Annotated in this window: 54 protein-coding genes (2 of these 54 only partly in view); 30 read left to right on the plus strand and 24 right to left on the minus strand. The window is 64.9% G+C overall.

Annotated elements, in window-relative coordinates:
- Both AC1DSD_RS12005 and AC1DSD_RS12010 read right to left on the minus strand, forming a co-directional pair.
- Nucleotides 1–726, minus strand: the 5' portion of a protein-coding gene (locus tag AC1DSD_RS12005) for an MFS transporter (protein WP_478030277.1). The gene continues 588 nt to the left of window position 1, outside the view; 726 of the gene's 1,314 nt are visible here — the first part of the coding sequence; the start codon lies at nt 724–726; the stop codon falls past the left edge of the window.
- Nucleotides 727–883: 157 nt separating this feature from the next.
- Entirely contained in the window at nt 884–1,675 is a 792-nt protein-coding gene (locus AC1DSD_RS12010; protein WP_478030279.1) for a CmcJ/NvfI family oxidoreductase, read from the minus strand.
- 270 nt (nt 1,676–1,945) lie between these two features.
- Here AC1DSD_RS12010 and AC1DSD_RS12015 point away from each other — a divergent pair, with 270 nt between their 5' ends.
- The 8 genes from AC1DSD_RS12015 (at nt 1,946) to AC1DSD_RS12050 (ending at nt 10,812) form a co-directional block, all read left to right on the plus strand.
- The gene (locus AC1DSD_RS12015; protein WP_478030280.1) at nt 1,946–4,465 is read left to right on the plus strand and encodes a TonB-dependent receptor; all 2,520 of its coding nucleotides are present in this window, start codon (nt 1,946–1,948) and stop codon (nt 4,463–4,465) included.
- Nucleotides 4,466–4,497: 32 nt separating this feature from the next.
- On the plus strand, nt 4,498–5,313 hold the full coding sequence (locus AC1DSD_RS12020; RefSeq protein ID WP_478030282.1) for a glutathione S-transferase family protein: 816 nt from the start codon (nt 4,498–4,500) through the stop codon (nt 5,311–5,313).
- The gene (locus tag AC1DSD_RS12025; RefSeq protein WP_478030283.1) at nt 5,310–6,059 is read left to right on the plus strand and encodes a glutathione S-transferase family protein; all 750 of its coding nucleotides are present in this window, start codon (nt 5,310–5,312) and stop codon (nt 6,057–6,059) included. Before AC1DSD_RS12020 ends, AC1DSD_RS12025 begins: the two co-directional genes overlap by 4 nt.
- A gap of 37 nt (nt 6,060–6,096) precedes the next feature.
- The gene (locus tag AC1DSD_RS12030) at nt 6,097–8,238 is read left to right on the plus strand and encodes a PQQ-dependent dehydrogenase, methanol/ethanol family (protein ID WP_478030285.1); all 2,142 of its coding nucleotides are present in this window, start codon (nt 6,097–6,099) and stop codon (nt 8,236–8,238) included.
- Nucleotides 8,239–8,342: 104 nt separating this feature from the next.
- Nucleotides 8,343–8,795 carry a hypothetical protein gene (locus AC1DSD_RS12035; RefSeq protein WP_478030287.1) on the plus strand — a complete coding sequence of 151 codons (453 nt, stop codon included), beginning with the start codon at nt 8,343–8,345 and terminating at the stop codon, nt 8,793–8,795.
- Complete coding sequence (locus AC1DSD_RS12040; protein WP_478030288.1) at nt 8,719–9,090, plus strand: amidohydrolase family protein; 372 nt, start codon at nt 8,719–8,721, stop codon at nt 9,088–9,090. The genes AC1DSD_RS12035 and AC1DSD_RS12040 overlap by 77 nt, the downstream gene beginning before the upstream one ends.
- 61 nt (nt 9,091–9,151) lie before the next feature.
- A complete protein-coding gene (locus tag AC1DSD_RS12045) occupies nt 9,152–9,916 on the plus strand; it encodes a glutathione S-transferase family protein (protein WP_478030290.1) in 765 nt (254 codons plus the stop codon).
- Nucleotides 9,916–10,812: a bifunctional 5,10-methylenetetrahydrofolate dehydrogenase/5,10-methenyltetrahydrofolate cyclohydrolase gene (locus AC1DSD_RS12050; protein ID WP_478030292.1), complete on the plus strand. Its 897-nt coding sequence runs from the start codon at nt 9,916–9,918 to the stop codon at nt 10,810–10,812. The genes AC1DSD_RS12045 and AC1DSD_RS12050 overlap by 1 nt, the downstream gene beginning before the upstream one ends.
- Here AC1DSD_RS12050 and AC1DSD_RS12055 read toward each other — a convergent pair.
- A complete protein-coding gene (locus AC1DSD_RS12055) occupies nt 10,792–11,190 on the minus strand; it encodes a VOC family protein (protein ID WP_478030293.1) in 399 nt (132 codons plus the stop codon). The genes AC1DSD_RS12050 and AC1DSD_RS12055 overlap by 21 nt on opposite strands.
- Nucleotides 11,191–11,421: 231 nt before the next feature.
- Here AC1DSD_RS12055 and ligM point away from each other — a divergent pair, with 231 nt between their 5' ends.
- Together ligM and AC1DSD_RS12065 are read left to right on the plus strand one after the other, a co-directional pair.
- Complete coding sequence (gene ligM, locus AC1DSD_RS12060) at nt 11,422–12,825, plus strand: vanillate/3-O-methylgallate O-demethylase (protein WP_478030295.1); 1,404 nt, start codon at nt 11,422–11,424, stop codon at nt 12,823–12,825.
- Nucleotides 12,826–12,862: 37 nt separating this feature from the next.
- Nucleotides 12,863–13,546: an alpha/beta hydrolase gene (locus AC1DSD_RS12065; RefSeq protein ID WP_478030296.1), complete on the plus strand. Its 684-nt coding sequence runs from the start codon at nt 12,863–12,865 to the stop codon at nt 13,544–13,546.
- A gap of 73 nt (nt 13,547–13,619) precedes the next feature.
- Here AC1DSD_RS12065 and AC1DSD_RS12070 read toward each other — a convergent pair whose 3' ends face one another.
- The 3 genes from AC1DSD_RS12070 to AC1DSD_RS12080 are packed head-to-tail and all read right to left on the minus strand — an operon-like array spanning nt 13,620 to nt 15,928.
- Entirely contained in the window at nt 13,620–14,030 is a 411-nt protein-coding gene (locus tag AC1DSD_RS12070; RefSeq protein WP_478030297.1) for a nuclear transport factor 2 family protein, read from the minus strand.
- Nucleotides 14,031–14,075: 45 nt separating this feature from the next.
- Nucleotides 14,076–14,966 (minus strand): SDR family NAD(P)-dependent oxidoreductase, encoded by an 891-nt coding sequence (locus AC1DSD_RS12075; RefSeq protein ID WP_478030299.1) that lies wholly within the window; start codon nt 14,964–14,966, stop codon nt 14,076–14,078.
- A complete protein-coding gene (locus AC1DSD_RS12080; protein WP_478030301.1) occupies nt 14,963–15,928 on the minus strand; it encodes an SDR family oxidoreductase in 966 nt (321 codons plus the stop codon). The genes AC1DSD_RS12075 and AC1DSD_RS12080 overlap by 4 nt, the downstream gene beginning before the upstream one ends.
- A 176-nt stretch (nt 15,929–16,104) precedes the next feature.
- Here AC1DSD_RS12080 and AC1DSD_RS12085 point away from each other — a divergent pair, with 176 nt between their 5' ends.
- Complete coding sequence (locus tag AC1DSD_RS12085) at nt 16,105–16,923, plus strand: helix-turn-helix transcriptional regulator (RefSeq protein ID WP_478030302.1); 819 nt, start codon at nt 16,105–16,107, stop codon at nt 16,921–16,923.
- Here AC1DSD_RS12085 and AC1DSD_RS12090 read toward each other — a convergent pair whose 3' ends face one another.
- Together AC1DSD_RS12090 and AC1DSD_RS12095 are read right to left on the minus strand one after the other, a co-directional pair.
- Complete coding sequence (locus AC1DSD_RS12090; protein ID WP_478030304.1) at nt 16,924–17,781, minus strand: CmcJ/NvfI family oxidoreductase; 858 nt, start codon at nt 17,779–17,781, stop codon at nt 16,924–16,926.
- 24 nt (nt 17,782–17,805) lie between these two features.
- The gene (locus tag AC1DSD_RS12095; RefSeq protein ID WP_478030306.1) at nt 17,806–18,474 is read right to left on the minus strand and encodes a glutathione S-transferase family protein; all 669 of its coding nucleotides are present in this window, start codon (nt 18,472–18,474) and stop codon (nt 17,806–17,808) included.
- A 229-nt stretch (nt 18,475–18,703) separates the two neighbouring features.
- Here AC1DSD_RS12095 and AC1DSD_RS12100 point away from each other — a divergent pair, with 229 nt between their 5' ends.
- The 4 genes from AC1DSD_RS12100 (at nt 18,704) to AC1DSD_RS12115 (ending at nt 22,815) form a co-directional block, all read left to right on the plus strand.
- Complete coding sequence (locus tag AC1DSD_RS12100) at nt 18,704–19,462, plus strand: glutathione S-transferase family protein (RefSeq protein ID WP_478030308.1); 759 nt, start codon at nt 18,704–18,706, stop codon at nt 19,460–19,462.
- 16 nt (nt 19,463–19,478) lie between these two features.
- The gene (locus AC1DSD_RS12105; protein ID WP_478030309.1) at nt 19,479–20,300 is read left to right on the plus strand and encodes a glutathione S-transferase family protein; all 822 of its coding nucleotides are present in this window, start codon (nt 19,479–19,481) and stop codon (nt 20,298–20,300) included.
- 23 nt (nt 20,301–20,323) lie between these two features.
- A complete protein-coding gene (locus AC1DSD_RS12110) occupies nt 20,324–21,766 on the plus strand; it encodes an aldehyde dehydrogenase family protein (RefSeq protein WP_478030311.1) in 1,443 nt (480 codons plus the stop codon).
- Between the two features lie 200 nt (nt 21,767–21,966).
- The gene (locus tag AC1DSD_RS12115; RefSeq protein ID WP_478030313.1) at nt 21,967–22,815 is read left to right on the plus strand and encodes a p-hydroxycinnamoyl CoA hydratase/lyase; all 849 of its coding nucleotides are present in this window, start codon (nt 21,967–21,969) and stop codon (nt 22,813–22,815) included.
- Nucleotides 22,816–22,851: 36 nt separating this feature from the next.
- Here the strand turns inward: AC1DSD_RS12115 and AC1DSD_RS12120 are convergent, their stop codons facing one another.
- The 3 genes from AC1DSD_RS12120 to AC1DSD_RS12130 form a co-directional block, all read right to left on the minus strand.
- Nucleotides 22,852–24,999: an acetate--CoA ligase family protein gene (locus tag AC1DSD_RS12120; protein WP_478030315.1), complete on the minus strand. Its 2,148-nt coding sequence runs from the start codon at nt 24,997–24,999 to the stop codon at nt 22,852–22,854.
- Nucleotides 24,999–25,391, minus strand: coding sequence for a hypothetical protein (locus AC1DSD_RS12125; protein WP_478030317.1), 393 nt, complete (start codon nt 25,389–25,391; stop codon nt 24,999–25,001). The genes AC1DSD_RS12120 and AC1DSD_RS12125 overlap by 1 nt, the downstream gene beginning before the upstream one ends.
- Nucleotides 25,392–25,544: 153 nt before the next feature.
- Nucleotides 25,545–25,991 (minus strand): MarR family winged helix-turn-helix transcriptional regulator, encoded by a 447-nt coding sequence (locus AC1DSD_RS12130; RefSeq protein ID WP_478030319.1) that lies wholly within the window; start codon nt 25,989–25,991, stop codon nt 25,545–25,547.
- Between the two features lie 124 nt (nt 25,992–26,115).
- Between AC1DSD_RS12130 and AC1DSD_RS12135 the strand changes: the two genes are divergently transcribed.
- From AC1DSD_RS12135 to AC1DSD_RS12145, 3 genes are all read left to right on the plus strand, one after another.
- A complete protein-coding gene (locus AC1DSD_RS12135; RefSeq protein WP_478030321.1) occupies nt 26,116–27,534 on the plus strand; it encodes an aldehyde dehydrogenase family protein in 1,419 nt (472 codons plus the stop codon).
- Nucleotides 27,535–27,611: 77 nt separating this feature from the next.
- Complete coding sequence (locus AC1DSD_RS12140; RefSeq protein WP_478030322.1) at nt 27,612–28,739, plus strand: cobalamin-independent methionine synthase II family protein; 1,128 nt, start codon at nt 27,612–27,614, stop codon at nt 28,737–28,739.
- A 97-nt stretch (nt 28,740–28,836) separates the two neighbouring features.
- Nucleotides 28,837–29,532: an IclR family transcriptional regulator gene (locus AC1DSD_RS12145; protein ID WP_478030476.1), complete on the plus strand. Its 696-nt coding sequence runs from the start codon at nt 28,837–28,839 to the stop codon at nt 29,530–29,532.
- A 52-nt stretch (nt 29,533–29,584) separates the two neighbouring features.
- Here the strand turns inward: AC1DSD_RS12145 and desA are convergent, their stop codons facing one another.
- Nucleotides 29,585–30,982 (minus strand): syringate O-demethylase, encoded by a 1,398-nt coding sequence (desA, locus tag AC1DSD_RS12150; protein WP_478030324.1) that lies wholly within the window; start codon nt 30,980–30,982, stop codon nt 29,585–29,587.
- 1 nt (nt 30,983) lies between these two features.
- The gene (locus AC1DSD_RS12155; protein ID WP_478030326.1) at nt 30,984–31,739 is read right to left on the minus strand and encodes an alpha/beta fold hydrolase; all 756 of its coding nucleotides are present in this window, start codon (nt 31,737–31,739) and stop codon (nt 30,984–30,986) included.
- An 86-nt stretch (nt 31,740–31,825) separates the two neighbouring features.
- Between AC1DSD_RS12155 and AC1DSD_RS12160 the strand changes: the two genes are divergently transcribed.
- The 5 genes from AC1DSD_RS12160 (at nt 31,826) to AC1DSD_RS12180 (ending at nt 36,094) form a co-directional block, all read left to right on the plus strand.
- Nucleotides 31,826–32,698 carry a methylenetetrahydrofolate reductase gene (locus AC1DSD_RS12160; RefSeq protein ID WP_478030328.1) on the plus strand — a complete coding sequence of 291 codons (873 nt, stop codon included), beginning with the start codon at nt 31,826–31,828 and terminating at the stop codon, nt 32,696–32,698.
- A gap of 26 nt (nt 32,699–32,724) precedes the next feature.
- Nucleotides 32,725–33,579 (plus strand): formyltetrahydrofolate deformylase, encoded by an 855-nt coding sequence (gene purU, locus AC1DSD_RS12165; protein ID WP_478030329.1) that lies wholly within the window; start codon nt 32,725–32,727, stop codon nt 33,577–33,579.
- Nucleotides 33,551–33,991: a dihydroneopterin aldolase gene (locus AC1DSD_RS12170; protein ID WP_478030331.1), complete on the plus strand. Its 441-nt coding sequence runs from the start codon at nt 33,551–33,553 to the stop codon at nt 33,989–33,991. Before purU ends, AC1DSD_RS12170 begins: the two co-directional genes overlap by 29 nt.
- Nucleotides 33,981–34,385 (plus strand): hypothetical protein, encoded by a 405-nt coding sequence (locus tag AC1DSD_RS12175; protein ID WP_478030333.1) that lies wholly within the window; start codon nt 33,981–33,983, stop codon nt 34,383–34,385. Before AC1DSD_RS12170 ends, AC1DSD_RS12175 begins: the two co-directional genes overlap by 11 nt.
- Nucleotides 34,386–34,531: 146 nt before the next feature.
- Nucleotides 34,532–36,094, plus strand: coding sequence for a class I adenylate-forming enzyme family protein (locus AC1DSD_RS12180; protein WP_478030335.1), 1,563 nt, complete (start codon nt 34,532–34,534; stop codon nt 36,092–36,094).
- 54 nt (nt 36,095–36,148) lie between these two features.
- Here the strand turns inward: AC1DSD_RS12180 and AC1DSD_RS12185 are convergent, their stop codons facing one another.
- Complete coding sequence (locus AC1DSD_RS12185) at nt 36,149–37,054, minus strand: helix-turn-helix domain-containing protein (RefSeq protein WP_478030337.1); 906 nt, start codon at nt 37,052–37,054, stop codon at nt 36,149–36,151.
- Between the two features lie 230 nt (nt 37,055–37,284).
- Nucleotides 37,285–38,187 carry an SDR family NAD(P)-dependent oxidoreductase gene (locus AC1DSD_RS12190; RefSeq protein WP_478030339.1) on the minus strand — a complete coding sequence of 301 codons (903 nt, stop codon included), beginning with the start codon at nt 38,185–38,187 and terminating at the stop codon, nt 37,285–37,287.
- 139 nt (nt 38,188–38,326) lie between these two features.
- Here AC1DSD_RS12190 and AC1DSD_RS12195 point away from each other — a divergent pair, with 139 nt between their 5' ends.
- From AC1DSD_RS12195 to AC1DSD_RS12220, 6 genes are read left to right on the plus strand one after another with little or no spacing between them, the layout of a single operon-like run.
- Nucleotides 38,327–39,742 carry an MFS transporter gene (locus AC1DSD_RS12195; protein ID WP_478030340.1) on the plus strand — a complete coding sequence of 472 codons (1,416 nt, stop codon included), beginning with the start codon at nt 38,327–38,329 and terminating at the stop codon, nt 39,740–39,742.
- A gap of 55 nt (nt 39,743–39,797) precedes the next feature.
- Complete coding sequence (locus AC1DSD_RS12200) at nt 39,798–40,556, plus strand: nuclear transport factor 2 family protein (protein WP_478030342.1); 759 nt, start codon at nt 39,798–39,800, stop codon at nt 40,554–40,556.
- A gap of 35 nt (nt 40,557–40,591) precedes the next feature.
- The gene (locus AC1DSD_RS12205; RefSeq protein WP_478030344.1) at nt 40,592–42,019 is read left to right on the plus strand and encodes an NAD-dependent succinate-semialdehyde dehydrogenase; all 1,428 of its coding nucleotides are present in this window, start codon (nt 40,592–40,594) and stop codon (nt 42,017–42,019) included.
- A 13-nt stretch (nt 42,020–42,032) separates the two neighbouring features.
- Nucleotides 42,033–43,607 (plus strand): FAD-binding oxidoreductase, encoded by a 1,575-nt coding sequence (locus AC1DSD_RS12210; protein WP_478030346.1) that lies wholly within the window; start codon nt 42,033–42,035, stop codon nt 43,605–43,607.
- Nucleotides 43,604–44,659 (plus strand): amidohydrolase family protein, encoded by a 1,056-nt coding sequence (locus AC1DSD_RS12215; protein WP_478030348.1) that lies wholly within the window; start codon nt 43,604–43,606, stop codon nt 44,657–44,659. The genes AC1DSD_RS12210 and AC1DSD_RS12215 overlap by 4 nt, the downstream gene beginning before the upstream one ends.
- Nucleotides 44,656–46,263, plus strand: a complete 1,608-nt coding sequence (locus tag AC1DSD_RS12220; protein WP_478030349.1) for an MFS transporter — start codon at nt 44,656–44,658, stop codon at nt 46,261–46,263. Before AC1DSD_RS12215 ends, AC1DSD_RS12220 begins: the two co-directional genes overlap by 4 nt.
- A gap of 211 nt (nt 46,264–46,474) precedes the next feature.
- Here AC1DSD_RS12220 and AC1DSD_RS12225 read toward each other — a convergent pair whose 3' ends face one another.
- Nucleotides 46,475–47,950 (minus strand): carotenoid oxygenase family protein, encoded by a 1,476-nt coding sequence (locus AC1DSD_RS12225; RefSeq protein ID WP_478030350.1) that lies wholly within the window; start codon nt 47,948–47,950, stop codon nt 46,475–46,477.
- A 104-nt stretch (nt 47,951–48,054) separates the two neighbouring features.
- Here AC1DSD_RS12225 and AC1DSD_RS12230 point away from each other — a divergent pair, with 104 nt between their 5' ends.
- A complete protein-coding gene (locus AC1DSD_RS12230) occupies nt 48,055–48,519 on the plus strand; it encodes a MarR family winged helix-turn-helix transcriptional regulator (protein WP_478030352.1) in 465 nt (154 codons plus the stop codon).
- Between the two features lie 38 nt (nt 48,520–48,557).
- Here the strand turns inward: AC1DSD_RS12230 and AC1DSD_RS12235 are convergent, their stop codons facing one another.
- The 8 genes from AC1DSD_RS12235 to AC1DSD_RS12270 form a co-directional block, all read right to left on the minus strand.
- Nucleotides 48,558–49,790 (minus strand): molybdopterin molybdotransferase MoeA, encoded by a 1,233-nt coding sequence (locus tag AC1DSD_RS12235; RefSeq protein WP_478030354.1) that lies wholly within the window; start codon nt 49,788–49,790, stop codon nt 48,558–48,560.
- The gene (mobA, locus tag AC1DSD_RS12240) at nt 49,787–50,329 is read right to left on the minus strand and encodes a molybdenum cofactor guanylyltransferase (protein WP_478030356.1); all 543 of its coding nucleotides are present in this window, start codon (nt 50,327–50,329) and stop codon (nt 49,787–49,789) included. Before mobA ends, AC1DSD_RS12235 begins: the two co-directional genes overlap by 4 nt.
- Entirely contained in the window at nt 50,326–51,090 is a 765-nt protein-coding gene (gene fdhD / locus AC1DSD_RS12245) for a formate dehydrogenase accessory sulfurtransferase FdhD (RefSeq protein WP_478030358.1), read from the minus strand. Before fdhD ends, mobA begins: the two co-directional genes overlap by 4 nt.
- Nucleotides 51,091–51,134: 44 nt before the next feature.
- A complete protein-coding gene (locus tag AC1DSD_RS12250) occupies nt 51,135–51,365 on the minus strand; it encodes a formate dehydrogenase subunit delta (protein WP_478030359.1) in 231 nt (76 codons plus the stop codon).
- A 10-nt stretch (nt 51,366–51,375) separates the two neighbouring features.
- Nucleotides 51,376–54,222 carry a formate dehydrogenase subunit alpha gene (fdhF, locus tag AC1DSD_RS12255; RefSeq protein WP_478030361.1) on the minus strand — a complete coding sequence of 949 codons (2,847 nt, stop codon included), beginning with the start codon at nt 54,220–54,222 and terminating at the stop codon, nt 51,376–51,378.
- Nucleotides 54,223–54,227: 5 nt separating this feature from the next.
- Nucleotides 54,228–55,784 (minus strand): NADH-ubiquinone oxidoreductase-F iron-sulfur binding region domain-containing protein, encoded by a 1,557-nt coding sequence (locus AC1DSD_RS12260; protein WP_478030362.1) that lies wholly within the window; start codon nt 55,782–55,784, stop codon nt 54,228–54,230.
- Nucleotides 55,781–56,290, minus strand: a complete 510-nt coding sequence (locus AC1DSD_RS12265) for a formate dehydrogenase subunit gamma (protein WP_478030364.1) — start codon at nt 56,288–56,290, stop codon at nt 55,781–55,783. Before AC1DSD_RS12265 ends, AC1DSD_RS12260 begins: the two co-directional genes overlap by 4 nt.
- 69 nt (nt 56,291–56,359) lie before the next feature.
- Nucleotides 56,360–56,777, minus strand: the 3' portion of a protein-coding gene (locus AC1DSD_RS12270) for a LysR family transcriptional regulator (RefSeq protein WP_478030366.1). Its footprint extends 470 nt past the window's final position; 418 of the gene's 888 nt are visible here — the last part of the coding sequence; its start codon lies beyond the right edge, outside the window; it ends in the stop codon at nt 56,360–56,362.

Genomic DNA, 56,777 nt, shown 5'->3' on the forward strand with positions numbered 1-56,777 from the left:
CAGCGACGCGCGGTCTTCGTCCGGCGAAACCGTGGGAAGCGCATCGACCGGCGCGTGCCCCATTCGGGCCAGCGTCGCGTTGACGCGATCGAGCGCGCGCGGCGGGCGGCGCGAAATCAGGAACTGGACCGGTTCCGGAACGAGGAACCAGACCAACGGCACGAAGCATGCGGTGACGATCGCGCCGAATTCGAACACCGCGCGCCAATCGCTTCCCTTGAGCAATTGGGCGGCGATGGAGCCGCCCAGCACCGCGCCGATCGGATAGCCGATCACCATGATCGCGAGCGAGAGATTGCGGCGGCGCCGGTTGGCGAACTCGGCCGCGACCGCGTTGATCGCGGCAAGCATTCCACCGATGCCGAGCCCGGTTATCACGCGCCAGACCGACAAGGTGACGATGTCGTGCGCGGTGGTGACCATGAACATGCCCGCCGCCATCGCCACCAGGCAGCCGAGGATCGTCCGCCGTCGTCCGATCCGGTCGGCGACGCCGCCGAGCAGCATCGATCCCACCGCCATGCCGATCAGTTCCATCGACAGCACTACGCCCAGCGCGGCGCGGTCGATTCCCCATTCGGTGGCGATTCCGGGTGCGGCAAAGCTGATCGACAGCACGTCGAATCCGTCGAGCGCATTCAACCCTACGGTGATCGCCACCGCCGCGATCTGAAGCGCGCCCATCGGCGCCTCATCGATCGTGATGCGCGGATCCTGATGTTTCACGCCGTCCTCCTCCCTTTTTTCGGTCGACCACGCGGAACAAGAAATTTCGTCCGTCCCGACAGCGTCCGCCCGCATATTATTTGTATGTTAGACTAACGAATTATAAGGCCGATGCGAACGTAAAACCTCGCTGGGCGGAGCGTAGCGGCCAGGCACCCTAGAACCAATAGGCGATCGCGCGCATCTCGATCGAGGCGCGCGGCACCGCATCGGCCGGACATTGGGGATCGTCGAACGCGACATGCGGCACCGAATGTGCGCGGTCGGGATCGCTGTCATTGGTCTTGAACACGATGACCTCATCGCGTGTGAGATCCGGAAACCAATGCCAAAGATGCGCCGGCGAATGGGTGACGACCAGCCCCTCGAATGACCAGGCTATTTCTCCGTCCTGGTCGAACATCGCGTCCGCCGGCAGCAGGTCGGCGGCCGCGACGCTACGCGCGTCGCACAAGGCAAGCGGCACGTCCTGAGGCGCCGGCGAGAGCGCGCGCCAGACGTTGTAATGCGCGATCCTCCGCGGTTCGTCGGCACCGGCGGGTAGTGACCGTACGCCGAACTGCACCGCGGTGGCATCGGATACATCGACATGGGCGAATCGTGCCGGCTTCGAATTGTCGAGCGCACCGGAAAGCGTCGAGCGCTCGGCGAACCGCAACACGCCCGTCCCGGTCACCACAACCTCGTCCGCGCCCGACACGCGCCGCACCAATTCGGCTATCTCTTCGGGATGCACCCGTTTCACCTCGGCCGCGTCCGCAAAGTCGGTCACGACACTGCGATGCGGCACCAGCGCGAACCCTTCGCCGTCCAGAGTGGCCCCGATCTCCCGCGCATTGCGGATCGCCATCGGGCGGGGATCGAGGATGACGGTGTCACGGCTCGAATCATTGGCGAAATACCGCATCCGCTCCGTGCTGCGGGCGACATAGTTGATACCGACCTGCATTGAGCACCTCTCCAAAAACGGCCCGTGCCATCGAGTCCGCCGATGCTGCAATTTTTTTGCGCAGCATGAGGCGCTTAGCGGGGCGCCCCACAAAGGCTACATCATCGGCCCAACGGCAAAAGAGTGGCAATTATAGGGGTAGTCCTACTACTCCTTGTCAAGCGATCAATCGTATGTCCTACTAACAATACGCACCCATGAAGGTGCGCACGGGTGGCACGCTTTCCGGGAGGGGGAGCGAGGCGACACCGTATCAGGAGAGGATTTACGATGCAGAACCCCATTCGTTCGCACGCCTCATTGGCATTGTTGACCGGCGTTTCAGCAGCGGCATTATTGTGCGCAGCACCAGCCCTTGCCCAGGACGCGAACGCCTCGTCGCCGAGCACGGCCCCCGCGCCGCAAACGGCAACACCCCCCGCACCTCAGCCGCCCGCCCAGAACGATGCGTCGGGCTCGCCGGACATCATCGTCACCGCGCAGTTCCGCAAGGAACGGCTGCAGGACACGCCGCTCGCGATCACTGCGGTGAACGCCGCCCAGCTCGAAGCGAAGAGCCAGACCAACCTCGCCCAGATGGCCGACGCGGCACCCAACGTGTCGCTCAAGCCGCAAGGCGCCTCGTTCGGTCCGTCGATTTCCGCCTCGATCCGCGGCGTCGGCCAGAACGACTTCAACCCGGCCTATGAACCGGGCGTCGGCATCTATATCGACGATGTCTATTACCCGCAGCTGACCGGCGCGGTGTTCGACCTGCTCGACGTCGACCGGGTCGAGATCCTGCGCGGTCCGCAAGGCACGCTGTCCGGGCGCAATTCCGAAGGCGGCGCGATCAAACTCTATTCGAAGATGCCGAACGGCGAAACCAGCGGCTATGTCGAGGCAACCTATGGCTCGCGCAATCGGATCGGCCTGCGCGCCGGCGCCGACTTCAAGCTGACCGACACCTTGTTCGGCCGCGTTTCCGGCGTGTTCAAACAGCAGGACGGCTTTGTCGACCGGATCGATTATGGCTGCGCCAACCCAGGCAGCGGGGTTCCCGCGACGCAAGCGGCTGGCCATTGCAAGATCGATAAGCTCGGCGGCATCGGCTATCAGGCGGTCCGCGGCATTCTGCGCTGGGAACCGAGCAGCCAGCTCGATGTGACCGTGATCGGCGACTATACGCATGACGAACACACGATCGCCGGCGAAGTGTTGCTGGGGGTGCAGACGGTCAATAACCCCAACGTCAATCCGGCACCGGGCGTGCCGTACGACAGCCGCTTCATCTGCGGACGCTTCTGCAATTATATCACCGTCGGGCAGCCGGCGGCGACCTGGGCCGGGCCAGTGGCGCCCGGCGTCCCCATGGCGGCGACGCAGGGTAACGACCGCAGCCTATACGATGGCTGGGGCGTTTCGGGTCAGATCAACTACCGACTGAGCGAGGCTATCTCGCTCACCTCGATCACCGGCTATCGCAAGTTCGACACGCGTTTCGATTCGGACGATGATTTGTCGCCGGCGAATATCGGCTTTGGCCGTAACCGGCTGAAGAACTGGAGCCTGAGCGAGGAATTGCGGCTGAGCGCCAAGCTGGCCAAGGGCATCGACCTGACCGTCGGCGGTTATTACTTCAAGCAGAAGTCGGTCTACGATTCACAGCAGGATTTGCGCTACGTCGTGATCCCGCTGCAATTCCTCCAACCCGATCCAACCGAGGCCGAGGCCAAGGCGTTCTTCGCGCATCTGTCCTGGGAAGCGTTCCACGGCTTCACGCTCAGCGGCGGCGTCCGGTACACCGACGAGTCCAAGGACCAGACCTATTACCGCCTGAACTACAACGGCACGGTCAATGCCTTCCTCGATCCGGTCGGCGCGATCTACGGGATCGGCTATTCGGGACCGGATACGATCGATTACAACGGCAACGGCAATACCGCCGAGACCGTCACCGCGCTGTCGGGACTGACCGCCAAATATAAGGCGAAGCGCTGGGACTATCGGATCGCGGCCGACTACCGTTTCTCTCCGGAGTTGATGGTCTATGCGTCCTTCTCCACCGGCTTCAAGGGTGGCGGCAGCAATCCGCGACCGTTCAACGCGCAGCAGGTGATCTCCTTCCAGCCCGAAGAGCTGCGCGCCTATGAAGTCGGCTTCAAGAGCGACCTGTTCGACCGCAAGGTCCGCTTCAACGTTGCCGGTTTCATCAACGATTATACGAACATCCAAATCCCCGTGCTCACCTGCCCAACCGCACCATGCGCCGCACGGCTCAATGCCGGGGCCGGCAAGATCAAGGGGTTCGAGGCCGAATTGTCGCTATTCCCGGTCCAGGGTTTGGCGATCGACGCGTCGCTTAGCTATTTGTCGTTCAAATATGATGCGAGCAGCTTGAATCCGGCGGCAGCCTATCCGACCAATCCGGGCGGCGTCGTGGCCAACGATCCGCCGACCGTGCCGCCATGGAAGTTCAGCGCGGGTGCCCAATACAAGATCGAGATGGGCAGCGCCGGCAGCATCACGCCGCGCATCGACATGACCTATCAGGACAAGCAATATACCGGACCCACCGTGATCGGTGCGACGCGGATCCTGAACTTCATCCCCTCTTATACCCTGGTCAACGCACGGCTGACCTGGGCCAATGAGAAGGGAGACCTCAGCGTCTCGCTCGAGGCGCAGAATCTCTTCGACAAATATTATCTGCTGACGATCTTCGATCTGCGCGGCGCCGGCGCCGGCTTCCGCAAGGGTCGGCCGGGATCACCGCAGGAATTCGCGGTGACGATCAAGAAGAAGTTCTGAGGCAATTACAAGGCGAACGCGGCAGGGCCGGCATGACTGTCCCTGCCGCGTATCGCGAGGAACGAAGCGACATGGCGGAAACAGCGAGCGTCACTCTCTATCATTGGGAACCCAACGCCAATTCGGGCAAGCCCATGCTGACCCTGTTCGAGAAAGGCGTGACGTTCGAGAGGCATTATCTCGACCTGCTGAACTTCGACCAGCACAAGCCCGATTATCTCGCGATCAATCCGCTCGGCACGATCCCGGCCATGACTCACGGCGACCTCGTGCTGACCGAATCGACCGCGATCATGGAATATGTCGATGAGGCATTTCCCGGTCCACGGCTGATGCCCGACTCCGCTGTCGACAGCTGGCGCGTACGCTGGTGGATGAAGTTCATGGACCAATGGCTCGGGCCGAGCTTCTCGATGATCGGCTGGAGCGTATTCGTCGGCCCGTCGGTGCGCAGCCGCGACCCGGCGGAGCTGGACGCGGCGATCGAGCGCATCCCGCTGCCCGAGCGCCGCATCGCCTGGCGAAAAGCGATCAGCGGCGCGTTTTCGGCGGAAGAGATGGCCGAATCGCAACGGCGCGTCGCGGTCGGTATCGGCCTGCTGGAACAAGCGCTCGGCCAGCGCGAATGGCTCGCGTCGGACAGCTACAGCCTTGCCGATATCAACGGGTTCAACCTGGCTTACGCGCTGCCTTTGTCGCAGCCGCATTTGTCCAATGACGAGCTCACGCCCAATATCATGCGCTGGTTGCGGGCGATCTATGCGCGGCCGGCGACCAGATCGTGCTGGGCACTCGGCCGCACCGACATGGCCAGGCGCGTCACGATTCTGGAAGGGGAACCGGCATGACGACCACCCTTTATCACGGCGAACCCAACGGCCCCTCTTTGACCGTTCTGGCGGCCCTGTTCGAGAAAGGCGCGGACGCCGCGCTCGAGCGGATCGATCTTGCCTCGGGAGAGCGCCACAGCGCGCGCGTGCCGCACGCGATGGAAGTGGATCATTCGATCGAGGGCGAAGGTCCAATATTGGTGGTCGACGGTATCCCGATGGCGGACAGCGTATTCCTCGCCTGCTATCTCGACGACGTTGGCCCCGGACCGGCGTTGCGCCCGCGCGACCCCTATGACCGCTGGCGGATGATGACCTGGTGCCGCTACATCGTCGAGCGAGTCGCACCGGCTGCATCCTATCTGGGAGTCGAGGCGAGTCCGCCCCCGCATGTTCCCGAACGCATCGCCAGTGTCGATCTCGCCGAGCGCTGGAGCGATGCCGTTATGGGGCGGATCGACGATGCCAGGCGCGCCGATAGCCGCGGCAAGATCGTCGAGGCGGTCGAACGGATCGAGCGCGAATTGAGCGACGGCCGCGACTGGCTGATCGACGCATTCTCGATCGCCGACCTGGAAAGCTATGCCTGGCTCGCCGGGATGACCGAGCTCGTTCCCGAGGCCTTTGCCGACCGCCCGCGTACCGCCGCGTGGCTGGCGCGGGTCAAGGCGCGGCCCGCCGTGGCACGCGCGCTCGCACTGGCGACCAGCGTCGCGCCCGAACGTATCTGGGCGCCCGGCCCCGAGATCAATCGCTGGGGCTGATCGCGTGTCGATCGTCATCTCTGGAGGAAGGCACCGAATGGCTTCGGCACTGCAGCGTACCAATTTCATAGTCCTGTTCGCCGCCGGCATGGCATTGGCGGCCGCCGGTTGCAGCCGCAACGCCGGCAGCGAGAGTGGAGAAACGAGTGGCGGCGTCGATGCGGCGCGCATTACCGCGGCGGCTCCCGACCAATGGCTCTCGACCGGCCGAACCTATGACGAACAACGCTTCAGTCCGCTCGACGCGATCAACACCGGCGACGTCGCCAAGCTGGGACTTGCCTGGTCCACCGATCTCGACACCGCGCGCGGCCAAGAGGCGACGCCGCTGTTCGTCGATGGCACGCTCTACGTCTCGACCGCCTGGAGCATGGTCAAGGCCTATGACGGCCAAAGCGGCAAGTTGCTCTGGTCGTACGATCCCCAGGTGCCGCGCGAGACTTTGGTCAAGACCTGCTGCGACGCGGTCAATCGAGGCGTGGCGGCATGGGGCGACAAGGTGTTCGTCGGCACGCTCGACGGGCGGCTGGTCGCGCTCGATCGCGCCACCGGCAAGCCGGTTTGGTCGGTAGTCACGGTCGACCAAAGCAAGTCCTACACCATCACCGGCGCGCCGCGCGTGGTCGACGGGCTGGTGATCATCGGCAATGGCGGTGCCGAGTTCGGCGCGCGCGGCTATGTCACTGCCTATGACGCGCAGACCGGCGCGCAGCGCTGGCGGTTCTACACCGTCCCTGCGCAGCCCGGCACGGAACAACAACCCGATTACCTCAACAAGGCCGCCTCGACCTGGTTCGGAGAATGGTGGAAGCAAGGCGGCGGCGGCACGGTCTGGGACTCGATGGCGTACGATCCGGCGCTCGACCTGCTCTATATCGGCGTCGGCAATGGCTCGCCCTGGAACCAGGCCTATCGGTCGGACGGCAAAGGCGACAATCTCTATCTGTCGTCGATCGTCGCCATCCGGCCCAAGACCGGCGACTATGTCTGGCATTACCAGACCACGCCGGGCGACAGCTGGGACTTCACCGCGACGCAGCACATTATCCTGGCCGACCTCACCATCAACGGCCAGAAGCGCAAGGTGCTGATGCAGGCACCGAAGAACGGCTTCTTCTACGTGCTCGACCGCACCAGTGGTCAGCTCATCTCCGCCAAGAATTTCGTGCCGGTCAATTGGGCGACCGGTATCGACATGAAGACCGGCCGCCCGATCGAAACGCCCGAAGCGCGCTATTACAAGACCGGCAAGCCGTTTATCGGTTCGCCGGGCGCCGGCGGCGCGCATAGCTGGCAGCCGATGGCCTTCGATCCCAAGACCGGCCTGGTCTTCATTCCGGCCAATATAGCCGCTTTCCCCTACTTCCCGGCAAAGGACTGGAAGGCCGCCAAGCTCGGCTTCAACGTCGGCGTCGACATGGGCGCCGCGGCGATGCCAGCCAATCCCCAGATCCGCGCGGCGGCGGCACAGGCGACGACCGGTGCGCTGATCGCCTGGGATCCGGTCGCGCAGAAGGAACGCTGGCGCGTCTCCTATAAAGGACCCTGGAATGGCGGCCTGCTCGCCTCGGGCGGCGGCCTGGTCTTCCAGGGCAATGCGACCGGCGAGTTCGCCGCTTATGGCGCCGCTGACGGTCGCAAATTATGGTCGTTTCCGACCCAGACGGGCGTGATTGCCGCGCCGATCACCTATTCGATCGGCGGCGAGCAATATGTCGCCGTGCTCGCCGGCTGGGGCGGCATCTGGGCGCTCGCCCCCGGCGTTCTGTCGGACAAGAGCGGGCCGAGCCGCAACATCAGCCGCCTGCTGGTGTTCAAGCTCAACGGATCGGCGACGTTGCCGGCCGCGCCGCCCCTCAATAAAACACCGCTCGATCCGCCCGCTTCTACCGCGCCTCCCGCGGCCATCGCTGCCGGCGGCGAACGGTTCGGGCGCTTTTGCGGGACGTGCCACGGCGATGCCGCGGTCGCCGGCAGCCTGGTCCCCGACCTGCGTCACAGCGGCGCGCTCAACGACGCCGCGACCTGGCGCCAGATCATTTATGAGGGCGCGCTGAAGGACAATGGCATGGTCAGCTTCAAAGCGGTGATGACGCCCGAGGAGATCGAGACGATCCGCGCCTATGTCATCAAACGAGCCAATGAGGACAAGGCGCTGGAGAAAGCATCGGGAAAATGAAGAAAAGCTAGTCGATATTGTATCAATGGCATACAATATCGACTATGCGCTGCGAGGCGGAGTCGATCGTTAGCGATTGGTCGCCACGCGTCTGAGGAGAGTTCATGCCCATCGATCCCAGCAAGGTCGTCGCCATCGACGTCCACGTCCATGCCGAGGTGTCGTGCCACGACCCCGAGGACCCGGTGATGGCCAAATTCTTCGACGCGGCGTCGGCCTATTTCAAGGCAGATCGCAAGCGGCCGACCATCCCAGAAACGATCGACTATTACCGCGCGCAGAATATCGCCTTCTGCCTGTTCACGGTCGATTGCGAGAGCGGCATCGGCGCCAAGCGCATCAGCAATTACGAGGTTGCTAAACTCGCCGCCGAGCATGCCGACATCGTCATCCCCTTCGCCTCGATCGATCCGCGCAAGGGCAAGTTCGGCGCGCCCGCAGCGCGCGCCCCATACCGGCCATTCCGGCATGGGCACCGGGATGCGCGGCGGCGGCGGCGTTCGACTGAAATACGGCCAGCCGATGCTGGTCGACGATGTCGCGGTCGATTTCCCTGACATGAAAGTCATCCTGGCGCATCCGAGCTGGCCGTGGACCGACGAGAGCCTGTCGATGGCGCTGCACAAGGACAATGTCTTCATCGACCTGAGCGGCTGGTCGCCCAAATATTTCCCCAAACAGGTGATCCAATACGCCAACACCCAGCTCAAGCATAAGATGATGTTCGGTTCGGACTGGCCGCTGATCCGCCCCGAGAAATGGATCGACGCTGCCAGGGAGGCGGGTTTCCGCGACGACGTGCTGCCGCTGATCATGAAGGACAATGCAGTGCGCGTGCTGGGTCTGGGATGACCGGAGCGACCTCCGCGCGTCGGACGACGGCACCCTATGCTCACCCTTTGAAGGCAGATCGATGGCGCTGAAACTCTATCATGCCGAACCGCTGGCCAATTCGCTCAAATCCATGGCCCCGTTGTTCGAGAAGCAGCTCGCGTTCGAGAGCATCTACGTCAATCTTCACAAGTTCGAGCAGCACGAATCCTGGTTCCTGGCGATCAATCCCGAAGGCCAGGTGCCGGTGCTCGATCATGACGGCACGATCGTGACGCATTCCACAGTGATCAACGAATATCTCGAGGATGCCTTTCCGGACGCGCCGCCGCTGCGACCGAACACGCCGGCGGGCAATGCGCGGATGCGCTATTGGAACAAGTTCGTCGACGAGCACGTCATGAACCACGTCTCGATGCATGGCTGGCATCGTCTCGTCGGTCTGATCGCGCGCAAGATCGCTGCCGGCGAGTTCGAGCAACTGATGGAGCGTATCCCCCTACCCGATCAGCGCCGCAAATGGATGGCGGCCCGCTCGGGCTTCTCCGACCAGCAACTTGCCGACGCCACCGCGAAGATCGAATATGCCGTCGACAAGATCGAACGGCAGCTCGCTGATACTCCGTGGCTGGTCGGCGAAAGTTTCACGCTTGCCGACATCAACTTCTATTCGCATTGCGGCATGATGATCGAACGGATGTTTCCCGAGATGGAGATCGCCAAACGCGCGCCGCGGCTGGTCGAGTGGCGCGATCGCGTGACCGCGCGTCCGGCGATGCAGCAGGCGCTGACCATGCCCGACCATACCGAACCCGGCTTGCGCACCTGGTCGGGACACGCCCGCTGATGCTGGCGGAGATCGTCGACGGACGCGCGCTCGCCCGCAAGGTGGTGGAGGATGTCCGCGCGGGCATGGCCTCGCTCGATCGCGCACCGGGGCTGGCTGTCATCCTGGCCGGCGACGATCCGGCGAGCCACGTTTATGTCAATGGCAAGGTCAAGCTCGCACGCGAGATCGGCTTCAACGCCGAGGTCGTGCTGCTGGCGGCTAACACGACCGAGGAGCGCGTCCTGACCGAAGTCGCGGCGCTCAACGCGCGCGACGAGATCGACGGCATCCTGGTCCAATTGCCGCTGCCCGATGGCATCAACACCTTGCGAGTCATGGCGGCGGTCGATCCGGCAAAGGACGTCGATGGCCTCCACGCACTCAATGCCGGGCGGCTGAGCCAGGGATCGGGCGGGCTGATCCCGTGCACGCCGCTCGGCTGCATGAAGATCATCCGGTCGCTCGTGCCCGACCTCACCGGCAGCCACGCGGTCGTGATCGGCAGCTCGAACATCGTCGGCAAGCCGATGGCGGCACTGCTGCTCGACGCGCATGCAACCGTGACCCAGACCCATATCCACACGCGCGACACCCAGTTCATCTGTCGCGGCGCGGACATATTGGTCAGTGCGGTCGGCAAGCCCGGGCTGGTGCGCGGCGACTGGATCAAGCCACGCGCGATCGTAATCGACGTCGGCACCACTCGCGTCGCCAAACCCGAGGGCGGACATCGCATTGTCGGCGACGTCGTGTTCGAGGAAGCCAAGCACGTGGCTGGCGCGATAACCCCGGTTCCCGGCGGTGTGGGACCAATGACGATCGCCTGCCTGATGGAGAACACGCTGACCGCCGCCCGCGCACGCGCCGAGGCGCGGCGACCGGGTGCAAGTCGATCAGTCGCCGAAAAAGTTTAGCTCGAGCAACACCCCGTCCGGATCGTGGACGAACAGCTGCCGCAGACCGGCGGCCGGCACCCTATTGATGCGATGATCGAGCGCCATCGCCGCGAGCCGGGCAAGCGTGGCATCGTAGCCGCTGCAGCGGAGCGCGATATGGTGCAGCGCGCCTGTCGGCGCCGGCGCCATGTCGCGGTCGAATACGCGCGGTGCGCCCAGCCCGTTGATATGGAGCACCGCCCGCTCGCCTTTATCGTACATCCAGCGCGCCGTCGCGCGCGTCAGCGGCGGCGGCGCGGGCCGCGACTCGAGTTCCAGCAGATCATGATAAAAGGCTTCCGCACGATCGAGATCGCGGGTCACGATGTTGAAATGATCGAGCGCTTCGACGGCCATGCCCTTCTCCTCGACACAGCGATCAGCTTCGTCCCAAACCGCGTAGTTCACAAGTACGCAAGACGCACGGCCTTCCGCGGCGCTCTCGATTTGGCGACGCGCGAAAATTGTTTGCCTTACATACAAAATTTCCTATGATCGGCGTCAAGCTTTTGCCGCCCGCGAGAGGCGAGCGAGGGACAGCAACAACGCGGCTGCGATGGCGGCCGCCGGGAAAATGGGAGTGGATCGATGGCCGACAATCTGGAAACCGTGCTGCAGCGGAATGGCAACATCGTCGACATGCTGCGCAATTCGCAGCTGGGCGCCTATGTCTATCCGGTCGTCGCGCCCGAATTCCACAATTGGCGTTCCGAACAATGGGCCTGGCAGCATTCGGCGGTATTGTTCGACCAGTCGCACCACATGGTGAACCTGTATTTGCGCGGCAAGGACGCGCTGAAGCTGCTCACCGACACGATGATCAATTCGCCCAAGGGCTGGGAAGTCGGCAAGGCCAAGCAATATGTGCCGACCACGCCTTATGGCCATGTCATCGGTGACGGCATCATCTTCTGGCTGGCACCGGAGGAATTCTGCTATGTCGGCCGCGCGCCGGCATCGAACTGGCTGCGCTATCACGCCGCGACCGGCGGCTATGACCTGGATGTCGAGCTCGACGACCGCTCGCCGATGCGCCCGATGGGAAAGCCGGTCACCCGCTCGGTCTGGCGTTTCCAGATCCAGGGACCGAGCGCCTGGGCGATCATCGAAAAACTCAACGGCGGCCCGCTCGAAAAGCTCAAATTCTTCAACATGAGCACGATGACCATCGCCGGCCGCGAGGTGCGCACCCTCCGCCACGGCATGTCGGGCGCGCCGGGCCTGGAAATCTGGGGTCCTTACGCCGAACAGGAAGAGATCCGGGCCGCAATCCTGGAAGCGGGCAAGGAATTCGGCATCGTGCCTTGCGGCAGCCGCGCCTATCCGTCGAACACGCTGGAATCGGGCTGGATCCCCTCCCCGCTGCCCGCCATCTATACCGGCGACAAACTCAAGGACTATCGGCAGTGGCTAGGCGCCGACAGCTATGAAGCGACCGGCTCGATCGGCGGCAGCTTCGTTTCCGAGCGGATCGAGGATTACTATCTCAATCCGTGGGAGCTGGGCTACGGCCCGTTCGTCAAGTTCGACCATGACTTCCACGGCCGCGAGGTGCTGGAAGGGCTCGATCCCGCAGCGCAGCGCCAGAAAGTGACGCTGGCCTGGCATCCCGAGGACATGGCCAAGATCATGGCATCGCTGTTCGACCCCGATGGCGAGCAGTATAAGTTCTTCGACGTGCCGCTCGCCAATTATGCCTCGTCCAATTACGATCGCGTGGTCGATGCCGACGGCAGGACGATCGGCCTGTCGATGTTCACCGGCTATAGTTACAATGAGAAGCAGGCATTGAGCCTCGCCACGATCGATCCATCGGTGCCGGTCGGCAGCGAAGTCCGCGTTGTGTGGGGCGAGGAGCATGGCGGCACCCGCAAGACCACGGTCGAACCGCACAAGCAGATCGAGGTCCGCGCGATCGTCAGCCCGATCCCCTATTCGCGGGTCGCGCGCGAAACCTATCACGAAGGCTGGCGCACCACCCAGACCGCGTAATCGCCGCGACCAATCGACCACGTCCGGGGAGGGTGCGATGACGGATTATGTACTGGTGCATGGTGCCTGGGGTGGCGGCTGGACGCTCGCCGGCCTGGCTGCCGATCTCGAGGCGCACGGACATCGTGTCCTTGTCGCCGCGCTGACCGGGCTGGGCGATCGCGCCGCCGAGCTTTCTCCGGTGGTCGACTTGTCGCGCCACGTCGCGGACGTGATCAAGCAAATCGGGGCCGCCGGTTTCGACCGCTTCGTGCTGGCCGGGCACAGTTATGGCGGCATGGTGATCACCGGAGTCGCCACTCATCTCGGCAGCCGGATCGACGCGCTTGCCTATATCGACGCGTTTCTGCCAGGCGATGGCCAGTCGCTGTGGGACCTGACAGGCGAGCAGGACCACCAATTCTATATCGACGGCCAACGCGATACGCCCGGACTTGTCGCACCTTTGCCGTTCCTGCCGCCGGAACCGCGCCTGGGGCGGCACCCGCTGCTGACGTTGCTCGAGCCGGTGCGCTTCACCGGAGAGGAAGCGAAGGTCGCGCGACGGGCCTATATATTCGCCACCGGATGGGCGCCGACACCTTTCACGCGCTTCCATGATGCGGTGAAGGACGATCCCGCCTGGGAAGTGCATCGTGCCGAGGCGAGCCACGACGTGATGACCGACCAGCCGCAGCAATTACGCGAATTGCTGCTCGATCTGGGCCAGCGCTCGTCCTGATCGACAGCAAGCCAGACTCTAGCTCGCGCATACGCGGACGCCCTTGGTGAGGCGGCCAGCGCGCCGGCGAGCGTCAGAAGGCGAGCCAGCCGCGACGCTCGGCAAACCGCCAGCCTTGCTCCGTCAGGACGAATATATCCTGGAACCCGCCCACCAGCGGCGGTGCGTCCGCTGCGGTGAACAGCAGCATCGCGCTGGTGCCGCGCGCGCGGTTCGCGCTTTCGACGGTGACGACGATATTGCTGCATATATGGCAGGTGACGCGCGGCGGCCGCGCCTGGAACGCGGCGAGGATCGCCTCGCGCCCGACGATCGGCACGTCGGGCGCTGTCGGCCGGGTCATGAGCCCGTCCGGCGCGTAGAGCGCGGCGACCTCTTCCCAGCGCGCGGCGTCGTTGAGCTGGGCGTAGAGGTTGATCAGCCGCGCGCAGTCCCATTCGATCGCGCGCTGGTCGCCAGCGGAAAGTTCAGCGCCCTGATTCATCGCGAAGCATCCTTCTCCCTCCCGATCGCGCCCGGTCGGCGGCGGTCAAGCGTCGGCCGGACGCCGCTCGCCGCCTGGCACGCCATGCGCGACACGTTTCTCATATTCGGGATCGTCCTCGGGTTGAGCAAGCGCCGTCATTACCCGCGTGTGGATTTCCTCCAGCGTGCCGCGAAATTCAGGATAAGGCAGGATGTAGAGCTGGTCCCGCTCGACCCCATCGAGGACATAGCGCGCCAGCGTCTCGGGTTCCATGCCGACCTCGATCACGCGTTTCAGATGCGCGAACATCGCCGGGTCCGCACCGTAATAGCCGGTGTTCCGCAGATGCTCGGGCCGCGTCAGCACCGCTTCGTGGATATTGGTGTTGACCGCGCCGGGGCACAGCATCGAGACGCCAATCCGGTGTTCGGCAAGGTCGAGCGCGAGGCATTCGGAGAGACCCCGGATCGCCATCTTGGTCGTACAATAGATGCCCGTGCCCTTGAGCGCGACGAACGCCGACATCGACGCCGTATTGACGATATGGCCGCCATTGCCGCGCGCGATCATGCGCGGCACGAAGGTCTGGATGCCGTTGATGACGCCGTTGAGATTGACCGACAATTGCCAGTCCCAATCCTCATAGGTCGCCTTTTGCAATGGTCCGAAGATCGACACGCCGGCGGTATTGAAAAGCAATTCGACCGGGCCGAGCCTGGCCTCCACCGCGTCCGCCGCGTCCGCATAAGCGGCGCGGTCGGTGATATCGAGCTTGATCGGCATCACCTCGAAATCGGTCTGGTCGAACCATGCCATCGCTTCGTCGAGATGGTCCTGGCGGATATCGGCGATGGCGACCTTACATCCCGCCTGCGCGAATATCTTGGCCTGGCCGAGCGCGACTCCCGAACCGCCGCCGGTGATGAAGGCGGTGCGCCCCGCGACCCTGGTCATCGTGCCGATTCCTGTTCCTTGACGCCCTTTTCCCTGCCGTGACGAGCGAGTTCCTCATCGAACACGGGATTGCCGAGCAGGAAGCCGATCGCCTCCGCGCGCTCGCGGTTGATCGGCTCGTCAGGGAAGGAAGCGAGGATCGCGTCGAACCGCGTGCGCATGCCGGCAGCGAATTCGGGATGGGTGAGGATATAGAGGTCGTTGTTGCGGATGCCCGCGAGGACACGCTCGCCGACCTCGTCCGCCTCCATCCACAGCGGCGACACCGGCCGCTTTTCCAGTTCGGCCTCGCGGGTCTGATACCCGCTGTCGCTCTTGAACTGGTCGGGGCGCAATTCGCCCGACAAAGCGATATTGCTCTGGACCGGCCCGGGCAGGAATGCCGAAACGCCGATATTCTCCGCCGCCAGCTCGCCGCGGATCGCTTCCGAGAGTCCCAGTACCGCTGCCTTGGCGGCGGTATAGGTCGCCGAAAAGGGTATCGGGATCAGCGCCGATTGCGACGAGGTGGTGACGATCTGCCCGCCTTCGCCATGCGCGCGGATCCGCGGCAGGATGGTGACGAGGCCGTTGATAACGCCGCCAAAATTGACTCCCATCGCCCAATCCCAATCGTCGTAGCGGGCATCGACGATCGGCCCCATGATGCCGATCCCGGCATTGCCGATCAGCATGTGGATCTTGCCGAAGCGCGCTTCGGCGGCGTCGGCGGCTCGCGCGAAACCGGGACGGTCGGTGACGTCCAGTACGACGGTTTCGACCGGGGTGTGGTCGCCGAGCGAGGCGCGCGCCTCCGCCAGCGACTCCGCGCGGATATCGGCGATCACGACATTGGCGCCCGCGCGAACCAAGGCGCGCGCGATGCCGAGCCCGATGCCGTTGGCACCCCCGGTGATGAACGCCGTCCGGCCGGCCACATCGGCCATGGGGGCAGGCCGCGGCGCGGCCGTTACTTCCGACATCTCACTCTCCTTTTATCGTGCCCGCCGTCGGTTTGGGATGATCGGCATGCCGGTATTTCCGGCTATCTCCCGATCCTCCCAGCGGCGGCGGCACGTGCTTGCGGTTTAGCTTGCAGAAGCTGGATAGAACTAGAAGACCGCTGGCTATGCCATTATTGGAGCTAACTGGATAAACCATGGCCCATCGCGAAGAACTCACCCGATTCCTCAAGGCGGCTCGCGCCAAGCTGTCGCCGGCGGATGTCGGCCTGCCATGCGGCACGCGGCGGCGCACGACGGGCTTGCGGCGAGAGGAAGTGGCTGCGCTCGCGGGGATGAGCGTCACCTGGTACACCTGGTTCGAGCAAGGGCGCGAAGTGCGGCTCTCGGCGCCGATGATCGAGCGGCTCAGCGCCACGTTGCGGCTCGATAAGAACGAGCGCGAATTCCTGTTCGCGCTCGCCCAGCACCGCCCACCCCCGCTCACCGCGGTCGCCGACGAGCAGGTCCATCCCGGGACGCAGCATTTGCTCGACAGCCTGTCGATCCCGGCTTTGGTCATCGTCGAGGATTGGACGGTGATCGGCTGGAACGACCTCGTCGCGCGCGCTTTCCGCGATTATGGCAGCTTGCCGCTCGCCAAGCGCAACCTGTTCAAGATCCTGATGCTCGACGACCGCTATCGCAGCGACCCCGACCATTTTCGCGAAATGGGGCAGCGGCTGACCGCGCGGTTCAAATGGGACTACAGCCGCACCGCGCGACCCGAAGTGTTCGACGCGATCATCGCTGAGATGTACGAGCGGTCCGAGCTGTTCCGGCAATATTGGCAGGAATCGGAAATCCTCGCCCATTTCGAGCACACCAATGTCGCCGACATGCCCGACGTGGGCGAGATCATTTTTCGGCATACCTCCTACGCGATCGAGGAAGCGCCGGGCCAGCGGCTGATCCTGTTCGCGCCCAACGATCCCGAAAGCGCCGCCAAGCTGGCAAAGCTCGCCGCCAAACGCTGATCAGTTGAAATAGTCGATCGCGCGGAATTCATAACTTTCGCGCGTCACTGCATCGGGACGGCTGGTGTCGTGAAATGCCGTGTGCGGTGCCCTCCAGGCACGGCTGTGATCGCTGTCGTGAAACTTGATGAAGATCACCTCGTCGGCGGTCATGTCGGGGAAATACCACCAACGATGCGCCGAATTGTGATGGAAAATGGTGGCGGCCGCCATTTCTTCCTCGCCTTCGATCGGCGCATAAAGCGCATCGCCCTCGGGGATTTCGTCGACGTCGACTTTGACGTTGGCGACCGCGTCCTCGTCGCCGACGCTGCCGGCCTCGCATAGAGCAAGCGGCCAATCCTGGGGCGGCGGCGAAAAGGTGCGCCACAGGCTGAACGCGATGAACCGGCTGAAGCTGGCGCCGGGGGCCGTCTTGTCGTGCAGTGCCCTGGCGATCCGGTGCGCGGTGCCGGTGTTGAAATCGACATGCGCCTCGGCCGCCGGCGGTTGGATGCCGGCACCGGAAATGACCGGCGAGCGCAATTGCCCGCTCATCGGCACGACCAGATCGCAGCCGGTGAGCATGCGCGCGACCTCCGCCACCTCGGCGGGATAATCCGCCACCGCGTCGGGGTCGCGAAAGTCCCCCACCCCGCTGACGTGGCGCGCCAGGCAGAAACCGTGCTTGTCGAGCGTGAACGGCTCGGGCGCCAGCCGGGCGTTGCGGATCGTCACCGGATAGGATTGGTAGATTCCGGTATTCACTTCGTGCCCCGGCGCCCAGAACCGCCGATTGATCTTCGATGTCGGGACGAGATAATCGATGCTGGTCTCGACCGCCGGCATCGCCGTGCTGCGATTGATGAGCGTCGCCATCGCCGTTTTCCGCCTTCCCTTCGCCTAGGACAGGATCGTCTTGCCCTGGAGGACGGTCTTCTTCTCCATTTCCGTAGCCTTTGGCGGTTCCGGCACGAGCAGGCCGCGCTGCACGGCCGGACGCACCGCGATCGCATCGAACCAGCGCTGCAGATGCGGGAAACCGTCGATCGGCACCTGCGCCCAGTCATGGCCCCTGACCCAGGGGAAGCAGGCGATGTCGGCGATCGAATAATCGCCGGCCAAAAACTCGTGCTCTGCCAGCCGCGCATCCATCACCCCAAATAGGCGGCGGCTTTCGCGGACGTAGCGATCGATCACCTTGGGCAGGCGGTCCTCGAAATAGCGATTGAATACCGTCGCCTGGCCCATCATCGGCCCCAATCCGGACATCTGCCACATCACCCATTGGATGACGCGGCTGCGGCCCTTGACGTCGGAGGGCATGAAGCGGCCGAACTTCTCGGCGAGATAGATCAGGATCGCGCCCGATTCGAACACCGCGAAATCGCCTTCGTCGTGGTCGACCAGGGTCGGTATCCGGCCATTTGGGTTGAGCGCGACGTACCAATCCTGCTTCTGGTCGAGATTGGTGAGCGAGATCGCCGTCACCTGGTATGGTACGCCCAATTCCTCGAGCATGATCGCGGCCTTCCAGCCGTTCGGGGTTTCCGACGTCAGCAATTCGAGCATATGCGGGCCTTTTTCTCTCCTGGCCGGCAAGCCAAGCAGAGCGACGCCTCGCCTACAAGGTGACCGCTTACGCTATCACTGCCGATGACACCCTGGATCGCGCACTGCGCCCGCCTGAGGGGTAGCTCGACTAATAGAACCGCTGGTCTTCTTGCGAAGCGCGCAAACCATCGTCACCGCTATCCGCAACGTGTGAAAACGCACGGTCCGGGAAGAGGAGGAAGCGCTGATGTTGACCCTGTATAGTTTCGGTCCGGCCGCCAACTCGCTCAAGCCGCTGCTCGCGTTGTACGAAAAGGGCCTGCTTTTCACCCCGCGCTTCATCGATCCGCGGAAGTTCGAGCATCATGAGGAGTGGTTCAAGAAGATCAATCCGCGCGGCCAGGTACCGGCGCTCGATCACGACGGCCACATCATCACCGAATCGACGGTGATTTGCGAATATCTCGAGGACGCCTTTCCCGACGCGCCGCGGCTGCGCCCGGCCGACCCGGTGGCGACCGCGGAGATGCGCGTCTGGACCAAATGGGTCGACGAATATTTCTGCTGGTGCGTCTCGACCATCGGCTGGGAGCGGATGATCGGCCCGATGGCGCGCGCTTTGTCCGATTCCGAGTTCGAGGAGCAACTCGAGCGCATCCCCGTTCCCGAACAGAAGGTCAAATGGCGCAACGCCCGCAACGGCTTTCCGAAGGAAGTGCTCGACGAGGAGATGCGCAAGATCGGCGTGTCTGTCGACCGGCTCGAAAACAGGCTGTCGCAAAGTCGCTGGCTGGCGGGTGAGGATTATACGCTGGCCGATATCTGCAACTTCGCGATCGCCAACGGCATGCAGCACGGATTTGCCGACATCGTGAATCGCGACGCCACTCCCCATCTCGTCGCCTGGATCGAGCGGATCAACGCCCGCCCGGCCGCGCGCGAGATGTTCGCGCGATCGCAAAGCGAAATGCCGTCGCGCGCGCCGACGCCTGCGTCAGCTGCTTGAGGAGACCTAGACCGTCATGAGCTGGAACGACGAACCCCCGGGCGGCGCGCTCAGGATGTACCATATTCCGGGCTGCCCGTTTTCCGAACGCGTGGAGTTGCTGCTAGACCTCAAGGGGCTCGATGGCATCATGGCCGATCACGAGATCGATATTTCCAAGCCGCGCCCCGACTGGCTGCTGCGAAAGACGCGCGGCACCACTGCCCTGCCCGCGCTCGAGCTGGAAAATGGCGAGACGCTGAAGGAGAGCATGGTCATCATGCGCTATTTCGAGGATCGTTTCCCCGAGCGCCCGGTCGCGCGCAGCGACCCCTATGAGCATGCGGTCGAAGCGATGTTGTGCGCCACCGACGGTCAGTTCACCGGCGCAGGCTATCGCATGATCCTCAACCGCGATCGCGCCAAACGCGACGAGCATCGGGCGGAAGTCGATGCGCAATATGCCCGGCTCGACGACTTCCTGCGCCATTACGCGCCCGACCGCGATTTCCTGTTCGACGCATTCGGCTGGGCCGAGATCGCGTTCGCGCCAATGTTCAAGCGGCTGTGGTTCCTCGATTATTACGAGGCGTACGAAATCCCGCAGCACCTCGTTCGCGTGCTGCGCTGGCGAGAAGCATGCCTGGCGCACCCGATCGTCCAGCGCCACCACAGCCATCGCGAGCTGATGACGCTCTATTACGATTATTCGCAAGGCGGCGGGAATGGGCGCATCCCCGATGGGCGCAGCGTCTCCAGCTTCACGCTCGACCCCGCCTGGGACACGCGGCCGATGCCGCCGCGCGACAAATGGGGTGTACCCGCCAGCGACGCCGAATTGGGGCTTGTTCCCGCCTGACCTTCCGCAAAAGGACCGACACAATGAAGAGCTATCCGCAGAACTATATCGACGGCCGCTGGGTCGACAGCAAAGGCGGGCGCAAACATACGGTCATCAACCCCGCGACCGAGCAGGCGGCGAGCGAGATCGTGCTCGGCACCGCGGCCGATGTCGATGACGCGGTCCATGCCGCGCGGCGCGCGTTCGAACGCTTTTCGCAGACGTCGAAGGACGAGCGCATTGCCCTGCTCCAGCGGATCATCGCCGAATATCAGAAACGGATTCCCGACATCGCCGAGGCGATCGCGACCGAAATGGGCTGCCCGATCTCGATCTCGCAGACCGCGCAGGCCGGTTCGGGCCTGGGCCATCTCGGCAATGCGCTGAAGGCGCTGCAGGATTATGATTTCGCCGAGAAGATCGGCGACAACAAAATCGTGCGCGAGCCGATCGGCGTCGTCGCGCTGATCACGCCGTGGAACTGGCCGATGAACCAGATCGTCGCTAAGGTCGGTCCGGCGCTGGCCGCCGGCTGCACGATGGTCCTCAAGCCCTCGGAGGAAGCGCCAAGCTCGGCCGCGATCTTCGCCGAGGTGATGGACGCGGCGGGCGTGCCGGCAGGCGTATTCAATCTCGTCCAGGGCGATGGCGAAGGCGTCGGCACCGCGCTAGCGAAACATCCCGATATCGACATGGTGAGCTTCACAGGCTCGACCCGCGCCGGGATCATGGTCGCCAAGAACGCCGCCGATACGGTCAAGCGCGTGGCGCAGGAGCTCGGCGGCAAGTCGCCCAACATCATTCTCGAAGGTGCCCCGCTCGATCAGGCACTGCCCGGCGGCGTCGGCGGCGTATTGCTGAATTCGGGCCAGAGCTGCGTCGCGCCGACGCGGATGCTGGTCCATACGTCGCAGCATGACGAAGCGGCCGAGAAGGTCGGGGCGATGTTCGCCGCCAAAAAGGTCGGCGAACCGCTCAGCGAAGGCGATCATATCGGCCCGGTCGTCAATCAGCGCCAATGGGAACGCATCCAGGGCCTGATCCAGACGGGCGTCGACGAAGGCGCGACCCTGGTGACCGGCGGCACTGGCCGCCCCGACGGGTTCGACACCGGCTTCTATGTGAAGCCCACCGTCTTCGCCAATGTCACGCCCGACATGACGATCGCGCGTGAGGAGATTTTCGGCCCGGTGTTGGTGATCATGCCCTATGCCGACGATGCCGACGCGATCCGCATCGCCAACGACACGCCGTACGGCCTGGGCGCCTATATCGCCGGCGATCCGGCCAAGGCGAAGACGATGGTCGGCAAAATCCGGGCCGGCGCGGTCTACGTCAATGCTGGCGGACTCGCTTTCGACATGCCGTTCGGCGGCTACAAACAATCGGGTAACGGCCGCGAATTCGGCAAGTTCGGGCTCGAGGAATTCCTTGAGGTGAAGTCGGTGATCGGCGCCCTGCCCGAAGACGCCGTTCCCGCCTGACGCATTTACGGATGCCGGCCGGCCCCGGCCAGCCGGCACCCGACTCTCAAGCGGTCGGGCATCCGCCGCGATCCGCATCACGCGCTCGCTTGCTTCCTGCGCTATCGTCGCTATTGTGCGCCTAGCATACAAATAACAGCGAGGGAGAGTCGGCACCTAACCGACCGGCATCTGCCCCGCGCAGACTGGGATGGCGAATGATGAGCGAAGGTAATGCGCAGGATGTGGTGTCGTATCGGGTCGAGGACCGGATCGCCTGGGTCTATTTCGCGCGACCGGAGAAGCGCAACTGCATGAACCCGGCGCTCAACCGGTGCATGATGGAAGTGCTCGACGAGCTCGAATATCGCGACGATGTCGGCGTGCTGGTCTTGGGCGGCGAAGGAACCGCCTGGTCGGCGGGCATGGACCTCAAGGAATATTTTCGCGAGACCGAGGCGAAGGGGCTGCGCGGGGTCCGCCAGTCGCAGCGTGAGAGCTATGGCTGGTTCCGGCGGTTGCGCTGGTTCCAGAAGCCGACCATCGCGATGGTCAACGGCTGGTGCTTCGGCGGTGGTTTCGGCCCGCTTTTCTCGTGCGACCTGGCGATCTGCGCCGACGAGGCGCAATTCGGGCTGAGCGAGATCAACTGGGGCATCCTGCCCGGCGGCGGCGTGACCAAGGTGGTGGTCGACCTGCTGTCGATGCGCGACGCGATGTGGATGACGCTGACCGGCGAATTGATCGACGGCCGCAAGGCGGCGGAGTGGAAGCTGGTCAACGAGAGCGTGCCGCTCGAGCGGCTGGAAGCCCGCATCCGCGAAGTCGCCGAGATGCTGCTCAAGAAGAATCCGGTCGCGCTCAAATTCGCCAAGGACGCCGTGCGCCGCGTCGGCTCGATGACTTACGACGAGGCCGAGGATTATCTGGTCCGCATGCAGGAAGCGGCCAATTTCCACGACAAGACCGAAGGCCGCAAGGAAGGCATCCGCCAGTTCATCGACGAAAAGAGCTACAAGCCCGGGCTGGGATCCTACGACCAGCAAAAGGCCGACGCTTCCCGAAACTGATGCGGCGCGGCGGCCCCGGCGGTCGCCGCCCGAAGCTCAGGTCTGGATCAGGGCGTCCAGCGCGATCGCGCCGTGGCCACGCGGATAGACCATCACCGGATTGAGGTCGATTTCACGGATCCCCGGGCTCGCGGCCACCACCTCGCCGAGTGCTTCGACGAGTGCCGCCACCGCGTCGACATCCATCGCCGGTTCGCCACGGAACCCGTCGAGCAACGGAGCGAGACGCAGGCGCCGCAATTCGGCGGCGATGGCTTCGCGATCGAGGCCGGCGGGAAGCAACCGCACGTCGTGGAGCAGTTCGGCACTGACTCCGCCGAATCCGACCAGGATGGTCGCTCCCCAATGCGGATCGTTGCGCGCGCCGACGATCAGTTCGACGCCGCGCGCCGCCATCGGCTCGACCAGCACGCCATCCAGCGTGAGATCGGGCCGCGCCGCGGCAACCGCAGTCTGTAGTTTCGCCCATCCGGCGCGGACCGCTTGTGAATCTGCCAGCCCGACGACCACGCCACCGGCATCGCTTTTGTGCGGCAGCGCCGCAGCCTGAGCCTTGAGCACGACCGGATAGCCGAGCCGTTCGGCGGCGGCGACCGCCTCATCGGCCGATCCGGCGAGTGTGCCCGATGGGAACGCGATGCCGCGCGCACTGAGCAGGTCCTTGGCGCGATATTCGGGCACCGTCGCGCCAGCTTCTGGCAGTCCCGCCAGCGGTGCCGCGTCACTTGTCGGAAGAACGGCAATGTCTCCGGCCGACCGCATCCTTGCCAGCGCGCGCAAGGCGCGTTCTGCCGTGGGCAGGTACATCACGCCTTCCGCCCGCAGCGCAGCGACGTCCTCGGCCAGGATGATGCCGCCTTCGTCCACGCCCGCGACGATCACCGGCTTTTCCGGCGGGCTCGCACGCAATGCGCCGAGCACGGCATCGAATTTGATGTGCGACGTGCCGGTGTCGGTTTGGATCAAGGTCACCAGGATCGCCCAGATGCGGTCGTCGGCCGCCAGTGCAGCGATCGTCCGACCATAGATGCCGGGATCGACCAGCCCTTGCGCGGTCACGTCGAGCGGATTGCTGACCGGCACGAAATCGGGCAGCGCCGCGCGCAATGCCGGGCTATCGGCATCGCCGAGCGGCGGCAGGGAGAGCCCGAGCGCTTCGGCCTGATCGAGCATGATCGCCTTGAACGCCCCCGATTCCGCGATCACGCCGAGGCCCTTGGCCACCGGCGAGGCGTAGCGTGCGAGCATTTCGACGACGTCGCCCAACTCCTCCAGCGTATCGACCAGGATCACGCCGGCGCGTTCGACATGGACGCACATCACGTCGTAATCGCCGGCCATCGCGCCGGTATGCGTCGCCGCGCTCGCCGCGCCCGCCGCGCTGCGCCCGGGATGGAGCAGCACCACCTGCTTGCCGGCGGCGCGCGCGGCTCGTGCCGCCGCCAGGAAGCGTGCGGGTTTACGGAAATGTTCGACGATCATGCCGACCACCGACGTCGCCGGATCGCCGACGAGATGGTCGAGATAATCCTCGACCCCACTGGCCGCTTCGTTGCCGGTCGAGATGTAGCAGCTGAGCGGCACGTCGCGCGCGATCATCGTCGTCGCCAATACCGCCGCCATCGCGCCCGATTGCGACACGATGCCGACCCGGCGGTCGCCATCGACGCGCGGTTCGGGCAGCTCGATGAAGGTAAGCGCGATGCGATCGACGAAATTGACCAGGCCGAGGCAATTGGGACCCTCAACGATCATGCTCGCCTCGTCCGCGATCCGCGCAATCTCCTGCTGGTCGGCGAGGCCTTGCGGCCCATCCTCGGCGAAGCCTGCCGAAAAGACGATCGCCGCGCCGACGCGGCGCCCGGCCAGGCCACGGATCACGTCGAGCACGCCTGCGCGAGGAATCGCGAGCACCGCGACGTCGATCCCTTCGGGCAAATCGTCGACCGTGGCGACGCAGCGCCGGCCGCCAATCTCCGCCCGCTTCGGATTGACGAGATGAATCTCGCCGTCGAACCCCTGCCGCTCGAGATTGCCTAGAACCGACGCTCCGAGCGCGCCGGGTTTATCCGAAGCGCCGACGATGGCGACCGAGCGCGGCTGCAGCAATCGGTCGAATCGCAGGCCCGCGTCCGCTCCGTTGCCGATGATGTCGTTCTTCGCCGTCGTCGCAATCGTCGCCATCAAAATCCGTCCTCAATCTCGAAATCTTGTACCCGCAGCCAGGCGATGAAATCGCGAAGCGCCAGCGTCGCATCCTCTGCCGACCGGCGATAGGCTTCCGGACTCTCGCGCGCCCGAACGACCGGCCAGGTCGCCTGGTTCAGCGACACGACGTGCCGGACGCCCGACAGCCGCCGACGTGCATCCGATCGCAACTCGGGCGGGCACGATTCGCTGTCGATGAGGAGTCCGGTCGCGCCGATTTCCGCCGTCAGGTCACGGCGGGCGGCGACGATCTCGCGCATGCGATCCTCGCGGCCGGCCAGGAATTCCAGATTGCTCAATATCGCCTCGAGCCGGCCCGCCACACCTAGCCAGCTGCGGCCGCTATTCGGCGATCCCCCAGTCGTCATCGGCGCGATTCGCACGCGACAAGACGGGCGGAATCGCCGTCATTCCATTCGATGTTTCGGCACATCCCCGCCCACTCCGATCTCGCTCGTATGTGGCGAGCGTTTGCCAGATTGTATCTCAAGCAAACAATTTGGCAAGCTGGGTGCTACCCGTCAGTCGTCGTCGCGCCGCGCCGCGCGCGGTTTCCGGAGTTTCTTGAGCAATGCCATCAGCATCACTCGCTCGGCCGCGGTCAGATCGCCGGCTAGGCGTCGATCGGACTCGCGCAATCGGTCGAGCATCTCCGCCACCCGCTCCTCGCCGCCGGGCAGCAGATGCAGGGCATTGGTACGCAGATCGCGTCCAGGTCGACGCTCGATCAGGCCGCGATCGACCAGCACGTTGACCAGCTTCATCGCGCTCGACCGGTTCACGCTCAACGCCTTGCCGAGCGCGGTCTGATCGCATCCCGGATTGGCGCGAATGAGCAACAACGCGGTCAGCTTCGCCGGCGTCAGGCCGTATGGCGCGAGCGCCAGCCGCGCATCTTCTATCGCGATCAGATGGGCGAGTTCGATCCTGTACCCCAGTAGCCCGTCGAGATCGCTTCCTTGTTTCATCGGCTGAATACCATCTTGTCAAAATTGTATGCCCGGCGCACAAAGGCCGAAACGTGTCGCATCTTTTCCCGATTGCGACACCGAATGCCAGCGCAATGCCGGCAACCGAACAAGGAGAGTGATGATGGAACGCGATTTCAGGATGCTGATCGATGGCGAACTCGTCGAGGGCGCGACCAGCTTCGACGTCATCAATCCGGCGACGGGGTCGAGCTTCGCGCATTGCCCCAAGGCCGATCGCGCCCTGATCGATCGCGCCGTCGCCGCGGCCAAGCGCGCTTTCCCGGCCTGGTCGGCGACTCCCATCGAACAACGCGCGGCCCTGGTCGACAAAATCGCGGACGCAATCGAGGCGCGGGCGGGCGAGTTCGCCAGCCTGCTGACCAGCGAACAGGGCAAACCGCTCGACCAGGCGATGTTCGAGATGATGGGCAGCATCTTCACGCTGCGCGCGTTCGCCGCCATGCGGCTCGAGCCCAAGACCTTGCGCGACGAAGGCGGCAATACCGTGATCGAGCACCGCACCCCGCTCGGCGTGGTCGCGTCGATCACGCCGTGGAATTTCCCGGTCATCCTGCTCATGAACAAGCTGGGCCCGGCGCTCGTCACCGGCAACACGATGGTCGCCAAGCCCGCGCCGACGACGCCGCTCACCACCTTGCTGGTCGGTGAGATCTGCCGCGATATCCTGCCCGCCGGCGTGTTCAACACAGTGTGCGACCAGAACGACCTGGGCGAAGTGCTGACCACGCATCCGGACGTGGCGAAGGTTGCGTTCACCGGATCGACCGCCACCGGCAAGAAAGTGATGGCCGCGGCCGCGCAAGGCGTGAAGCGCGTGACGCTTGAGCTCGGCGGCAACGATGCCGCGATCGTGCTCGACGATGTCGATCCACGCCAGGTCGCGCAAAAGGTCTATGGCGGCGCCATGGCCAATGCCGGCCAGATCTGCGTTGCGATCAAGCGCGCCTACGTGCCCGAGCCGATGTACGACGAATTCTGTGACGAGCTCGCCCGCCTTGCCAAAGAAGCGGTGGTCGATGACGGCGCCAAGCAGGGCACGCAGGTCGGCCCGGTCCAGAACAAGATGCAGTTCGATAAGGTCATGGCGCTGCTCGATGATGCGAAGGAGCGCGGCACGGTGCTGGCCGGCGGCGAAGCGCTCGACCGGCCCGGCTATTTCATTCCGCCGACGATCGTCCGCGACCTCGACGACGACGCGCCGCTGGTGCGCGAGGAGCAATTCGGTCCGGTGCTGCCGGTGCTCAAATATGACGATATCGACGACGTGATCGCGCGCGCCAACAATTCCGAATTCGGCCTGGGCGGCACCGTCTGGGGCAAGGACCTGGTGCGCGCCACCGATGTCGCGAAGCGGATCGATTCGGGCACCGTCTGGGTCAATCAATATCTGGCGATCGATCCCAACATCCCGTTCCGCGGATCGAAGCAATCGGGCCTGGGCGGCGAACTGGGTGAAGCGGGTCTGCACGAATATACCCAGCCGCACATCATCAACGTCGTCGCGCTCGAGGATGCGTGATTATTCGCGTATATGATCTATACACAAACATGAAATGACGGCATGGTCGTTCGATAGTCCAAAGACAAGGAACGCCCATGCCGATCGCGACGACCCATGTCGGTAGTTTGCCGCGCGGCCCCGAACTGACGCCGCTCTTGCTCGCCCGTGACCATGGCGAACCCTATGACGCCGACGCGTTCGACACCGCGGTCCAGGCCGCGATCGATGCGGTGGTGACGGCTCAGATCGACGCGGGCGTCACGGTGATCAGCGACGGCGAACTCGGCAAGGTCGGCTATTCGACCTACATGATCGAACGCCTGTCCGGCTTTGGCGGCCATACCGACCGCCATCCGGCACTCGACCTCGCCCCACTGCCCGATCTCCGCGCCAAGCTGGCGCATATCATGGGGGCGCAGGAATTCACCCGTGCCTCGTGCATCGCGCCCGTCCGATTGGTGAACCTTCAGCCGTTGCACGACGATATCCGGCGCTTCCGCGGCGCGCTCGACCGCCACGGCAAGGGCACGCGCGCGTTCATGAATGCCGCCTCGCCCGGGCTGATCACTGCGTTCCAGAAGAATGCTTATTATCCCAGCCACGAGGCCTATCTCGCCGACCTCGTGGCCGCGATGCAGCCCGAATATGAGGCGATCGTCGCGGCCGGATTCGAATTGCAGCTCGACTGTCCCGATCTCGCCATGTCGCGCCACACCGGCTATCAGGAAATGGACGAGCCGACATTCCTCAGGACGATCGCGGCCAATGTCGACGCGCTCAATGCCGCGACCGCCAATATCGCGCCCGAACGGATGCGGATGCACATCTGCTGGGGCAATTACGAAGGCCCGCACGACCACGACATCCCGCTCGAGCGGATCATCGACATCGTGCTCAGGGCGCGGCCGGCGACCATCCTGTTCGAAGCGGCCAACCCTCGCCACGAGCATGAATGGGTGATCTGGCGCGACGCCGCCATCCCCGACGACAAGCTGCTCGCCCCCGGCCTGATCGACACCTGTTCGAACTATCTCGAACATCCCGAGCTGATCGCGCAGCGAATCGAACGTTTCGCCGGCATTGTGGGCCAAGACCGCGTGGTCGCGAGCACCGATTGCGGATTCGGCACCTTTGCTGGTTACGGCAAGATCGATCCGATCGTGACCTGGGCCAAGCTGCGCAACCTGCGCGAAGGCGCCGATATCGCCGCCGCCCGGATCTAGAGTCTTTTCAGCGTCGCTGTGACGGTGCCGGCCCGCTCCCCCACCCGACCTCCCAATCAGGGTATTCTATGGGAGGTCGGGTGGGCGCACGCTCGACATCATCGAATATGTCGTGGCGCGCGATCGCCCCGTCGTCGCACAGGAGATTGCGGCGGCCCTGGTCATCCCGGTCAGCAGCCTGTCCTATCTGCTCAACACGCTGATCGATCGTGGTTATCTGGCGCGCGCCGGCCGCCGCTACACCGCCGGCCCCGGCCTCGCGCGGCTGCAGGCACGCGCGCACGGCTTTTCGCTGGCCGAGCGGGTCGCGCCATTGGTCCGCTCGTTGCGCGTCCAGCTCAACGAAACCGCCTCCTTCTTCGTCCGCGTCGGCTGGGAAGTGGAGGCGCTGGTCACCGAAACCAGCGAGCATGCGCTGCGCTATGCCGTCCAGATGGGCACGCGCACCCCGCTCCACGGCTTCGCGGCGGGCAAGGCCATCCTGGCCGCTCTGCCCCAGGCCGAATTCGAAACCTATCTGGACGAGTCGGAGCGGCGAGCCTTCTCGCCGGCTACGATCACTGATGCCGAGGCCTTGCGCGCCGAGATCGCCGCGATCCGTCAGTCAGGCATTGCTCGGACGCGCGAGGAGCATACGCCGGGCATCCAGGGGATCGGTTGCGCCGTATCGGTCGACGGCGAATTGCTCGGCGCGTTCAGCGTCGCCATCCCCTCGGTCCGGTTCGATGCCGAGATCGAACGCCATGCCGCCGAACTGCTCAAACGAACAGTGGCTCTGTTCGAAGCTGCCTGACTGCATTTCCGGCGACACGAAAGCATCACCGGAAATGCGGGGACGAAGTCCGTCAGGTCAGTTGGTGGGTCCGCCAGCTCTCGGCATAGCTGTCGCGCGCGACCTCGGAATAGGGGACCGGCGCCACAACCGCCTTGATCTCGGTCTGAACATGGCGCTCGACCGTCGGCTTGCGCGTGCCGCCATCGGGCTCACCCCATAACAAAGTGACTTCGGTGCCGGGTACGGCGTGATCGGCCTCGATCATCGCCAGCGTCAGCATCCGCCCTTCATTGGCGCTATAGCTGATCCAGGTCGAAATACCGACCTGCTTTCCGTCCTTCAGCACCTGGTCATAGGGGTGCATCGAATAGACGGCCGATGGGAATTCCATATATTTGGCGCGATCTCCTCGCGTGAATTGCGAACTGATGACGCGCATCAGATCCTCATTGTCGAGCGCCAGCGTCACCTTCTTGCGATGCGGCAGGCCCGCCATCCGTTCCAGCGCATCGCGGCCAATGAAATCGTGGTCGAACTTGACGAACGGGCCGTAGCCGAGGTCCCAGGGTGTCAGATAATAGCCCTCGATCGAATCGGGCACGAAGCTGCCGCCGATCGACGCCTTGCCTTCATAGCTATTGGCCGACAGCCATTCGCGGAAACCGCGCGTCCCTTCACCGGTATAGGTCGCCGGCAAGGGTGACGGGATCCAGCCCGATTCGATCGTGTTCGACGAATAGGTGCGCCCGCCGACCAGCGCCAAACCGAATTCCTTGCCGGCGTCGATCAGCGCGTTGCGCACGACGTCGTAATCGCCCCATGGCCCGAATAGTTCATAGCCGGGCTGTCCCGCCATGCCGTGGCGCAGCGCGCGCACTTCCTTTCCAGCAATCGCGAGCCGCGTCATGTGAAAGAATTTGAGGTCGGGCGGTGTCGTGCCCATCGCCTTTTCCAGCGTTTTCATGGCGTTCGGCCCTTGAAGCTGGAACCGGTAGGAACGACGATTTTCCGGATCGGGACGGACCGCAGTGCGCTCGTCGCGCGACACCGTGACGTTCCAGTCGCCGGTCGCGGCGTGATATTCGATCCATTCGATCGTCGGCGCACGCCCGACCAGGTTGAACTTGTTCTCGTCGAGATAGAACAGGATGACGTCGCCGATGACATAGCCGTCGGGCGTCACCGGCACGAATTGCTTGGCGCGGTCGGGCACGAACCCCTTGAAGCTGTTGACGCCGAGATGGTTGAGCATCGCGAACGCATCGGGTCCCTCGACCGCCAGATCGACCATGTGGAACGACTGGTTGAACAGCACGCAGGTCTTCGCCCAGGCTTGCTGCTCGCTGCGCCAGTTCGAATATTCGGCCGGCACGCCGGGATAGACATTGGGTCCGCTTTGCTGGTTGCGCAGCAATTCGACGATATCGCCGCTGGCATCCAGCAGCTGTTGCAGGGTCTGTTCGGTCATCTCAGGCTCCTTCAGGACAATATGATGGGGATGATAGGGCGGGCTGTTCCAGCCAGTCCGCGATCGCGGCGTTGAGCGCGTCGGCACGTTCGGCGGGCAGCAAGTGCCCTGCCCCCTCGATCACGGCCAAGCGCGCGTCCGGAATAAGCGCGGCGATCGCCTCATGCTGGACGGGCGGGCTCCAGCGATCCTCGCTGCCGACCGCGACTAGCGTCGGGCAGGTAATCGCCGGTAACAGGCTTTCGACTTCCGGCCGTGACAGCAAGGCGGCAATCTGCGCCTCGAAACGCGCCAGGCCGGCCTCGACGCACATCGCGTGGAGCTTTTGGTAGAGATCGTCGCGCGGTCGCGACGGCGCGATCATCGGCGGGAGCCAGGCATCGACCAGCGCCGCCATGCCACGCTGCCGCCCCAGATCGCGCAAGGCATAGCGCTTAGCCGCCTCGCCTTCCCCCGGCAGATGGACGCCGGTGCTGAGCAATGCCAGCCGATCGACTCGATCGCCTGCCGCTCGCACGATTTCCAGCGCGACGCGCGCACCCATCGAATGGCCGAGCAGCGCGAAGCGTGCGGGAGCAGCATCCAGCACGCGCCGCGCCATATCCCCCAGCGTGGCGGCATCGCCATAATCGGGCACCGGCCACGCTTGGGTGAAGGCCCCCGCCTGCGCCGCGAAGACGCGCGAATCGCACATCAGTCCCGGCAGCATCACGAGCGGGAGAGGTTCGACGGCAGGCTCAGATAAATTCACAGACATGAAGTTTTCATCTATACGAAATATCAAAGTCGCGATAGAGGCTATCGACACGCGGCGGTCGAAACCGCGCAAGAGCGAGAGGGCCCATGGGAATTCCTGTCCTGCACCCCGCCTGGACGCGGCCAGCCAATGGCATGACCGACGGCTATTCGCTCGAAATGACGGCCAAGGATCGCCCCGCTTTGTACGAGGTGGCCAATGCCATCGCGCCCGAAACGCCTGTCGCGATAACGTTCCTGCCCAACGAAACGATGGACGCCCGGATCGACGCCGCGATCGGCCTGCGCGCGCTCGGCTTCGAGCCGATGCCGCACCTCTCGGCGCGTCGCATCACGTCGCACGACGAATTGGCCCAGATGGTGGCGCGGACCACCGCCGAGGCCGGTGTGCGTCGCGTCTTCCTGGTCGCCGGCGATCCGCCCGTCCCTGCCGGGCCATTTGCGGACACGATGTCATTGCTCGAGACCGGGCTGTTCGAACGTCACGGGATCCAGGCGATCGGCATCGCCGGCCATCCCGAAGGGCATCCGGCAATGAACGAGGCCGAACGCTGGGACGCGTTGGCGACCAAGCACGCGGCGATCACCGAACGCGGCATGGCCACGCTGATCGTCACCCAATTCGCCTTCGACGCCGCGCCGATCCTTACCTGGCTGGCGGAACTTCGCGCGCGCCGCATCGACTGCCCGGTCCGCATCGGCGTGCCGGGCCCGGCCGGGATCAAGACCTTGCTGCGTTACGCGGCGCATTGCGGCGTCGGCGCGTCGACGACGGTGATGGCCAAATATGGCGTCTCGCTCACGCGCTTGCTCGGGTCGGCCGGGCCCGACCGGCTGGTCGCAGATTTCGAGCGCGGACTGACGCCGGCGCACGGCGCGGTTCGGCTGCATTTCTACCCGTTTGGCGGGCTCGCCCGAACGGTCGAGTGGATCAACACTTATCGGGCCGCGTCGCATTGACCGGCGTCACTCTTGCGGAGTTTGACGTGAATCCAACCTTCGTCCTGCGCTTGTCCTGCGACGATCGACCAGGCTTGGTCGCCAAGGTCGCGACCGTGCTCGCCGATCATGGCGCGAACATCACCGACGCCCAGCAATTCGACGACCCCGCCACCGGCCGCTTCTTCATGCGCGTCGTCTTCGTCGTGACGGGCGGCGGCAGCATTGACGATGTGCGCGCCGCTTTCTCTCCAGTGGGAACGGCGATCGGCGCGGATTGGACGATCCACGATGCCGCCGAGCTCAAGCGCGTGCTGCTGATGGTGTCGAAGTTCGACCATTGCCTGGGCGATCTGCTCTACCGCCGGCGCATCGGCGAATTGCCGATGGATGTCGTGGCGATCGTTTCCAATCATCCCAAGACCGCGCTCCACACCACGATGATCGCTGACATCCCGTTTCACCATCTGCCGGTGACCAAGGACAACAAGCACGAGCAGGAAGCGGCGCTGAAGCGGATCGTCGACGAAACCGGTGCCGAGCTGGTCGTGCTTGCGCGCTATATGCAGATCCTGTCGGACGATCTCAGCCGGTTCCTGTCGGGTCGCTGCATCAACATCCATCACAGCTTCCTGCCCGGGTTCAAGGGCGCCAAGCCCTATCACCAGGCGCATGAGCGCGGCGTCAAGATGATCGGCGCCACCGCACATTACGTCACCGCCGATCTCGACGAAGGCCCGATCATCGCCCAGGACGTCGAGCCGATCAGTCACGCCGATACGCCCGACGACCTCGTCCGCAAGGGGCGCGACATCGAACGGCGCGTGCTGGCGGCGGCGGTTGCCTATCACCTCCAGGACCGGGTGTTGCTCAATGGCCACCGCACCGTCGTTTTTCGATAGCGCGCCGCGCGATGCCGCGATGCCGCGGCCGGTCCGCGATCGCTATGCGCTCGCCACCTATGTCCGCGTCGAGGACCTCCCGATTTCCGCGCGCATCGGGATCAATCCGGACGAACGCGACCGGCGACAGCCCTTGCTCGTCTCCGTCGACCTCCAACTCGTGGACCGAGGGCCGGTCGCCTCGCTTGGCCAGTCGGTCGATTATCGCCGGATCGCCGCCGAAGCCGAAGATCTGGGGTCGGATCATATCGAGCTGATCGAGACCTACGCTCTCCTGCTCGGCGAACGCTGCCTCGAACTGGGGCCAGTGGAGCGCGTCGAGATCATCGTCGCGAAACCCGAGGCCCTGCCCCGCGGCACCGCCTCGGTACGGATAGCGCTGACACGTCGGGAGCGGCACGATGGGCAATGACCTCGCGGCTTCCGGCAGTCAAGGTGAGGCCGCGCGCCGGCAATATCGGTTGCGGCGCTTTTCCTTCCGGTCCGGGATCAATCCCGACGCGCAGCGTATCCTGGCGGACCTCGCGCGCCAGCTGACGCTGCAGGTCGACGGCATCGAAAGCTGCGACCTGGCGTTCGACCGCGCATCCAATCAGTGGGTCGAATATACCATCCGGACCGACCGCTGCCCGGTCGGCGAGGAAGTATCGCCCGACGCCGCCAGGGCGCTGCTGGCGCGGCTTCGCGCGGCGGAACTTGGCGAGGATTATCTGGCGCCCTGCCCGTCGGGCAGCACAGCGACTGAGATCGAGCGACTGCCGGGGGCTAGATCGGATGAAAAACGCGATCGGTTCGGCGTCGGGTGAAGACAGGCATTTCCGTTCGGAAAATTGTATGTAAGACACACGGACGAATCCGACTGTAAGCTGGCGGGAATGGGCCATCGAACGGCCGAGCGTCGGAATGCGGAAGCGTTCGACAACGATAAGTATGGCGCAGGGAGAGAGCGGCGATGCGCAACATCGATTATTTCGACAAGCAGGCGCGACTGCATCCCGATCGCATCGTGCTGGTCGCCGGCGACGAAAGCTACACTTATGCCGAGATGGCCAAGCTGTCGCAGCGGCTGGCCGGCGCGCTGATCGCGGACGGCCTGGAGCGCCAGGAAGCCGTCGCGGTAATGTCGCCCAATCACGGCTCGGTGCTGATCGCGATGCTCGGGCTGTGGCGCGCGGACGCCGCCTGGATTCCGGTCAATACGCGCAACGCGCTCGACGCCAATATCCAGTATCTCAACTATGTCCGCGCCAGCTGGCTATTCTATCATTCGAGCTATGCCGCCGACGCGCACGCCGTCGCACAGCAAGTGCCGACGATCCGGCGTCTGATCTGCCTCGACGCCGAGGAAGGCGGCAATGCCTCGCTTGACAATTATATGCTGCCGGAGGGTTCGCCCCCGGTGCCCGATGGCGGCGACCCGACCGGCAATGGTGAGGATCTGGCCGCCATCATCGCCACGGGCGGAACCACCGGCCCGGCCAAGGGCGTGCGCGTGCTCAACCGCAGCTGGGGCACGATGCTGGAGACGATCGCGCATCTCATGCCGGCCGAGACTCCGGTGTTCCTCGCGACCGCGCCGCTGACCCATGCCGCCGGCCCCTTCACCATGGCGGGAATCGCGATGGGCGCGACAGTGGTGGTCCTGTCCGGCTTCGACGCAGATACCGTGATGGCGGCGATCGGCGAGCATCGCGTGACCCATATGTTCCTGCCCCCCACCGCGCTCTATTCGATGCTGGCTCATCCGCGCGTCAGCGAATTCGATTATGCGAGCATGCGCTATTTCCTGCTCGCCGGATCGCCGGTTTCGCCGGACAAATTGCGTCAGGCGGTCGGCGTATTCGGCCCTTGCATGTGCCAGAGTTATGGACAGACCGAATGCCACCTCGTCGCCACCTGGCTGTCGCCTGAGGTCGTCGCGGCGGCCGCGCGCGGCGAGCATCCGGAACGGCTGGGCAGCTGCGGCACGGCGACGCTTTCGGTACGCGTCGAGTTGATGGACGATGACGGCAACATCCTGCCGACCGGCGAAGTAGGCGAGATCGTCGCGCGCGGCGGGATCGTCGGCGGCGGCTATTTCGAGCTGCCCGAGGCGAGCGCCGAAGCCTGGGAGCATGGCTGGCACCATACCGGCGACGTTGGCCGGCGCGACGAGCACGGTTTCTATTATATCGTCGACCGCAAGAAGGACATGATCGTCTCGGGCGGGTTCAACGTCTTCCCGGTCGAGGTCGAGGCCGCGATCATGGAACTGCCCGAGGTGATCGAGGCCGCGGTCATCGGCGTGCCCGACGAGAAATGGGGCGAAGCGGTGACGGCTTTGGTCGTTCTGTTGCCCGGACAATCGCTCGACGCCGAGGCGATCCGCGCGCATTGCAAGGCGCAATTGGGCAGCGTGAAGGCGCCCAAGACCGTGCTCTTCCGCAGCGAATTGCCGCGCACCCCGGTCGGCAAACCCGACAAAAAGGCGATGCGCGCCGAATTCTGGTCGGACACGGGGCGCAACGTCAACTGACCGCGCGGGACGCGGGCGCCCGGCGCGGCATGTCCCCGGCGCGGGATCGGCGTCCTAGGCTCGATCGCGCCAGCCGCTCGGCGTTTCGCCGAAGCGGCGGCGGAAACACCGGCTGAAGAAGGCGGAATCGGAAAAGCCGATATCGAACGCGATCTGCGTCACTGACCGTCCGTCGCGCTGCCGCAACGCCTCTGCCGCACGCTGCAGGCGTTGCTCGGCGATGAAGCCGGTCGGCGTCGCGGCGACATGACGCGCGAACGCCTTTTGCACCGCGCGCGTGCCCAGCCCGGTCATTTCGGCGATGCGCGCCGTGCCGAGCTCGGGATCGTGCAGATGCGACAGCGCATAATCGACCGGATCGCGCGACGGTTCGGCTTCTCGCGGGGTGCCGCGCAGGCATGCCATCCGGGCAAGCCCCGCCAGCACCTCGTCCACGCCCTGTTCGAGCCGGTCGAGCTTGGCGCGCTCCACCCATAAGCCTTCCAGCATCCTGGCGAACAATGCGACATGGGGATCGTGCCCATCGAGCATGTGTGCGTGCCAATCGCGCGCGGCCGCTTCCGCCCCCAGCATCGGGGCGGGCACGTGGACGATCAGGCAGTCGTTCGCGTCGGAAATGTCGATCGTATAGGGCGTGGTCTCATCCGCGATCACGATGTCCCCGCTCCCCGCGATGGCGACGCGTCCCGCCTGGGTCATCATCAGCCTACCACGGCGCTGGAGGTGAAAGACCAGATTGCGGTCGTCTCGCACGTCGCGCGCGCGTTCGACCCGCGCGCGGTCGCTACGGGCATGCGCGACCGCCATATTGCCGACCGACCAGCGCGCCAGGTCGGCGCGGATGCCGGCAGGGACATCGGCCACCATGCCGGGAAAGGTTTCGGCGACCAGCGAGCACCAGAAGTCCTGGCGCCGATCGTGCGGTACCATCCGCGTGGTGAACAGCTCGACCGCGCTCAATGAATTTGCCCAAATGGCGCGGCGGCGAGCCTGGCCCGCCCTCGGCCTGAACCCGTGCGATCGGGCACGTCGTAGCAACGATCCATCGTCCCCTCCTGCTTCCCGACCATGCCGGACGAACAAACGCCCTTGCCCGATCTGCGCCGGGGTAGCGGGAGTAATTGTATCCCTGTCATACCAATTGCGCAAGCGGAGCAGAGCGCGGTTGGCACTCTTGGTTGCGAAAGAACTCAGCCGTCGCCGCGAGCGGCCTGCCGCGCGGCGCGATAACCGTCGCGCCGCATTTTCTCGAAAGCGATCCGCTGCTCGAACCCGGAATCCTCAGGATAATCGCGAAACGCGTCCAGAATATCGTCGAACACTTCGCGCAGTTCATCGCGAAACTCGGGATGCGAGAAGATGTAGAAGCGGTTGGCGCGGATCGCCTCGATCACCCGCGCAGCGATCACGTCGGGCTCCATGCCGGTCTGGTGGATCTGCTCGAGCCGTCCGACCGCCGTCGCATCCACCGCTTTCGCCCCCGCCTTGAGGTCGTCGGGGCGTATTTCGTCGCTAGCGAAGATATGGCTCTTCACCAGTCCGGGACACAATACCGAGACACCGATACCGTGCTTGGCCAGGCTGTAGCGCAGCGATTCGCTCATGCCGCGCACGGCGAATTTGGCCGTATTGTAGATGCCCGGCTGCGGCCCGCAGAGAAAGGCGGCCATCGAGGCGGTATTGACGATATGCCCGCCGCCGCCTCGCGCTTTCATCCGCGGAACGAAGGTCATCACGCCATTGACGACGCCGTGGAGATTGACGCCGAGCACCCAATCCCAATCGTCATAGGATGAATCGTCGATCGTCTGGAACAGGTTTACCCCGGCATTATTGAACACCAGACTGACGGGTCCCAGATCCGCCTCGACCCGATCGGCCGCCGCGGCAAAGCCGTCGCGCGACGCGACGTCGAGCTGCACGCCGATCACGTCCTGATTGTCGAGGGTCGCCAGTGCCGCGTCGATCGCGTCCTGGCGGATATCGGCCAGCGCGACCTTGCACCCTTCGGCCAGCAAGGCGCGGACGAGCCCGAGTCCGATGCCGTTGGCACCGCCGGTGACGAACGCCGTGCGTCCAGCCAGATCCTGCAATTCGTCTCTCCCATGACCGGCGGAAATTTGTTTCCCACCGCACGCATTTTTGTCTCGCCTTTTGTATCCAACACGTACAATTTGCCAAGCGGAAACGATGGGCCCGTCAGCGGCTCACGTCACGGTGAGAGGAATGCCCATGGCGATCGGGATCGCGACGGCGGCGGACATGACGACCGGCGAACGGGAAGCGGAGGCTGCGCCGCATCCTTCGCGCATCTGGCCCTCGACACCGCGCGCTTATTGGGCGTTGGCGGTGATCGTGCTGGCGACCTTCCTGACTTTTTTCGATCAGGTCGTGTTCGGCATGCTGGCGCAGCGCATCAAGACCGATTTCGGCCTGAGCGATGCCCAACTCGGCTTTCTCGGCGGACCGGCCAGCATCATCTGCTATCTGTTCGTCGGCATTCCGCTGGCGCGGCTCGCCGATATCTATCCGCGCAAATACGTGCTGGCGGGCGGCGTGGCGGTGATCGGATCGATCATCGCACTCGGCGGCCTGGCGCAGAACTTCGCCCAGTTCGTCGGCTCGCGCGTCTTTCTCGCGGCTGGAGGATCGGCACACGCCCCGGCATCCTATTCGCTGCTGGCCGACGCCTTTCCGCCGCGCAAGCTGACTCGCGCCTTCGCCCTGCTCCAGTTCGGCTTCATCGGCGGCACGACGTTGGGCCCGATCGTCGGCGGGATGCTGATCGCGATGACCGCGCATTGGGCGCCGACCGAATTTGGCGGCCTCCGGATCTTCGCCTGGCAATGGATCATGATCTGGGTCGGCCTGCCCGGCCTGCTGGTTGCTTTGCTGTTCCTGACGGTGAAGGAACCGCCCCGCCTCGCGCCCGCGCCCGACGCGCCACAGCCGCCGCGCGACGCCTCGCTCGCCCGCCGCATGCTGACTTTTACCGGGCTCGACGCGATCCGCGCGATCCATGCCCGCCGCCGGGTCTATTATCCCCTGTTCGCCGGACTCGCGCTGAGCGCGATCGAGGTGTTCGGGCTTCAATTCTGGCGAGTCCCGTTCATGATCCGCACCTTCGGTTGGGACGAGCGCCAGATCGGCGCGGTGATGGGCGGGATGATCCTGATCGCCTCGCTGGCGGGACTGGTGCTCGGCGGCGTGCTGGTCGAGTGGCTGGCACGGCGTCACAAGGACGCCAACGTCCGCGCCGCGGCGATCCTGTTCGGCGGCGTGACGATCTGTTCGATCCTGTCGCCGCTGATGCCCAACGGCTATCTGTCGCTCGGCGTGATGAGCGTCGGCGCGATGTTCGGCATCGCCGGCGCGGTGCCCCAGAATGCCGCGATCCAGCGCGTCGCACCCAATGCGATGCGTGGCCAGGTCACCGCGATCTACCTGTTCATGTTCACCTTCTTCGGCGCGATGGGCAGCTTCGTCGTCGGGCTGGTGCAGGATTATGTGATCGGCGACGAAGCGCAGTTGTGGAAGACGCTGGTGCTGACCGCGTCGATCCTGCTGCCGATCGCCACCTTGTGCATGGTGCGCGCCATCAAACCCTATCGCGAGGAAGTCGAGCGGCTGGAAGCGGCGGGAAGTTGACTCGCTCGCGCGGGCGGCGCACATTGTACGCAAAGCATACAATTAGGAGAGATTGATGTCCGAGGCCGATCGCATCGCGAAGCTCGAAGAGACTGTCCAGCAATTGTCTCGCCGCCTGCTGCAGCGCGAGGACGAGCTCGATATCCGCAAGCTCCAGCACCTCTATGGCTATCTGATCGACAAATGCCTCTACAACGAGACGGTCGACCTGTTCACCGACGATGGCGAAGTGCGCTTTTTCGGCGGCGTGTGGAAGGGCAAGGAAGGTATCCGCCGGCTCTATGTCGAGCGGTTCCAGAAGCGCTTCACCCACGGCAATAACGGTCCGATCGATGGCTTCCTGCTCGATCACCCGCAGCTCCAGGACATTATCGACGTCGAACCCGACGGCGAGATCGCCTATGGCCGCGCGCGCTCGATGATGCAGGCCGGCCGACACAAGGATTATGCCGATTCGAGCAACCCGATGATGGGCGCGCGCCAATGGTGGGAAGGCGGAATCTACGAGAACACCTATCAGAAGGTCGACGGAGTCTGGCGCATCAAGGTGCTGAATTACCTGCCGCAATGGCATGCCGATTTCGAGACCGGCTGGGCCAATACGCGGCCCGAATACGTCCCCTTCCCGACCCAGACCTTTCCCCAGGATCCGACCGGCCCCGACGAGCTGATCGCCGACAGCTGGCTATGGCCGACCCACAAATTGGTGCCCTTCCACATGAAGCATCCGGTGACCGGCAAGGAGATCGTCGCCGAGCGCTGGCAGGGGGACGTCGACCGCGAACAGGCCAGGACGGCGGAGCCCGCGGTCTAGTCTCGAGCAGCGCTCACCAACAACGCAGGACGCCGATGACCTATCCCGAACTCTGCATGGTGATCGACGGCGAGCGCGTTCGCGGCGGAGGGCGGCGAACGCATGACGTGGTCAATCCGGCGACCGGCGAAACGCTCGCCGCGTTGCCGCTGGCCGACCCCGCCGATCTCGACCGCGCGCTCGATGCTGCCGCGCGCGGTTTCCGGCGCTGGCGCAATTCGACCCCGCACGAACGCGCCGCCGTGCTGCAAGGTGCGGCGCGGTTGATGCTCGAACGCCAGGACGAGCTCGCCCGCGTCGCGGTGCTCGAGCAGGGCAAGACCCTGGCCGAGGCCAAGGTCGAGGTGCTGATGAACGTCGGCCTGTTCAATTTCTACGCCGGCGAGGTCTTCCGCCTCTATGGACGGACGCTGGTGCGTCCGACCGGCCAGCGATCGACCGTCAGTAAGGAACCGGTCGGGCCGGTCGCGGCGTTCGCGCCGTGGAACTTCCCGATCGGTAATCCCGGCCGCAAGCTGGGCGCGCCAATCGCGGCGGGATGCTCGGTGATCCTCAAGGCGGCTGAAGAAACCCCGGCCTCGGCGCTCGGCGTGCTGCAATGCCTGCTCGATGCCGGCCTGCCCGGCGAGGTGGCGCAAGCGGTGTTCGGCGTGCCTGACGAAGTATCGCGGCACCTGCTCGGCTCGCCCGTCATCCGCAAGCTGAGCTTCACCGGCTCGACCGCGATCGGCAAGCACCTCGCGAAGCTGGCCGCAGACGACATGAAGCGCACCACCATGGAGCTTGGCGGCCATGGCCCGGTACTGGTGTTCGACGATGTCGATGTCGATCAGGTGCTCGATACGATGGTCGCCGCCAAATATCGCAACGCCGGCCAGGTCTGCGTCTCCCCTACCCGCTTCATCATCCAGGAGGACGTGTACGACCGGTTCCGCGCCGGCTTCGCCGAGCGCGCGGGGCAGATCACCATCGGCGACGGGCTGGACCCCGCGACCCGGATGGGACCGATGGCCAATCCGCGCCGCCCGGATGCCATGGAGCGACTGATCGGCGACGCGACTGCGCGGGGCGCGAATTTGCTGTCGGGGGGTGGGCGGATCGGCAATCGCGGCTTCTTCTACCAGCCGAGCGTGCTGTCCGACATCCCGCTCGACGCCGCGATCATGAACGAAGAGCCGTTCGGCCCGGTCGCCGTGATCAACCCGTTCGCCGGCGAGGAAGCGATGATCGAAGAGGCGAACCGCCTTCCCTATGGACTCGCGGCTTACGCCTGGACGCGCGATTCGGGGCGGCAGCGGCGCCTCGCGCGCGAGATCGAGAGCGGGATGGTCGGGATCAACACGACCATGATCGGCGGCGCCGACGCGCCGTTCGGCGGCGTCAAATGGTCCGGCCACGGATCCGAGGACGGCCCCGAGGGCGTCGAGGCGTGCCTGGTGACCAAGGCAGTCCACGAGGGGTAGAGGGAGGCGGCAAATGCCGGACGTAGCGGACGTTCCAATTGCGGCGATCGATGCTGCGCTCAAGGAGCTGGCCAATATCCTCGGCCAGGACGGGTTGATCGTCGATGAAGCCAAGGTCGCGGAGTTCCGCGACCCTTTCGCGCCGCCGACGGGCCGGTGGTACGAACCCGGCGCGGTGCTGATGCCGACCAGCGTCGAGCAGGTGCAGGAGGTGCTGCGCGTCGCCAACAGCTACAAGACGCCGCTCTGGGTCAACGGCCAAGGTCGCAACAACGGTTATGGCGGACCGGCACCGCGGGTGTCGGGATCCTTCGTCATGTCGATGCGGCGGATGAACCGCGTCCTCGACGTCGACGAGGATTCCGCTTGGGCGCTGGTTGAATCCGGCGTCACTTTCTTCGACCTGCACGACCACCTCAAATCGACCGGGTCCAAGCTCTGGATGTCGGTGCCCGATCTCGGCTGGGGCAGCATTGTCGGCAACGCGCTGGAACATGGCGTGGGCTATACGCCGCTCGGCGATCACTTCGACGCCAAATGCGGGATGGAGGTAGTGCTCGCGAACGGCGAGTTGCTGCGCACCGGGCTCGGCGGGCTCGAGGCGCCCCGCGCCTGGCACGTCTATAAACATGGCTGCGGACCAACACTGGACGGCCTGTTCAGCCAATCCAATTTCGGCGTCGTCACGAAAATGGGAACGTGGCTGATGCCCGCTCCCGATTGCTACATGCCCGGCTGGCTGACCTTGAAGAAGGACAGCGACCTTGAGGTGATGCTCGAGCGGCTCCGCCCGCTGATGCTCGACGGCACGATCCCCAACCAGCCGATGATCATCAACGCGGTCTGCGCCGCCTCGGCTTTCTGGCAGCGCGATCACTGGTACACGGGCGACGGTCCGATCCCGGAGGACGTGATCGACAAGATCGCCGAGACCCCCGGTTTCGGCCGCTGGGTGATGCGCTTCGCGCTCTATGGCGACGAGAAGATCGTCGAGCGTCAGCGCGAGATCGTTCAGGATGCGCTGGGCACGATTCCCGGGGCAACAATCGACTTCACCAAATATGACGGGCACGCTCTGCCCGAATTCGACAACCCGCATCACCGCGTGCAAGCTGGCGTCCCCAGCCTTGCCCTCGACCAGATGACACGCTGGTACGGTGGCGAACAAGGAGGCCATATCGGCTTTTCCTCGGCGACACCGATCACCGGGCGCGACGGCGGCGCGATCCGCGATCTGGTGCGCGAGCGCCTTTACGCGGCCGGGCTCGATTATAGCGGCGTCTATGTCGTCACCAAGCGCGCGCTGATCCATGTCGGGCTGGTCGTGTTCGACACCCAAAATGCGAAGCAAGCCGATGCCGCTTATGCCGCGTGCAAATTGATGGTCACCGACGCGGCGAAGATCGGTTATGGCGAATATCGCTCGCACCTCGATTTCATGGACCTGGTCGCCGACCAATACAGCTTTGGCAATCACGCCCAGCGCCGCTTCGCCGAAACGATCAAGGATTGTGTCGATCCGAACGGCATCCTGTCCCCCGGCAAGCAGGGCATCTGGCCCCGCGCCTATCGCGAGACCCACCAATGACCCATGCGCTGAACACCGGCGGCGACCGCGGCTATCTCCGCATCGCGACCGAGGAAGCCTTTGCCACGCGCGAGCAGATCGACGCCTATCTGCGCATGGTGAGCGACGGCACCGCCGATAAGGGCATGACGTCGTTATGGGGCTTCTATGCGCGGTCGCCGTCGGAGCGCGCGATGCTGATCATCGAGCGGTTGCTCGATCTCGGCGAGCGCAGGATCGCCGACATGGACGCGACCGGGATCGATGTCGCGATCCTGTCGCTCACCTCGCCCGGGGTTCAGCCGCTGCTCGACACCGACGAGGCCAAGGCGATGGTGGCGCGCGCCAACGACTATCTCGCCGAACGCTGCGCCGCCTATCCGACGCGGTTCGTCGGCATGACCTCGATCGCGCCGCAGGATCCCGAATGGTCGGCAGCCGAGATCCGACGCGGCGCGGCCGAGCTGGGCTTCAGGGGCGTGATGGTCAACAGCCACACCCACGGCCATTATCTCGACGAGCCGCAATTCGACCCGATCTTCCGCGCGCTCGCCGATACTGGCCAGCCGCTCTACATCCATCCCCAGACCCTGCCCGACGCGATGATCGGTGGCATGATCGAGGCCGGGCTGGACGGCGCGATCTTCGGCTTCGGCGTGGAGACGGGGATGCACTTGCTCCGGCTGATCACCACCGGCATATTCGATCGCTATCCCGACCTCCAGATCGCGGTCGGCCATGGCGGCGAGGCGATTCCTTATTGGCTCTATCGCATCGATTTCATGCACAAAGCTGGCGTCGCCTCGCAACGGTACGAGCGGCTCAAACCGCTCAAGAAGGGCATGGTCGCCTGCCTGCGTGAGAATGTGCTGGCGACCACCAGCGGCCTCCCCTTCCCGCCGGCCATCAAGCTAATGCTCGAGGTGATGGGCGAGGATCGCGTGATGTACGCGATGGACTATCCTTATGAATATGTCGCCGACGAGGTGCGCGCGCATGATCTGCTCGACATTCCCGACGCGACCAAGAAGAAGCTGATGCAGACCAACGCCGAACGCGTGTTCGCGCTGTGAGCCAAAGCGCCACCCGGCCGCTGCCCGGCGCCTGGTATGCGCTGGCGCTGGTCGCTGCGACCCAGGCGATCAGCCTGCTCGACCGCAACATCCTCGCGATCCTGGCGCCGGCGATCAAGGCCGACCTGAAGATCGGCGATGCCGAGATGGGTCTGCTCTACGGCACGGTATTCGCGCTGTTCTACGCGCTGTTCTCGCTGCCGCTGGGGCGGCTGGCGGACGGCTGGGTCCGCACCCGGCTGTTGGCGATCGCCATCCTCTTCTGGTCGCTCGCGACCGGCACGGCTGCGTTCGCCGGCGGCTTTCTGCTGCTGATGCTGTCGCGGCTGGGCGTCGGCATCGGCGAGGCCGCATCACAGCCCGCCGGCACCAGCCTGCTCTACGATTATTTCCCGCGCCGGCGCCGCGGGACGGTGATGGCCATCCTGGCCGCTGCGGTCGCCATCGGACTTGGCGGGTCGCTGGTGATCGGCGGTGGCGCGGCCGATTGGTGGCATCGGTGTTATCCGGCCGGCGGCGCGCCGCTGGGGCTGGCCGGCTGGCAATTCGCCTTCCTGGTCGCGGCCTTGCCGGGGCTGCTGATCGCTCCCCTGATGTGGCGCGTGCGCGAGCCGGAGCGCGGCGCGGTAGACGGCATCGCGACGCCGCGCGACCCCCATCCGTTCGGCGCCAGCCTGGGCGTGCTCGGCGCGATCACGCCTGGCATCCACTGGGTCGCGCTGGCGCGGCGCCGCGCGACCGCGCGCGACTGGCTGGTCAATGCCGGCATCCTCGTCCTGATCGTTGCCGCCATGGTCGCCGCGATCCGTTGGGCCGAAGCCTTTTCGCCCCGGCCGCCGTTGATCCTCGGCGGCGTCGCGGTCAGCCCGCACGTGCTGCAATGGAGCGTGATCGGCTTCGGCATCTTCGTCATCGCCAATCTGCTCCAGGCGTTGCGCCGCAACGATCCGCCGGCCTTCGCGGCGATTGCGACGTCGCCCTCGGTGATCCTATGCATCGCGGTCGGCGCTTTGCAGGGCGTGGTCAATTATGGCGTAATGGGGTTCACCCCCTCGTTCCTGATGAAGACCTATCACTTATCGCCAGGCGCGACCGGGCTCCAGTTCGGGCTGCTAGCGGCGGCGCTCGGTGTGATCGGGCCACTGATCGCCGGACCGCTGTCGGACCGGCTGAGCGGTGGCCGGCCGCGCGAGCGGGTATGGGTCACGCTGTTCGCGCTCGGCGTATCGCCGTTGATCGCCTTCTGGGTCTATCGCGCGCCCTCGGCGGGCGCCTTCTACTTCCGCTTCACCTTTTACAGCCTGGTGCTGACGATGTGGATGCCGCCGCTTTATGCCGTGCTTTACGATCAGGTGCTGCCGCGGATGCGGGGGATCACTTCGAGCATCTATCTGTTCGCGATGACGATCATCGGCCTGGGCATCGGGCCCTATGCCGTCGGACTGGTAAGCGACGCCACGCACGGCGACCTCGCCACCGCGATCCTCTCGGTCAATTGGGTCGCGCCGCCGATCGTCATCATGCTGGTGATCCTCGCCCTGCGCGTCAATCGCGACCAGGCGTCATTGCTCGACCGAACGCGCGCGGCTGGGGAAAAGGTTTAGGTTGAGAACCCAAATAAGCCGTTGTTCTTAAGCGATCCATTTCCAAAGCTCGTCATCCCAGCGAAAGCTGGGATCTCAAGCGACATCGCGTCACCGCCAGAGACCCCAGCTTACGCTGGGGTGACGGCGGGATTCCGCGCGGATGACGATAGGAATATGAGTCCCCACCCAGGGGCCCCGCTTCTGCGGGAACCCTGGGATGCTTTACGGCTTAGGCCGCCTCCGCCAGCCCGATCTCCTCGGCGGTCGCCCAATTGCCGTGCAGGCCGAAGCGCAGCCGGATCGGGATGCGCACTTCGGCGATCGGCCCCTTTTCGATGTCGAGCGCGTCGAACAGCAGCAGGTCCGAGCGATGTTCTTCGAGCCGGTTGCAGACCTGGACGATCCAGCCGTCACCTTCCGCGGCATCGGGGCCGCGCGGGATGAAGCAGGGTTCCTGCAGCGACGAAACTGGGCCGCACCAATATTTCTGCTCGCGCCCGGTTTCGTGATCGACCAGCCCAAGCGTATTCATGATCATGCCCCCGGCGCTACCGCCCTTGAGCTCGACCGGCTTGGTCGGATCGATCACCAGCATCCAGCCATAGCGATAGGGTAATCCGGTGCGGCGTTCGTCGATGCGGGGAAATTCGCCCATCATCCCGGTCAGCCGCTCGAAGCTTTCGAACGTGTCGGAATTGGACGCCATATCGACCGTCCAGCGCGTCAGGAAGCTCGCCGCTTCCATCGGATTGAACGGCGCGCCGTGGATGTCGGGGAAGAACGGGAACATGTTGTTCTTCGCTTCGGGCGTATCGAAATGGATCCTGGTCCCGTCCTGGAACGCGTTCATCACGTGGCTGGCGAAGCAATTGTCGCGCTTGAACCAGCGTATGTCCTCAGCCGTCGCGTCCGCTCGCCGCGGCAATACGCCGAGATAGACCGGCAAGGTCGTGTCGAAGCCGAAATGCGGCAGGCCCTGTTCGAGCCGCTCCCAGTTCGAGGTCGAGGGCACCACGTGAAACAGCGCGTAATCGGGCGTGATCGCGAAATCGTGCATCATCGCGTAATACGGCAGCTCGAACCACAATTCCTGCTTCAGCTCGCCATCGGGCGACACGACATAATAGGTCATGTCGCGAGTCAGCACGCCCTTGGCGGCATAGCCGAACGCGATCATGTCGCCGGTTAGGGGATCGACCTTGGGATGCGCGGTGAAGGTCTGCCCGGTCATCGCGCCGTTGAACCAGGTATAGCCCTCGGTCTCTAGCGTCGCCGGGTCCATCACCAGTGCTGGGCTGTCTTCCTTCAGCGCGTAGAGCTTGCCGCCATAGACGAAGGCATTGGTGTTGGCGGTGCCGCGTATCCGGCCCTTCACACTCTCATCGTCGGTCAGCGGGTTGCGATAGGCGCCGAACAAGCCACGACCGGCCTCATGCTCCAACTGCCATTTGTCGGTCTTGGCCCAACGCTGGCGGAAATCGACGCGGCCGCCATGGAAGCGGAACATCGTGATCATGCCGTCGCCGTTGAAGGCGATGTCGTCGCCCAGGCGCGGCGCGAATTGGGGATCGGGTTGGACGCGATAGAAGGCACCGTCGAGCTCGACCGGAACCGTGCCTTTCACGTCGAGGTCGGCGATATCCGCCTCGATCCGCGACGGCGTGTTGAAACCGGTGAACGACGGCGTGTCGGGGAAATGCGTCACGGCCGATCCTCTCTCTATTATCTGCGCGGCATTGTATGCAACGCAAACATTATTTTCAATCCGTGATGGTTGACCTGAACACCCCCGGGGGGCAGGCTGGCGCAATGCTGAGATCGTTTCCCGCCAAAAGCGCCCCCGCGTCCGACGATGGGGAGATCGGCGGTCTCGATCAGATCGTCGGGTTTCACATCCGCCTGGCCTATGGCGCGGTGTACCGCCATTTCAGCGAGACGTTCAACGACCTGGACCTGACCCAGAAACAGGTCTCGGTGCTATGGCTGATCGACGATCATCCGGGCATCGCCCAGGCGGATATCGGCCGGCGGCTGCAGATGGATCGCGCGACGGTGATGGCGATCATCAACCGCCTGCAGAAACGCGGCTTCGTGGTGCGCGGCCCCTCGCCCGACGATCGTCGGCGCCAGACGCTGAAGCTGACCGATGCCGGCCATGAGGGCCTGATCGCGGCGCGCGCGTGCATCCTGGAGCACGAGCAATGGCTCAAGAACCGGTTCACGCCGGGCGAGACGGCGATGCTGATCGAGTTGTTGCGGCGGATACACGAGTAAAGGGAAGAGCTGGGCCCGAGTTTCGGGCTGGCAGATTACTAGGAGCGTCCGACTTCCCCATCGTCGGCGAAACTCGGCGTCATCGCGAAACAGGTCCAGACAGGATCGCCGTTCGGATCCACCGAGCGCACGACCCAGCTGTTGCAATCCAATAAGGGTCGCATGGTATGCGAGCGCTGGTCGGCGGCGAGAGTGACCGCGGGCGGCGGGCCGAGATGCCATCGCGCCTTGAGGATCCGGGTACCGACAGTGTCCGCCCCGCCGGGAACGTCCATCGCGACGGTACATCCGCGCTCACGCCCCAGACCGAGCATCGCGCGGATCGCCGCGATCACGAAGAAGCGGGCACCTACCGCGGCGGCAACCGGATTCCCCGGCAATCCGAAATACAGGCAGCCATTGGGCAAGGTCGCGAAGAGCACCGGCTTACCAGGACGCATCGCCACGCCGCGAAAGTGGATCGTCGCGCCTAGAGCCTGCAGCGCGGCGGGCACCTGGTCATAATCGCCGACCGATATCCCGCCCGTCGAGATGATCAGGTCCGGCGCGGCGGCCATGGCCTGTTTGATGCTCGTCACCATTGCCGCGGGATCGTCGCGTGCCGGCATGACGAGCTGCGGAGCAAGACCGGCCTGTTGCATCATCGCGGCGATCATCGGTCCGTTCGAATCGTGGACGAAATGGTCGCTCGTCCCGCTCGCCCGCCTCAATTCATCGCCGGTCGTCAGCACGACCACGCGCGGCAGCCGGATCGCGTCGACCTCGGGCACGCCATAACAGCATAATGCGCCGATCACTTCAGGCGTAACCAACTGGCCGCGAGTGGCGACGACATCGCCTTGCCGCGCGTCTTCGCCCCGGCGCCGGATATTCCGCCCGAGGCCGACGGGCTCTGTCAGCAGGACGGCCGTTCGCTCGCGCGAGACACGTTCCTTGGCGACCACAGCGTCGAATGGCAGGACGATCGGCGCCCCAGTGCTAATCGCGCAGGCGCCCGACGCCGAGACCAAAGTCGCCGCCGCACCGGCCCGGCTTTCCCCGACCAGATCCAGGCGAACCGGCCGCTCAGGCGATGCATTGGCGACATCGGCGGCCACGACCGCGAACCCGTCCATCGCCGAGCAATCGAACCGCGGATAATCGGCTTGCGCCACGACATCCGCGCCGATGATCCGACCGAGTGCCGCGCCAATCGCCACGGGTTCGACCGGCAGGCGCGGGGCGACGTCCTCGATACACGCGAGCGCTGCCGAAAAATCGATGCGATTCATGGCTCCGACATAGCACGCAGCGCCGCCAGGTCGTCGGGCCGATTGACGTTAGGGATAGGCGGCCAGCCATCGAGCGCCGCGGCGCCGATCTCCTCCGCCCAGGCCCTGACCGCCCGGTTCCCGCCGTGCTCGAGATAGTCGCTGAGCCTGTCGGCCAACGCGCAAGGCCATAATCCTATCACGGGCGTGTTGGCGACGAAGCTCGCCACGCCGCGCCCGGCGAGATCGCCGAGCAGCCCGGCGGGAAGCGACGGCGTGTCGCAGGGAAGCGTGAGGATGGCATCGAATTGGCGATCCCGGGCATGACGCAATGCGCCGCATAAACCGCCGAGCGGGCCGAGCCCGGCCACCGGCCAGTCGGCGATCGAGACATAATTCGGACTGTCGCGCCCGACGACCGCGATGTCCTCAGTGACCGGCCGCAATGCCAGGGCGGCGTGGTCGAGCAACGCGATCCCGGCGAGTGTCGCGAGCGCCTTGTCGCCGCCGAACCGGCGCGCCTGACCACCGGCAAGGACGACGCCGAGCAGCCGGGTCATGGTGCCTGCTCGAGCAGCGCGTCGCTGCGCGCGAGAACGACGAGCCTGAGCCCGGCATTGGCCGCGCGCGCCATGGCGAGATCGGTCGGCGCCGAAATCGTCACCAGCATCGGACATTGCGCGAGCACCGCTTTTTCGACCAGCTCATAGGAGCAGCGCGACGACAACAAGGCGAATCCGCCATCCCAGGTTCGGTCGGATCGCGCCATCGCGCCGATCAGCTTGTCGAAGGCATTGTGGCGGCCGACATCCTCGCGAACCTCGATGACCGCGCCGTCCGCGCCGCACAAGGCGGCGGCGTGGACCGCGCCAGTCTGCTCGTGGAGTGGTTGGCGCGCGCGCAACCCGCCAAGTGCCGCGAATATCTGGTCGGGCGCGGCGCGCGAAACCGTCTCGACCTTGGGCAGCGGGCGGATCGCCTGGTCGAGATTTTCGATGCCGCAAAGCCCGCAGGACGATTCCGACACGCGATGCCGCGCCCGTTCGACCAGTGCCTCGGCGCGCGACGGCGCGAGCGACGCGCGGACGACGTCGCCGCTGGGCGTGACATGCACGTCGATCGCCTCGATCTGACCGGCATGGTCGATCAGCCGTTCGCTCAGGGCGAACCCGACGACAAAATCCTCGATATCGAGCGGCGTCGCCATCATCACGGCGTAGCCAATGCCGTTGAACTCAAGCGCCAGCGGCCGTTCGATCGCCACGGCCCGCTCGACCTCATCGACGCCAGATCCGCCGGCAGCATGGCGCCGAAAGCGCATGGCGGAGACGCCGGCGGTCGGGGAATGGTCGGACGACGGTTCGGTCAATCGGCCGGTTCCGCGTTCTCGCGAAGCAGCGCGACTGCCCCCCTAGCGGTATCGCTCAGATGCTCGCCGCCACCGTTAAGGTACGCGACGATCGCCTGGCGCATCCGGGGATCCCAGAATTGGCGGAGATGATCTCGCGTCGCCGCCACCGGGCGGCCGGGGCATTGGCTGCCGAGTTCGCGCGCAATCTGGTTGGCCATGTAGACGAGGTGGTCGATGGTCGACATCGCCCGCGCCTCACTCGGCCGGTTCGGGAAGGACGCGGCGCGAGCGCTCGGTTTGCGCTTGATAGGCCTGCTGCCAATCGCTCGGCCCATTCGATATCGCGACCTGAACCGCGGTGACCTTATATTCCGGGCAATTGGTCGCCCAGTCCGAATAGTCGGTCGTGATGACGTTGGCCTGGGTCGCGGGATGGTGGAAGGTCGTATAGACCACACCCGGCGCGACGCGTTCGGTGATAAAGGCGCGCAACGTCGTCTCTCCCGCCCTGCTGCGCAGACTGACCCAGTCGCCGTCGCGGATGCCACGATTCTCGGCATCGTGCGGATGGATTTCGAGCCGGTCCTCGGGATGCCAGGCAATATTCTCGGTCCGGCGCGTCTGGGCGCCGACATTATACTGGCTGAGGATGCGGCCGGTCGTCAGCAGCAGCGGGAAACGCGGTCCGGTCTTCTCGTCGGTCGGGATATAATCGGTGACGACGAAATGCCCCTTGCCGCGCACGAACTGATCGATGTGCATGGTCGGCGTGCCTTCGGGCGCAGCCTCGGTCGCCGGCCATTGCAGCGATCCCAAGCGGTCGAGCGCGTCGTAGCTGACCGTGGCGAAGGTCGGCGTCAACGCGGCGACCTCATCCATGATCTCGGACGGATGACTATAGCTCCAATCAAGCCCGATCGCATTCGCCACGAGCTGGACGATTTCCCAATCGCCATAGCCGTTGAGCGGCTCCATCACCTTGCGCACGCGCTGGATCCGACGCTCGGCATTGGTGAAGGTGCCGTCCTTTTCGAGAAAGGTCGATCCCGGCAGGAAGACGTGCGCGTAATTGGCGGTTTCGTTGAGGAACAGGTCCTGCACCACGACGCATTCCATCGCGGCGAGCCCTGCCGCGACATGATGCGTGTTCGGGTCCGATTGCAGGATGTCCTCACCCTGGATGAACAGCGCCTTGAACGTCCCGTCGGTCGCGGCGTCGAGCATGTTGGGGATACGCAGGCCCGGCTCGGCGTCGAGCGTGACACCCCAGGCTTGTTCGAACATCGCCCGTGTCGCGGGGTCGGAAACGTGACGATAGCCCGAATATTCGTGCGGAAAGCTGCCCATGTCGCACGCGCCCTGGACATTGTTCTGGCCACGCAGCGGGTTCACCCCGACGCCCTCGCGGCCGATATTGCCGGTCGCCATCGCCAGATTGGCGATCGCCATGACGGTCGACGACCCCTGGCTGTGTTCGGTGACCCCCAGGCCATAATAGATCGCACCGTTCCCGCCGGTCGCGAACAAACGTGCGGCGGCGCGTAGGTCGGCAGCCGGTACGCCGGTCAGCGCCTCGGTCGCCTCGGGCGAGCGCCCCGGCTGCGCGACGAACGCCGCCCAATCCTCGAACTCGCTCCAGTCGCACCGCTCGCGGACAAAGGCCTCGTCGGCGAGCCCCTCGGTCACGACCACATGCGCGATCGCGGTCAGCACCGCGACGTTGGTGCCGGGACGTAACGGCAAGTGATGCGCCGCGGCGACATGCGGCGTGCGGACGATGTCGGTACGCCGCGGGTCGATCACGATCAACTTCGCGCCCTCGCGCAACCGCTGCTTCATCCGGCTGGCGAACACCGGATGGCCATCGGTCGGATTGGCGCCGATCACCATGATAACGTCGGCATGCGCGACGCTGTCGAAATCCTGCGTTCCGGCCGACGTGCCGAACGTCGTCTTGAGGCCATAGCCGGTCGGAGAGTGGCAGACCCGCGCGCAGGTATCGACATTGTTGTTGCCGAACCCCTGGCGGATCAGCTTCTGGACCAGGAACGTCTCTTCATTGGTGCAGCGGCTCGAGGTGATGCCGCCAACGCTGTCCTTGCCGTATTTGGCCTGGATGCGGCGGAATTCGCCGGCGGTATAGGCGATCGCTTCATCCCAGGACACTTCGCGCCACGGCTCCTCGACCGACGCGCGGATCATCGGCTTCAAAATCCGGTCGCGGTGATTGGCATAGCCCCAGGCGAACCGCCCCTTGACGCAGCTATGCCCGCGATTGGCCTTGCCATCCTTCCACGGCACCATGCGGACCAGCTGCTCGCCGCGCATTTCCGCCCGGAACGTGCAGCCGACCCCGCAATAAGCGCAGGTCGTGATGACCGCCTTGTCCGGCGTTCCCTTCTCGATCACCGATTTCTCGATCAGCGCCGAGGTCGGACACGCCTGCACGCAGGCGCCGCACGACACGCAGTCCGAGTCCAGAAAGCTGTCATTCTGGCTGGCAACGACCTTAGAGGCGAAGCCGCTGCCCTCGATCGTCAGCGCGAACGTCTCCTGAATCTCGTCGCAAGCGCGCACGCAGCGCGAGCAGACGATGCATTTGGCGGGATCGAAGGTGAAATACGGATTGCTCTCATCCTTCTCGGCAACGAGGTGGTTGCGCCCCTCATAGCCGTAACGGACGTCGCGTAAGCCGACCGCGCCGGCCTGGTCCTGCAATTCACAATCGCCATTAGCCGAGCAGGTCAGGCAATCGAGCGGATGGTCGGAGATGTAGAGCTCCATCACTCCACGCCGCAGCTTGGCCAGCCGATCGGTCTGCGTCCGCACGACCATGCCGTCCGCGACGGGCGTGGTGCACGATGCGGGATAGCCGTTGCGGCCATCGATCTCGACCAGGCAGAGCCGGCACGAACCGAACGCCTCGAGCGTGTCAGTCGCGCATAATTTGGGGATATCGGTGCCGACCAGCGCCGCCGCGCGCATGATCGACGTCCCTTCGGGCACCGCCACGTCCTGCCCGTCGATCCTGAGCGTCACCATCGCCGACGTCGCCGCCGAAACCGCCTTGGTGCCGAGATCCTGCTCGCCGATCCATGCCATGGTCGTTACTCCGCCGCCGCTGAGGAAATGGGCGCATCCGCACCGAAATCCTGCGGGAAATGGTCGAGCGCGCTCAGCACCGGATAAGGCGTGAACCCGCCAAGCGCGCAGAGGGATCCGAACTTCATCGTATCGCACAAATCGCGCAGCAGCTCGATCTCCTGCTCGGGAGGCCGCGCACCACCGTGGACATTGCGCATCTGGGGAAGCCGCTCGACCGCGTCGGCGGCACGGCGTTCGCCGGCGATGAGCCGATCGATCAGCTCGACCCCGCGCGTCGATCCTATCCGGCACGGCGTGCATTTGCCGCAGCTCTCATGCGCGCAGAATTCCATGGCGAAGCGCGCCATGTGCGCCATGTCGACCGTGTCGTCGAACACCGTGATGCCGGCATGGCCGATCAGCCCGCCGGCCGCGGCGAAGGCTTCATAGTCGAACGGCAGATCGAACATCGACGGCGGGAAATAGGCGCCGAGCGGACCGCCGACCTGCACCGCCTTGACCGGGCGGCCGCTCTCGGTGCCGCCGCCGATATCCATGACGAGTTCGCCGAGCGTGATGCCGAAACCAACTTCGAACAGCCCGCCATTCCTGACATTGCCGGCAAGCTGCACTGGCATGGTGCCGCGCGACCGGCCAAACCCGATCGCGGCATAGGCCTCGCCACCTTCGCTCAGGATGAACGGCACCGCCGCCAGGCTCAGCACGTTATTGATCGCCGTCGGGCGGCCGAACAGCCCGGCGATCGCCGGCAAGGGTGGCTTGGCCCGCACCTCGCCGCGTTTGCCCTCGATGGAGTCGAGCAGGGCGGTCTCCTCGCCGCAGACATAGGCGCCGGCCCCGACCCTGACTTCGAGCGCGAACGGCGCGACAATTGGCGCCGCGCGCGCGATCGCCTCGCGCATCGTGCGGATAGCGAACGGATATTCGGAGCGGATATAGATGTAGCCGCGCTCGGCTCCGACCGCATGACCGGCGATCGCCATCCCTTCGATCAGGCAGAACGGATCGCCCTCCATCAGCATGCGGTCGGCGAACGTGCCGCTGTCACCCTCGTCGGCATTGCACACGACATATTTGAGCGGGCCCGGCGCGTCGTGGACGGTCTGCCATTTGATCCCCGTCGGAAAACCGGCACCGCCGCGCCCGCGCAGCCCGCTCGCCTTGACCGCGTCGATAGCCGCTTGCGGCGGCAACGCGCGCGCGACCGTCAGTCCGCGCCAACCGCCATGCGCTTCATAGGCGTCCAGGCTCAACGGATCGATCACGCCGCAGCGGGCGAAGGTGAACCTTTGCTGCCGCGCGAAGAACGGCATGGCGGATACGTCGCCAAGCCGCGCGGGATGGCTGCCGTCGAGCACCAGGGTGGCATCGGCGGCCGCGACCGGGCCGAACCCGACCCTGCCTTCCTGTGTGTCCACCTCGACCAGCGGCTCCAGCCGAAACAGCCCGCGGCTACCCGTCCGCACGACCAGAGCGCCGGCGGCAGAAAGAGCCTCAGCCACAGCATCGGCGCCGAGCGCGACCGCCGCCATGTCCTTGCTGACATAGACGCGCGTCATCGCGTCAATTCCCCGAGCAGGCGATCGAGCGTCGCGGGATCGATCCGCGACACCGGGACGTCGTCGATCATCGCATTGGGGCCGGTCGCGCAAAGCCCCAGGCAATAGACGGCATCGAGCGTCACGCGTCCGTCCGCGCTGGTCTCGCCCATCCGCAGGCCCAACCGGTCGGTCGCAATACGCTCGATCGCCGCGGCCCCGCGCGCCTGGCAACTCTCGGCGCGGCACAGCCGCACCCGGTGCCGGCCGGCGGGCTGGCGGCGGAAATCGTGGTAGAAGGTCACCACGCCGTGAACATCGGCGCGACTGATGTTAAGCGCCGATGCGATCGCCGGCACCATCAGGTCGTCGATATAGCCGAATTCCTCCTGCAGCGCGTGGAGCATCGGCAACAGCGAGCTCTGTTCGTCGCCGATATCCTCGACCAAGCGCGCAACGGCCGCGGCGTAATCGTTCGCGTGGGTCGCATCGCCGGCGATCGACCTGTCATTCCGTGCTGCACTCACCCAGAGATTAGGAGCCCGAGCCGGCGCCAAGTCAAATCGACAATCCTTGATTTCGATAGAAAGCCTCTATCACAGCAAGGCCGCCAGCGAGCGCGCAGTAGCGAGCGCGGCGTTCGCCAGCGGACCGATCGGTGCGCGGTCGAGCACGATCAGCCCGATGCGGCTCGGCGGAAGCGGATCATCGAACGGAACGATCCTGGCCCAGCCGCCGCTAGGGATGATTTCGGCATAAGTATCAGGAACGATCGTCGCGAACGGCCCCGCCTCGACCATCGCCAGCAAGGCGACATAGCTGTCGGCAGTCGCCGCCGGCCGCACGGCCAGTCCTTTACGCGAAAGATGATCGTCGAGGATGCGCCGGTTCTGCATGCCTTCGTGAAGGAGGCAGAGCGGGAAAGAAAGCGCCGCGCTCCAGCTGATCCCGGCGCAATCGGCGAGCGCATCGCGGTGACATAGGAACATCGCCCTTTCCGCATAGAGCGGCGCC

It is taken from the genome of Sphingomonas sp. P4_D12 (genome assembly GCF_056401895.1).

Coding starts and splice junctions, on each gene's coding strand:
- AC1DSD_RS12010 (WP_478030279.1), bottom strand. CDS start 1,675: ATGCAGGTCGGTATCAACTATGTCGCCCGCAGCACGGAGCGGATGCGG.
- AC1DSD_RS12015 (WP_478030280.1), top strand. CDS start 1,946: ATGCAGAACCCCATTCGTTCGCACGCCTCATTGGCATTGTTGACCGGC.
- AC1DSD_RS12020 (WP_478030282.1), top strand. CDS start 4,498: ATGACTGTCCCTGCCGCGTATCGCGAGGAACGAAGCGACATGGCGGAA.
- AC1DSD_RS12025 (WP_478030283.1), top strand. CDS start 5,310: ATGACGACCACCCTTTATCACGGCGAACCCAACGGCCCCTCTTTGACC.
- AC1DSD_RS12030 (WP_478030285.1), top strand. CDS start 6,097: ATGGCTTCGGCACTGCAGCGTACCAATTTCATAGTCCTGTTCGCCGCC.
- AC1DSD_RS12035 (WP_478030287.1), top strand. CDS start 8,343: ATGCCCATCGATCCCAGCAAGGTCGTCGCCATCGACGTCCACGTCCAT.
- AC1DSD_RS12040 (WP_478030288.1), top strand. CDS start 8,719: ATGCGCGGCGGCGGCGGCGTTCGACTGAAATACGGCCAGCCGATGCTG.
- AC1DSD_RS12045 (WP_478030290.1), top strand. CDS start 9,152: ATGGCGCTGAAACTCTATCATGCCGAACCGCTGGCCAATTCGCTCAAA.
- AC1DSD_RS12050 (WP_478030292.1), top strand. CDS start 9,916: ATGCTGGCGGAGATCGTCGACGGACGCGCGCTCGCCCGCAAGGTGGTG.
- AC1DSD_RS12055 (WP_478030293.1), bottom strand. CDS start 11,190: ATGGCCGTCGAAGCGCTCGATCATTTCAACATCGTGACCCGCGATCTC.
- ligM (WP_478030295.1), top strand. CDS start 11,422: ATGGCCGACAATCTGGAAACCGTGCTGCAGCGGAATGGCAACATCGTC.
- AC1DSD_RS12065 (WP_478030296.1), top strand. CDS start 12,863: ATGACGGATTATGTACTGGTGCATGGTGCCTGGGGTGGCGGCTGGACG.
- AC1DSD_RS12070 (WP_478030297.1), bottom strand. CDS start 14,030: ATGAATCAGGGCGCTGAACTTTCCGCTGGCGACCAGCGCGCGATCGAA.
- AC1DSD_RS12075 (WP_478030299.1), bottom strand. CDS start 14,966: ATGACCAGGGTCGCGGGGCGCACCGCCTTCATCACCGGCGGCGGTTCG.
- AC1DSD_RS12080 (WP_478030301.1), bottom strand. CDS start 15,928: ATGTCGGAAGTAACGGCCGCGCCGCGGCCTGCCCCCATGGCCGATGTG.
- AC1DSD_RS12085 (WP_478030302.1), top strand. CDS start 16,105: ATGGCCCATCGCGAAGAACTCACCCGATTCCTCAAGGCGGCTCGCGCC.
- AC1DSD_RS12090 (WP_478030304.1), bottom strand. CDS start 17,781: ATGGCGACGCTCATCAATCGCAGCACGGCGATGCCGGCGGTCGAGACC.
- AC1DSD_RS12095 (WP_478030306.1), bottom strand. CDS start 18,474: ATGCTCGAATTGCTGACGTCGGAAACCCCGAACGGCTGGAAGGCCGCG.
- AC1DSD_RS12100 (WP_478030308.1), top strand. CDS start 18,704: ATGTTGACCCTGTATAGTTTCGGTCCGGCCGCCAACTCGCTCAAGCCG.
- AC1DSD_RS12105 (WP_478030309.1), top strand. CDS start 19,479: ATGAGCTGGAACGACGAACCCCCGGGCGGCGCGCTCAGGATGTACCAT.
- AC1DSD_RS12110 (WP_478030311.1), top strand. CDS start 20,324: ATGAAGAGCTATCCGCAGAACTATATCGACGGCCGCTGGGTCGACAGC.
- AC1DSD_RS12115 (WP_478030313.1), top strand. CDS start 21,967: ATGAGCGAAGGTAATGCGCAGGATGTGGTGTCGTATCGGGTCGAGGAC.
- AC1DSD_RS12120 (WP_478030315.1), bottom strand. CDS start 24,999: ATGGCGACGATTGCGACGACGGCGAAGAACGACATCATCGGCAACGGA.
- AC1DSD_RS12125 (WP_478030317.1), bottom strand. CDS start 25,391: ATGACGACTGGGGGATCGCCGAATAGCGGCCGCAGCTGGCTAGGTGTG.
- AC1DSD_RS12130 (WP_478030319.1), bottom strand. CDS start 25,991: ATGAAACAAGGAAGCGATCTCGACGGGCTACTGGGGTACAGGATCGAA.
- AC1DSD_RS12135 (WP_478030321.1), top strand. CDS start 26,116: ATGGAACGCGATTTCAGGATGCTGATCGATGGCGAACTCGTCGAGGGC.
- AC1DSD_RS12140 (WP_478030322.1), top strand. CDS start 27,612: ATGCCGATCGCGACGACCCATGTCGGTAGTTTGCCGCGCGGCCCCGAA.
- desA (WP_478030324.1), bottom strand. CDS start 30,982: ATGACCGAACAGACCCTGCAACAGCTGCTGGATGCCAGCGGCGATATC.
- AC1DSD_RS12155 (WP_478030326.1), bottom strand. CDS start 31,739: ATGTCTGTGAATTTATCTGAGCCTGCCGTCGAACCTCTCCCGCTCGTG.
- AC1DSD_RS12160 (WP_478030328.1), top strand. CDS start 31,826: ATGGGAATTCCTGTCCTGCACCCCGCCTGGACGCGGCCAGCCAATGGC.
- AC1DSD_RS12170 (WP_478030331.1), top strand. CDS start 33,551: ATGGCCACCGCACCGTCGTTTTTCGATAGCGCGCCGCGCGATGCCGCG.
- AC1DSD_RS12175 (WP_478030333.1), top strand. CDS start 33,981: ATGGGCAATGACCTCGCGGCTTCCGGCAGTCAAGGTGAGGCCGCGCGC.
- AC1DSD_RS12180 (WP_478030335.1), top strand. CDS start 34,532: ATGCGCAACATCGATTATTTCGACAAGCAGGCGCGACTGCATCCCGAT.
- AC1DSD_RS12195 (WP_478030340.1), top strand. CDS start 38,327: ATGGCGATCGGGATCGCGACGGCGGCGGACATGACGACCGGCGAACGG.
- AC1DSD_RS12200 (WP_478030342.1), top strand. CDS start 39,798: ATGTCCGAGGCCGATCGCATCGCGAAGCTCGAAGAGACTGTCCAGCAA.
- AC1DSD_RS12205 (WP_478030344.1), top strand. CDS start 40,592: ATGACCTATCCCGAACTCTGCATGGTGATCGACGGCGAGCGCGTTCGC.
- AC1DSD_RS12210 (WP_478030346.1), top strand. CDS start 42,033: ATGCCGGACGTAGCGGACGTTCCAATTGCGGCGATCGATGCTGCGCTC.
- AC1DSD_RS12215 (WP_478030348.1), top strand. CDS start 43,604: ATGACCCATGCGCTGAACACCGGCGGCGACCGCGGCTATCTCCGCATC.
- AC1DSD_RS12230 (WP_478030352.1), top strand. CDS start 48,055: ATGCTGAGATCGTTTCCCGCCAAAAGCGCCCCCGCGTCCGACGATGGG.
- AC1DSD_RS12235 (WP_478030354.1), bottom strand. CDS start 49,790: ATGAATCGCATCGATTTTTCGGCAGCGCTCGCGTGTATCGAGGACGTC.
- mobA (WP_478030356.1), bottom strand. CDS start 50,329: ATGACCCGGCTGCTCGGCGTCGTCCTTGCCGGTGGTCAGGCGCGCCGG.
- fdhD (WP_478030358.1), bottom strand. CDS start 51,090: ATGCGCTTTCGGCGCCATGCTGCCGGCGGATCTGGCGTCGATGAGGTC.
- AC1DSD_RS12250 (WP_478030359.1), bottom strand. CDS start 51,365: ATGTCGACCATCGACCACCTCGTCTACATGGCCAACCAGATTGCGCGC.
- fdhF (WP_478030361.1), bottom strand. CDS start 54,222: ATGGCATGGATCGGCGAGCAGGATCTCGGCACCAAGGCGGTTTCGGCG.
- AC1DSD_RS12260 (WP_478030362.1), bottom strand. CDS start 55,784: ATGACGCGCGTCTATGTCAGCAAGGACATGGCGGCGGTCGCGCTCGGC.